Source organism: Cognataquiflexum nitidum (genome assembly GCF_022538055.1).
GTDB classification, from domain to species: Bacteria; Bacteroidota; Bacteroidia; order Cytophagales; family Cyclobacteriaceae; genus Cognataquiflexum; species Cognataquiflexum nitidum.
In genome coordinates, this window is sequence record NZ_JAKZAM010000017.1 from 57,672 (window position 1) to 111,464 (window position 53,793).

The window sequence follows — 53,793 nt, forward strand, 5'->3', positions numbered from 1 at the left end:
GTATCCTCATTTTTGCAGCATTTGTGGTGATTGCCTTTGTCGGTAATTACAACCTGTTTTTGAAGTTCATCGGGTTGATTTTTCTTTGGGTGTTGGGACATAATTTCGTCGCTTTGTTTTCGGGTTATTCCCTTGCAAAAATCGGAAAACTGAGCTTGGCTGATACCAAAACACTTACAATTGAAACAGGAATCCAAAATTCCGGTTTGGCCTTGGTATTGATTTTCACCTATTTTGAAGGATTGGGAGGAATGGCTATCATTGCAGCTTGGTGGGGCATATGGCACATCATTTCGGGAATGAGTCTTTCACTTTATTGGAAAAGAATAAAAGAAACAAATCCGCGATGGGTCACCCAAAAAGGATAGCCACGAAAAATCAGATTCATGAAAAACCTTTTCAACGCAATTTTAAGGCTTATTGTCAAATTGGCTCTGCATGTCTACTTTTCCAAAATTAAAGTTCATGGCGCAGATAATATCCCAAAAGGCAAGGCTGTGTTGATCGTATCCAACCACCAAAATGCTTTGATTGACCCGATACTCATCGCGACACATACCAATTTAAAGCCTCACTTCTTGACAAGGGCCTCTGTATTCAAAAAATCATTTGTGGCCAAGTTGCTTGATTTTATTAGAATGATCCCCATCTACAGGGTGAGGGACGGAATCAACAACATGGAAAAAAACAATGAAACCTTTGAAAAAAGTGTCAATATACTTTTGGAAAAGGGAAGCATTGTGATTTTTGCGGAAGGCAACCACAGCAACCAAAGAAACCTGAGGCCTCTCAAAAAAGGATTTGCACGGATCGCATACCAAGCTTTGGAAAGGGAACCTGACCTTGATTTGGTCATCCTTCCTGTGGGTATCAATTACAGCAATCACCGCTTCTCCGGCAGCAAGGTCAGTTTGACATTTGGAGCACCAATCAGTCCAAGAGAATACATTCCGCTTTTTGAACCTTTGATGGTGGAAACTTTCAAGTCTTTGGAACCTTTGGTCAGCACCATCCCGGAAGCTGACTATCAAAAAAACCTTGATGACCTGATAAAAAGCAGAATTGACCTCACCAAACCCGATGATGTCAAAGAGTTCCTGTCAAACAAACCCCAAAAAACACCTGAAAAGCCCTATTCCAAACCTTATTTTTCCAATAAAGTCATGAAAGTACTTCATTTTCCAATTTATTGGATTTGGCTTTGGATCCGGCCAAAAATCCAAGATTTGGTCTTTTATGCCACCTTCAAGTTTGTGATCGGTCTGGTGATGATTCCATTATGGTATGGGTTTTTGGTCTTTGGACTCCCCAAATTAGGCCTTGTGGAATGGTCGTTTTCTTGGGCATTTTTAGGAGTTGTATACCTATTGGCAAACAGGAATGGGCAGGAGTAGGGAGGTTGGAAGATTGGAAGATAGGAAAACAAATCCGTAAACGGTCGACGGTCAATCATGGATATGCTAATTTATTTAGACTCTTCAACCACAACTGAACCTTGTTAACTGTATACCGATACACACACTGCCATCTGAAAACTGAAAACTGACCATTGAATACTACCCTAATTCCTCTCCATTTCCCTATATTTGAACCAAGAAATATTAAACCCAAAAACCTTAGAAAATGAAACAGGATTTTCTTCCCCTCAACGGGACAGATTATGTGGAACTGTACGTCGGCAATGCAAAGCAATCTTCCTTTTTTTACCAGTATGCTTTTGGCTATGAACTTATTGCCTATGCAGGGCCGGAGACAGGGATCAGAGACCGTGCGTCATATGTCTTGAAGCAGGACAAAATCAGGCTAGTTCTTACCACGCCTTTGAAGGAAAACCACCCCATTGCAGATCATATCAAAAAACATGGAGACGGTGTCAAAGTATTGGCACTATGGGTAGATGATGCAGCACAATCCTTTATCGAAACCGTAATGCGGGGAGCTATTCCTCATGAAGAACCAAAAGTTAGCAAAGACGAGTTTGGAGAAGTGGTCACCGCCTCCATTAAAACCTATGGCGAGACAATCCACACGTTTGTTGAAAGGAAAAATTATAGAGGTGTCTTTTTACCGGGTTATAAGCCGAGGAAAAGTGAATATCAAGCAAAACCGATTGGATTGAAATACATTGACCATTGTGTAGGTAATGTCGGTTGGGGCGAAATGAACAAGTGGGTGGATTTCTACGAAAATGTGATGGGTTTCAAGCTTCTGATCACCTTTGATGACAAGGACATTTCCACTGAATATTCAGCATTGATGTCAAAAGTAGTCTCCAACGGCAACGGATTCATCAAATTCCCCATCAATGAACCTGCCGAAGGCAAAAAGAAATCCCAGATTGAAGAATACCTCGACTTTTACAAAGGACCGGGGGTGCAGCACATGGCAATTGCCACGGATGACATTATCCATACCGTCTCCGAATTGCGAAGAAGAGGCGTTGAGTTTTTGGAAGTTCCGGCTTCATATTATGAGGATTTATTGGATAGAGTCGGGAAAATTGAAGAAGACCTTCAGCCTTTGAAAGACCTCAATATCCTGGTTGATCGTGATGAAGAAGGCTATCTTTTGCAGATTTTCACCAAGCCTGTACAGGACCGTCCTACTCTCTTCTACGAAATCATCCAAAGAAAAGGAGCCAAATCTTTTGGCAAAGGAAATTTCAAGGCTTTGTTTGAGGCGATTGAAAGAGAGCAGGAATTGAGGGGAAATTTGTAGGATGAGAGGGAAGTAGGAAGGTTAGGAAGTTGGGAAGTAGGAAGGTGATCAAAGTTAGGTAAGAGGAGGAAAGTAAGGGGTAGAAGGTGGTGAAGAAAATGAAATTACAAAACCCATTCCTACATTATTTCTACATTTTCCATGAGGAATGCAGGTTATTTTATTGAAATATTTAAATTAGAAATCCAATCAAAATTTTTCACAGATGACAACATTAGATCCAATGATTTTGGCCAAAGCAAACAGCTGGCTAAACAGTAACATTGACGAAAAGAGCAAAAAAGAAATACAGTCCCTGCTCGATGCAGCTGACAAAACAGAACTGATTGATTCTTTTTATAGAGACCTTGAGTTTGGCACAGGTGGTTTGAGAGGTTTAATGGGCGTAGGTTCCAACAGGATGAATGTCTATACTGTTGCCATGGCTACCCAGGGATTGGCAAATTACCTTTTAAAATGCTTTCCCGGTGAAGATATCAAAGTGGCCATTACGCATGACTGCCGTATCAACAACACGCTTTTTGCAGAAACGACTGCGAATGTATTTACAGCCAATGGTATCAAAGTCAAATATTTCAGAGAAATGCGGCCCACACCAATGCTTTCCTTTGCTATCAGGCATTTTGGATGCAAAAGCGGTGTCATGGTCACTGCATCACACAATCCCAAAGAATATAACGGCTATAAAGCATATTGGGATGATGGCGGACAGGTAGTGGCTCCACATGATAAAAACATCATCCATGAAGTCATGAAGATCACCTCTATGGATGCTGTCAACTGGAATAAAAATGACAGCCTCATTGAATACATTGAGGAGGACTTCGATAAAATCTATTTGGACCTTGTCAAAAAACTAAGCCTCTCCAAAACTGAAATCCAAGCTCAGAAAAACATGCCAATAGTCTTCTCCCCCATCCATGGTGCCTCCGGCAAAATGGTGCCTGCAGCGCTGAAGGCTTTTGGATTTGAAAATGTCCATGTCGTCAAAGAACAGGAACAGCCAGACGGAACTTTCCCTACGGTTATTTACCCAAATCCCGAGGAAGCCGAAGCACTGACAATGGCGATAGAACTAGGTAAAAAAACGGGAGCAGAACTTGTTTTGGCTTGCGATCCTGATGGGGACCGGTATGCAGCCTGTGTTCCTGATGGCAGAGGAGGTTATGATCTGTTAAATGGAAACCAAACAGGTGCATTATTAACCTACTACCTTTTGAGCAAATGGAAAGAACTCGGAAAGCTTGACGGAAACCAATTTATGGTAAATACCATCGTGACCACAGAACTCATCGATGAGATTTGTAAAGGTTTTGGCGTCACCTGCTTTTCAGTACTGACAGGATTCAAAAACATCGCAGAAATCATCCGAAATCTGGAGGGTAAAAAACAGTTTATCGGTGGTGGCGAAGAAAGCTATGGCTATCTCGTCGGCGATTTTGTGAGGGACAAAGACGGAGTTTCTGCCTGTGCGATGGTTTCTGAGATAGTCGCTTACTACAAATCCCAAGGTAAAACTGTCCAAAACGTCTTGGCTGAGGTTTACACCCAATTTGGCTTCTACAAGGAATCCCTGATCTCTGTGACCAAAAAAGGCAAGGATGGAGCGGAACAGATCCAACAGCTGATGGCAGGTTTCAGAACCAACAGACCTACAGAAATGAATGGTATCAAAGTAGTGAAAGTAGTGGATGTCAAGGAGAGCAAAGTGTATGACATTGTCAAGGGCACTGAATCTGCTCTAAAAATGGACAAATCAAATGTCATCCAATTCTATTTGGCTGATGGAAGCAAGATTTCTGCAAGACCTTCCGGAACCGAACCAAAGATCAAATATTACTTCTCTGTGAATGAACCTCTTCCCAACAAGGAAGCATACAAAGCGGTAGAAGCTTCCCTTGAAAGAAAAATCGAAGGCCTTAAAAAATACTTCAGCTAACAATAAATATTAGAAAAAATGAAAATAAGCCACTTCAGCAATCTGGAGTGGCTTATTTTTTCAAAATAGGTAAATGAATGTCTGCAAGGATGCAAGAAAAACAAAATTTGAAATAACTGACAGCAGGATATTCTAATGTCTAAAATTTTGGTGTTTCTACCCGGCAACAGTAATAAATGGCCCACTTGCAAAGAAGCATACATCGCTAAAAGGTTTTAATGAATGTTAAAAATCCAATCCAAAATCAAATAGGTAACATAAATTTAATTTTTACTCTATTTTTGTGGCTTGCAAAATATCCTCTCGTTAAGAATTTCCGTTATTCCAAAAAAACACAATCTTATTATGAAAAATATTGGCTTGTCCCTTCTATTATTAATTGCCTTGTTTTCATTTTCCTCCTGTGAAAAAGAAGAACCAAGGCCGGATTATTATTACAGCTTCAAAGTAAATGGTGTTCTGAAAGAATTCAAGGCTAACAACGATGCAGGTGTCACATTCCTTGAACGTGGTAACCTTAGAGTCGCTCTTTTTAACATGGTGTCTGGAGATGTGGCGAGTAAAAATGCTGTAATAATGTCTTTCCGCAATACCGAACAGATTCAATTGGGGTTAAGATACATTATGCAAAATCCCATCTCGGTAAACGGCACATTGTCTCCGTCTATAGCTTTAGTCTATTTTGATGAAAATGGAAAAGAGTTTGGAGCGACATTGTTACAGAGTTCCAACCCGGGAGCGTTTGATGATTGTTCATTCAAAATCACTCAATTTACGACAGAAGGATCAGTAGGTGAATTTGAGGGGGTTCTCTTTGACCAGGGAGATACCCGCCCACTTGATCAAAGAACACCCTTAATCATAACAGAGGGTAAGTTTTTCTTACCTAATTTCGTTTCAACCGTATAATCCAATACATAAAAAAGCCTACAATCGGGTTTAACCTGCATGTAGGCTTTTTCTTTTTTAAACACTTTTTTCAAACTCTACCCACGTGGACCAGAGCATCGCCTGAGTTGACGACAGGATTATTATTGAGTCCAACTACATGTCCATTGTGAATTGCTTTGACGGGAACTTTGACCTGTCCATAGGGATCTGTGATTTTGGCCAGGATCTGACCTTTTTTGACTTCATCGCCCAGACTTACCGTAGAAGTAAAAATTCCTGAGACTTTTGCCCTGACCCAAGAGCTTTCGGAAATCATAATGGTAGCCTTTGACGCTACATCCCCTTCGATCATACCCAAATGGATCAACATCCTTTGTGTTCCCAAAAGTGCCTCCTCCACGGCATAATCATCCAGTCGCATAGACTCTCCTCCCTCATAAACCAAAATGTGCTTACGGCGCTTATAGGCCTCTTTTCTAAATGATTTGTCTATATGGGGAGAATTCAAAATGTAATGTGTCCCAAAAGCTGTGGCAAGCTCCAACCCTTTTTTATCCTTATAATCCACTCTGATCTGCGGATAGTTAGAAAGCATCCTGCCTCCGGTATGAAAATCAATACCATAATCAATCAAAGGGATGATTTCATTGGACAGAATGAATGCAATTTGGGAAGCCAAAGAACCTTTTTTATTTCCAGGAAAGCTTCTATTGAGGTCTCTTCCATCGGGGAAAGTCCTGGAATTGCTCAAAAAACCATAGACATTCACCAAAGGCATGAAAATAACGGTCCCTTTCAAAAGCGAAATAAGATTTTCTTCCAACATTCTCCTTACGGCTACAATTCCATTGATCTCATCCCCGTGGACTCCACCCGAAATCAAGACGACAGGCCCGTCATCTTTTGCACGGTTGATAAAAATCGGAAGATCGATCAAAGTATGGGTGGGGAGCCTTGCTATGGCAATGTCAATATTCATCGATTGACCGGGGCGGACTTTGACCCCATTGATGACCATTTCTTTCATAGGTGTATAATTCTAAAAGCGTAGAATTCTTTCTATTTGACCAAATTCTTGTTTAATTCGCAGCATCGGATCAATGCCATGAATATACAAGAAAACATTTCTCTATTGCCTTTCAATACTTTTGGAATTGATAAAAATGCAAGATTTTTTGCTCAGGCAAAATCGACCGATGAAGTAAAATACCTCATCCGAAAATCCGAAGAAATGCACCTCCCTCTATTTGTTTTGGGTGGGGGAAGCAATATTCTCTTGACAAAAAATCTCGAGGCTTTGGTACTAAAAATGGAAATCAAAGGATTCGAATTGATTGGAGAAAATGAAAAAGAGATTTTTTTAAAAGTTGGCGCGGGAGAAAGCTGGCATGACTTCGTAATGTATTGCATCCAAAATAACTGGGCAGGAGTGGAAAATCTCTCTTTGATACCCGGAACAGTTGGCGCATCTCCTATGCAAAACATTGGAGCTTATGGTGTTGAGATCAAGGAAGTATTTGACCATTTGGAGGCCGTAGACAGAGATACTCTTGAAATCAAAAATTTCTCATCCGAAGAATGTAGGTTTGGATATAGAGAAAGTGTTTTCAAGAATGACTTGAAGGAAAGGTATGTCATTACCCATGTGGTTTTTCACTTATCAAAAGCCCCTGTTATTAACGCGGAATATGGAGCGATTAAGCAGACTTTAATTGAAAAAGGAATAGAATCCCCTACTATCAAAGACATCAGTGATGCAGTCATTGATATCCGAAGAAGCAAATTGCCCGACCCGGCTCGTATTGGAAATGCAGGAAGTTTTTTCAAAAACCCCACAGTCCCGGTTCCAATTTTTGAAAAAATAAAATCAGCATACCCCAATGTTCCAGGCTTTTCCAATGAAGAGGGAATCAAAATCCCTGCTGCATGGCTTATCGAACAGGCAGGTTGGAAAGGGAAACGATTTGAAAACATTGGCGTTCACCAATTACAGCCTTTAGTATTGGTCAATTATGGCGGTGGAGAAGGGAATGAAATCAAAGAACTGAGCTCCAAAATCCAAGAATCCGTGCAAAAGAAATTCAATGTTGTCCTCCAACCGGAAGTTAACTTTCTCTAAATAAGCGGATCTTCAAAAATGACTTCTTTGTCATATTTGAAGATCTCAACACCAAATTTTTTAAGAAATTCTAATCCCTCATCAAATGGAAGTCCTTTGTAATCGGCATAGGAATACATATAGACGACTTTTACTATGCCCATAGAAAAGATGATTCTAGCGCAGGCCAGACATGGGGCCAAAGTCACATAAAGTGTTGAACCTTCTACTGAGGTACTGTTTTTTACGGCATATAAAATGGCGTTTTGTTCTGCATGTAATGCAAGTGAACAGCTTCCTTTGCTGTCTCTTGCGCAACCTGTGTCAGGAAACTCCTCGTCGCAATTGTGGGTTCCGGCAGGAGGCCCATTATATCCGATGGAGATGATCCTCGTATCTTTGGTCAGGACGGCGCCTACATGCTTCTTAATGCAATGCGACCTTTTGGCCAAATTCACCGCCAATTCCATATATATATCATCAAAATGAGGCCTGTTTGGATTCTTCATCTAAATCTTGTTACTGTGGCAATGTATGCCCTTTATTGTCAATTTTCTTCTAATCCCAAAAGTAATAAAACCAGGAAATAATTTGGGAAGAATAAAAAAATACTGGGTCTGTGTATAAAATCACGGATCATTACCTTGAAAATAGTTTTTCTTTGCAGTTGGATTTACTTTAAAAGCAATGGAAAAAGAAAATTTATCAGAACAGGACCTTATCGTCAGGGATTATTTAGCGAGACAAAGAACATACCTTGCCAATGACAGAACATTGCTTTCCTTTATCAGGACATCTTTGTACTTTTTAGTCAGTGGTACCGCCCTGATGGAAGTAAATGCCCTGGAACATGTCAGGAACTTGGGTTGGGTAGCCTTTGCTTTGAGTTTGGGAACACTGTTTTTAGGAATTTATAGTTTTTTCAGAGTCAAAAAAAGACTCAAAAAACACTATTATCAGAAAATGTAACCAATCACCAATTCCTCTCTTTAAAAAGATTACCAGCACTCAGGGGTCAGATTCTATTCAGAAACAATAAATTCTGACAAAGGTACAAGTCCAAAAAAAATGAATCTTTGATCGATTACTGAGTGTTTTTTGGGTAATTTAGTATTGTCATTGAGACAGGAATATGAATTAAACCTACTAGGATTGAAATTAGCTGCAGTAGATATCGGCTCCAATGCCATCAGATTACAGATCACCAACGTCACCCATTACGAAGGAATTACAAATTTCAAGAAATTAGAATACCTCAGATTTCCTCTTAGGCTGGGTCTTGATGTTTTCCATACCCAAAAAATTTCCGACAAAAATCGAAGTAAGTTTGTCAAACTGATGAAGGCATTCAAACTTCTCATTGACCTATATGAAGTCGACGATTACATGGTTTGTGCGACCTCTGCTATGAGAGAGTCAGTAAACGGCCGCGAAATCTGTGAAGAAGTCCGTGAAGATATCGGTATGAAAATCAACATTATTGATGGAAATCATGAAGCTGAATTAATAAATATGGCATTAGGTGGATTCATTGATGAAAAATCTTACCTACACGTAGATGTCGGGGGCGGAAGCACAGAATTAAACATCTATATCAATAAAGAAAAAATCGCTACCAAATCTTTCAAAATAGGCTCTGTTAGAGCATTGGACGATAATATTCCTATCTCGGTATGGAAAAGCATGAATAAATTCATTACTGACCATGTAAACAAACAGGATAACATCGCCTGCATCGGAACAGGCGGAAACATCAACAAAATATTGGAACTCACCAATCCAAGTAAAAACAATAGGACCCTGGGAATAGAAAAAATCAAAGAAGTACAGTCTTATCTTGAATCATATTCTTACGAAGAAAGAATCAACAAACTCAATCTCAATCCCGATCGGGCAGATGTTATCATTCCCGCTTCCAAAATCTACCTTGCTGCAATGTCTGCTGCTTCGTCTAAGAAAATGGTGGTACCCGATGTCGGATTAAAGGATGGTATGATGCAGGTACTTTACAAAAAAAACAAAAGTAAAAGGCTGTGAAAATTCACAGCCTTTTACTTTTTGATATTGCAAAATGATTTTAGCCTATGAGTTTTACTTGCTTGATATCCTGAGCATTTAGATTGAAAAATTCTTTGTGTACATTGAATTCCTCCTCACCCTCGCTGGGAACTTTTGGCAAATAATTCCCATCCTCTTGCATGATATAAGCATTTACATTATCCCTTAAGTTGAATGAAATTATATTCATCAACTGTTTTTCAAGGAAAGGGTCCTGAATTCTAAATAGAGACTCCAGTCTCTTATCAAAACTCCTGACCATCATATCAGCACTTCCTGCATAAGTTCTTGTTTGTCCGTTGTTATGAAAATGATATATCCGAGAATGTTCAAGGAAATCCCCCACCAAGGACAAAACCTCGATATTTTCGCTTAATCCCATCCTTCCGGGACGCAGGCAGCATATGCCACGGATGATCAACTTGACAGGAACGCCGGATTGGGAAGCCCTATACAAAGCGTAAATAATCTCCGAATCCTCCAATGAATTGACTTTAATAAACACCCCTGAAGGTAATCCTGCCCTCGCATTATAGGCCTCCTGCTCAATGAATTCGACGAGTTGGTTCCTCATATCTCTAGGAGCCGTAATCAGGTTCTGGTAGGTGGAAGGCATAGAATGGCCTGTGATGACATTGAAAAACTCCGAGACATCATTTGCCAAAGTTTCATTTGTGGTCAACAAACCAATATCAGTATAAAGCCTCGCAGTATCTTCGTTGTAATTGCCTGAACCAAGGTGAACAAAACGCATCACACGGTCCTCGTCTTTTTTGACAATTAGGAGAAGCTTAGTATGGGTCTTCAGGTTACTGATTCCATAGATCACAAAACAACCGGCTTTTTGAAGCTTTTTAGCTTCCCTAATATTATTTTCTTCATCGAATCTTGCCTTTACCTCGAAAAGAACGGATACATGCTTTCCATTTTCTGCCGCCCTAAGGAGGGCTTTGGTAATTCGGCTTTCCTTAGCTAACCTGTAAATGGTCATTTTGATTGCCATGACTGTCGGGTCATCGACTGCTTTTTCGATGAGTTCAAGGATGGGGTCAATGTTATTGTAGGGATGATGCAGGAGAATATCCCTTTCCTTCAGTACCTGGAAAATATCTTCAGATCCCTCTTCAGGATATGACAAAGGAGGAACCGGCGCCGGAATCTGCGGCAACTTGTCTTTGAACCGTCTATTGCCAATAACCTGCCAGAGTCCTGTGAAATCCAGCATGCTGGCTCGCTCCACTTTAAAAATACTGTCATCACCAATATTCCATCGTTCTTTGAGCAAGCTTACCATCCAGCGGCTATACCCTTCTTCGATTTCGATCCTTACAACCCTCCCCGTTTTCCGCTCATTCAGTTTCCTTTTAACTTCTTCCAAAAAGTTGGCATCCATATCTTCACTTTCCTCCAATGTAAAGTCCCCATTTCTGGTAATCCTGAAAAGATTGATGGACTCAATATTTACATTCCGAAATAAAGAAACGATGTTTTCTCTTATGACCTCCTCAATGGGAATATAGACAACCATATCCTCCCTTTCGATCTCAAAAAACCTTGGGATATTAGCCGGTATCTGTACGAAAGAGAGTTTTCTATTTTCTTTTTTATCTCCAGGAGCCAAAGTCACCACCCCAAAAATAAGGAGTTTATTCATCAGTATCGGAAAAGTCCGGTAGCCATCAAAAACCATCGGAGTCAGCATCGGATATACTGCTTTATTGAAATAGGACTTGATATATTCCTGTTCCTCAGGCTCAAGGTTTCTGACATTGCTGAGGATAAAACCGTCCTCAGACATTTTAGGAAGCAGTTCTTTTTGAAAATGTTCTTGTTGGCGTTTGTGAAATTCCTGACATTCAAGCATCAGTTTCATTTTGAAAGGTTCTTCCCGCAAACCGGAATAATCCACCCTTTCTTTGTCATAGTCAAGGTAATTGTAAAGTGAACCCACCCTGATCATGAAAAACTCATCCAAATTGGATGCTGTAATGGCCAAAAATTTTAATTTCTCAAAAATACACCTGCTTTTTTTCTTGGATTGGTCTAGAACACGGTCATTGAATTTCATCCAACTTAAGTCCCTGCTGACCAGATCACTGCTCTCAATGATGCTTTCAAATTTATCTCTAGAAGGTATTCTCATAACGATATGCTGTATGCTACAAATCTAATAATCTGCGGAAATCATTTCCCCCGAAGAGGTTAATAATTCGTTAATAAACAAAAAAAAAGGGCTTTTGGCCCCTTTTTAAATTGAATTTTTTGAGATCAAGAATCAATTTTGGCGTATTTGGCATTTTTTTCAATAAAATCCCTCCTTGGCGCCACTTCATCCCCCATCAACATGGAGAATAAATGGTCAGCTTCCGCAGCCGATTCTATGGTAACCTGCTTCAATGTCCTAGTATTCGGATCCATGGTGGTACTCCAAAGCTGCTCCGGATTCATTTCTCCAAGACCCTTATATCGTTGGATATTAACACTGTCTTCTTTGCCTTCACCGGCCATTTCACGGGTCAGCCTTTTTCTTTCTTCCTCATTCCAACAGTATCTTTCGTCTTTGCCTTTTTTCAACAAATAAAGAGGAGGCTGGGCGATGTACACATATCCATTTTCAATCAATGGGCGCATATACCTAAAAAAGAGTGTCAATATCAATGTCCGAATGTGTGAACCGTCAATATCAGCATCCGTCATGATGACTATTTTATGGTACCTCAAAGAAGACATGTCCAATTCCTTGTCATTAGTCACCGTACCAAATCTGACGCCTAAAGCAGTTAAAATATTTTTGATTTCCTCATTGTCGTATATCTTATGCTCGTGGGCTTTTTCCACGTTGAGGATTTTTCCTTTTAATGGAAGAATCGCCTGAAAATCTCTATCACGGCCCTGCTTGGCAGATCCACCGGCCGAGTCTCCTTCGACAAGATAAAGTTCACATACAGTAGGATCAGAATTGGCACAATCCGCGAGTTTCCCCGGAAGGCCTCCACCGCCAAGAACATTTTTACGCTGCACCATTTCACGTGCCTTTCGAGCTGCATGTCTTGCTTGGGCTGCCAAGACCACCTTACCTACAATTATCTTTGCTTCTTTTGGATGCTCTTCCAGCCAAACCTGCAAAACCTCAGATACAGCACTATTGACGGCACCTTGCACATCAGAGTTTCCGAGTTTTGTTTTGGTCTGTCCTTCAAACTGGGGTTCTGCAACCTTGACTGAAATAACAGCTGTCAGACCCTCGCGGAAATCATCACCAGAAACTTCAAGCTTTAACTTGTCAAGCATACCTGATTTGTCAGCGTAGCTTTTTAAGGTTCTGGTCAATGCCATCCTAAAACCAGAAACATGCGTACCACCTTCATAAGTATTGATGGTATTGACGTAGGAAACCACATTTTCGGAATAAGATGAGTTATAACTCATCGCCACCTGAACAGGAACATTTCCTTTTTCGGATTCTATATAGATAGGATACTCGATGATTTTTTCCTTGGTCTCATCTAGGTATTGAACAAACTCCACCAAACCACCCTCGGAAAAGAACTCATCTGTCCTTGGTGAACCATCATCTTCCAACTCTCTAAAATCCTTGAGAAAAATCCTTATCCCTGCATTCAAAAAGGACATTTCCCTCAGTCTGGTAGCAATGGTTTCATATTTGAACTCCGTATGGGTAAAGATGGAAGTATCAGGTTTGAAGTGGATAATGGTACCTCTTTTTTCAGTCACACCGATTTCCCTTACGGGATATTGAGGAACACCAATTTTGTATTCCTGCTCAAAAATCTTCCCGTTTCTATGAACAGTAGCTTTTAAATCTGTAGACAAAGCATTGACGCAAGAAACACCCACGCCATGTAGACCACCGGAAACTTTGTAAGTATCCTTATCAAACTTACCTCCTGCGTGAAGTACGGTCATGACAACTTCTAGAGCCGACTTTTTTTCCTTAAGGTGCATGTCTGTCGGAATGCCCCTTCCATTATCTTCTACAGTGACTGAGTTATCTTCATTGATAGCAACATGGATCGTGTCGCAATGACCTGCAAGTGCTTCGTCAATGGAGTTGTCTACCACTTCCCAAATAAGGTGATGAAGTCCTTTTACTCCAATGTCACCAATATACATAGCAGGTCTTTTTCTAACCGCTTCTAAACCTTCTAAAACCTGGATATTATCTGCTGAATAATCCTGATGATTTCCTTCTTTTTGTTCGCTCATACCTTGTTTAAAATGCCTTTTTTCTGAAAAAAAAGAGATTTTTCCATTCTTTAATTAACCCGTAATTATACACAAAAAAAACGAGAGCACCTACCCTAAACTTACCTTAAAACAGACCTTTAATTATCATTTTTATAAGATTTTTGAAATTATAAAAACTTCAAAATTTTTTTCTGAGTTAATTTGGAAATACAGAATAATGCAAAATTTTCATGCAGGACAATTTGTTTCCATTCACCCCTGTTTTTCAACACTTTATTTACATTTGTTTAGTTTAGGATGATTTTTACTAAACAAATATTATTCTTTACATATTATTACTAAAGTTTATTATCCAAACAATATTTTAAAAATCCATTCAAACCAAAATCGTTTATTTATGAACACTCTATTAACAGCAGATTTGATCGGTCTAGACAAGATCATCAACAGTGACCCAGTAGCCATCACATTCTTTATGGGATATATGGCTATGTTTGCTTCAGCAGTTTTCTTTTTCGTAGAAAGAAGCTCAGTAAGCGACAAATGGAAAACATCATTATTAGTATCCGGTCTAATCACCGGGATCGCGGCAGTACACTATTATTACATGAGAGACTTCTACCTTCAGACAGGTCAAAGTCCTACGGCTTTCAGATATGTTGATTGGACATTGACTGTTCCTTTGATGTGTGTAGAGTTCTATTTGTTAACCAAACCTTTTGGTGCCAAAACAAGTACATTGACCAAACTTATCCTTGCCTCCTTATTGATGCTTGTAACTGGCTATATCGGAGAGACTTCAGGAATAGAGAGCAATGTAATGTGGGGTATCTTTTCTACAGTAGGTTACCTTTACATAGTGTATGAAGTATTTGCAGGAGATGTTGCCAAATTGGCAAAAAGTTCTGATAGCCCAGCTTTGGGTAGAGCTATGTTCCTATTGAAAATATTCATCACTCTAGGCTGGTCAATCTATCCTTTGGGTTACATGGTATTGCCAGGAAATCTTTTGTCAGGTGCATTTGAAGTAAGTAGCATCGACTTATTCTATAACTTGGCTGATGCTATCAACAAAATCGGTTTTGGTTTAGTAATTTATTCAGTGGCTATCTCTGAATCAAACAAAAACAAAAAAGCACAACACGCTTAATTAAAACTAAAGGCTTCTCTTTTGCTAGAGAAGCCTTTTTTTTACAAACCCAAATAACCCATGGTAACCTACGATTATATAATTTCAGGGCTTGGATGTGCTGGTTTAAGTTTGATTTATTATCTTCTTGACAGTCCCCTCAGAGATAAGAAAATCCTGCTTATCGACAATTCTTCCAAAATCGAAAATGATAGAACATGGTGCTATTGGGCAGAAAAACCACTCAAAATACATCCAAAAAATACTCCTTTGATTTTTTGGGATTCCATTAGCATATCAAAATCCAAAGAAGCGGTAATAGCCGATCTTGAAAATCTGAAATACTACCATATCAAATCGTCTGATTTCTACAGTGAAGTCATTGAGAAAATTAAAAAGTTTCCGAACGTTTCGTTTATTAAGGATAGTGTTGAAAAAATTGAAAGTATTACCGGAAAACCGGTAGAAGTAATGACTTCCAAATTTGGTGTTTTTAAGTCTGATTTTTTATTTAACAGTATTTCCTTCTCTCCATCTCTGAATAATTCATCGGTATTAAAACAATCCTTTGTAGGTTGGAAGGTTTCTTGCAAAAATGATTGTTTTGACCCAAGTGCTGTATCTTTAATGCATTTTGTCACGGATCAAGAAAGCAAAACTGATTTCTTTTATGTCCTGCCGTACAGTAAGAAAGAGGCACTTATCGAATACACTTTATACACCAAAAGCGGTGTAGAAATTTCAGAAATGGAAAAAAAGCTTTCAGAGTACATAGAAAATGAACTCGGAGAATCCGAATATGAAATATCCTTCAAAGAATCAGGAAGCATTCCTATGACCACTTTTGAAGCGCCGCTTCATCGAGAGACAAATATCATTAACCTTGGAACACTGGCCGGATGCTCCAAACCATCAACGGGATATACTTTTTACGATATACAAAAACATTGTATGTCCATTGTATCCGAATTGCGGAAAACCGGAACTGTAAGCTCGAGAAAGTGGAACAGAAAACCAAGATTCAGATTTTATGACAACATCATTTTAAATATTGCGGTCAAGTGGCCAACTGCTTTGCCTGACATTTTCAGACAGATGTTTTCTAACAACCAAGCAAATCTCGTCTTAAAGTTCCTACATGAAGAAACAAGCTTTTGGGAAGAAATAGGGCTTTTATCCCGATTAAAGTTTTCAATTTTTCTTAAATCACTTTTGAACTATGAAAGGCATTGAGGTTTTGGGGAAAATTATTGGGGTAGTTTTGGGAATCAGCTATCTTTTATTCTTCGAAGGGAATGAAATGTTTCAGTGGATTTGTTTTGTAACAATATTGATCACAATAGGAATACCCCATGGAGCCATTGATCATCTTTTGCTAAATCCAATAATCAGCAGCAAAAATCTTATCAAATTTATCCTCAAATACCTTTCAATCATCGCGGTCTATCTCGCAATTTGGTTCATTTTCCCCACCTTGGCTTTGATAGCTTTCATTTTAATGTCTGCCTACCACTTCGGTCAAAGTCATTTTATAAAACTGCCTTTAAAAAAATTTGAAGGATCAACCTATATATTTTTAGGATTGTTCTTTCTGAGTTCTATACTTTGGGGTGACTTCACATACACTAGCTCCATATTGACTTCTATCACTAATGTGGGAGGATTGAGGCATTATGGCACTGCGTTTATCATGTTTACTTTCGGTTTTTCAGCAATTTTGATCTTTTCCAATTTAGGTAAAAAAGGGATTTGGTTAATGCTTGAGATCAGTGTTCTTGGTTTGTTTTTGTACAAACTCCCTCTGCTTTTGGGCTTTATCATTTACTTCGGTTTCTGGCATTCATTACCAAGCATGGCCGAAGAATTTGAAGCATTAAAAGATCATTTACAAACCCAAAAAATCAAAGGTTTTATCATAAAACTCTTGCCATTTACTCTCATGAGCTTATTAGGTATATCTTTTATCCTGATGTTTTCCCGTAGTATAATGGAACCGAATCAACTCACCTTGCTTTTTTTCATTTTGGTTTCTCTGATTTCTGCACCGCACATTTGGTATATGAACTTATTTTTAGGTGCAAGAAAAAATCAGTACTGACCGGTACTCAACAAGACTAGAGTACAAGCCTCCCAGGTATCTATTCCATTTTGCTTGGCCAGTTTTTCAAACTCATAATTTTCTGTCCCCGGATTGAAAATGATTCTTTTTGGCTTCAGTGAAATAATATAATCATACCACTCAGGCTGGTTTTGAGGACCAAGATAAAGGGTAACGGTGTCAATATCCTTAATTTCAGGTTTTTCTTTTATACTCAAAATTTCCTTGCCAAACACGATTCCTGTTTTGATCCCTACAGGTACAAAAGTCATTTGACGCTCGGCAAACATCTCCGCCGCCAGATAGGCATACCGAGAAGGGTTGGAAGAAGCTCCTATGATGACGGTCTTTTTCATGTTTTCTATCCTCTACTGCCAAAAACCCTATCCCGCTCAAAAGTTTCGATGTGCCGCTGCTTTTTACTTTCGAATATATCTTCCAATGTGATTAAAATCCCAGTTTCTTCCACCGCTCCAAACTCATCATTCATCGCTGTCCCAAATGATTTCATGCTTGGTGACAAGTTCATATAAGTATTGATCAAGGAAGGAATGTTTTCACCCAAAGCCCGTACCCTGCTATTAAGAACTTTATACCCTTCTTTGTAACCCAAACCATTGAGCTGTTCGGAAAATTCTGAAATGTCAGTTTCATAAGTTAAAAACAATTCGGGATGAGGAGCCACAAGTTTTTCTTTATCCGGAAAATAATACTGCATAAAATAGAGTAAAAAGTCCCTTGCTTCCCTATTGTAATGCGGATACATCGTCACTTTTCCAAAGAGGTATTTGATTTCAGGATTGAGTTTTACCACGGCTCCGAGTCCATCCCAGAGGTTGTCTAAGGAAAAAATACCTTTCCTATTATCAAGGCTGGGTTGGTATTGTGGCTGGACAAAAGACCTTCCAAGCTCAATCGTGTAAGGAATATATTCTTGAATAAATTTGTCAGAAAATGTAAATAAATGGGCCGTAGAGAGATTGATATTTCCCTCTTTGTCAAAGCCGGCTTCCTTGCATTTGATCAACCTGTAGCCGGCTACGATTTCTTCATCTTCAGGATTCCAAGTGATAAGTTGTTGGTAACAATTAGGGAGAATGTCATTGTCATCAATGTCAGCAGCAAGGCCCGTCCCACCGCCAGCATGCCTAAATGTCAATTCCCTTAACCTTCCAATTTCCCTCATGGTATTGGGGGCATTATGGTGGTTGACCAAATAAATCAGGTTGTTTCCGTTGTTAGAATAACGCAAAAACCTTTCAGGAGTAAGCTCTCTTTTTATTGACTCTCTGTCTACTGCAGGGATTACCGCTTGCATAAATCTATCATTTAGGCCATTTTATACACAATCTGTTTTACTTCCTCGGCCCATTCGCTTTCACTTTTTGACTTATCAAAATAACTGTAAGGAATTGGTTTTCCTATATGGATGATAACTTTTTTACCTCTTTGAGAAAACATTTCATCGGGCAAATAAAACATTTCAATATTTGTTTTGATACCGATTCGTTTCCTTAGGTTGGCGAAGTTATAGAAGAAATTTGAATTTCTTCCTTCAATAAAAACCGGTACAATGTCCTTTTGGTACTTTTTGGATTTGCTGATGAAACTTTTCTTCCATTCAAGGTCTTTGATTCCTATAGGCTGCTTCCTTGAGACCAAACCTGCGGGAAAAACCAAAACAGCATAGTTTCCTGCATACGTATCCTCAATCAACCTGGAAACATCCCTGCTGTTGGTTCCCAACTTATTAACAGGGACAAACAAAGGCTCAAAGTTTTTGATATTGGTTAGAATATCATTGACCAAAAACCTCAGGTCAGTTCTGTATTTGCCCAATGCATACATAAAAGCTATTCCGTCCATTCCGCCCAAGGGGTGGTTGGAAGCAAAAATCACAGGTCTGTCAAGGGGAATGTTTTCGGCGCCGGTCAGAGTTACTTCCACTCCAAATTCTCCTATTAGGGCATTGACAAACTCCATCCCATGGAGATGGCCAATATTTGCCATGACTTTGTTTATTTCATCTTCATGGACTACTTTTTTGACGTAATTGATTACAAAACTCGGCAGCCACTTATGTAGTCTTGCATTCTTGCCTTTGAATACTTGGTCTATATCAATAAAGGGCTTTCGCTTTTCCACTTTGAATGGGTGAGGTCAATCTATGATTAAGCATTTTTATTATAACTAGCTAGTTACCAATGTAAACCGAAACGTATTGGTACTACAAGTTTCTTTTTATGCAATTTTGTGAAATCACATGGCTAAAAATACAAAAATTTTAATTTGTGCCACCTATAATTTGATATCATCAAAAATTAGTTTTCTTGAACCATATGAGAATTAAAATGTTTCAATCCTAAACACATACAAATGAAACTTGCCATAACAGGACCCACATCAGGAATCGGAGCAGTTGCTTTCTCCAAGCTTACCCCATATTTTAATGAGATTTTTTTGGTCGCCAGGAATGAATCAAAGGCCAACAAGCTGATCCAAACCCTCTCACTCAATGATCAAAAAAAGGTGACTTTCATCTATTGTGACCTGACAGATATGGACACGGTAGTTGCGGCAGCCAAAAGCATAAAAGAAAAAACGACCTCTTTAGATGTATTGATCAATAATGCCGGTGGTATTTTTCAAAACAAAGAAATTACCAAAGATGGGTTTGAAATGAGCCTTGCGGCCAACCATTTGGGTCATTTTCTTTTAACTCATCACCTCCTGCCTTTGCTTTTGGATTCCCCAAGCCCAAAGGTCATCAATGTAAGTTCAGAAGCCCATCGCGCGGCAAAAGTTGACTTCAATGACTTGAATTATCACCACAAAAAATTCAGTTCTTTCCTTTCTTATGCCAATGTGAAGCTTTTCAATATTTTGTTTACCAAATCCCTTTCAGAAAAATTGGGAGAAAAAGGAATGAGTGCATTTGCCCTACATCCGGGTGTAGTCAAAACCAATTTCGGAAAAGAAACTTCCGGGATATTTGGTTTCTTTTGGAAATTAGCTGCTCCATTTATGATCACAGCCGAGGAAGGTGCGAAGACCACCATCTACTTGGCAATGACTAAAATTGATCAGAAATTTTCCGGAGGTTACTTCAAGAAAAGCAAGCCAATAAAACCCTCTCCTCAAGCAAATTCAAAAAAAATGAGAGACAGACTGTGGAAAGAAAGTGAAATTTTACTGAAAAAATGGCTTTAACACAGGTGTTTAAAAAAACAAAAGGAGGATAAATACCCTCCTTTTTGTTTATAGTTCATCCCAGTTCCACTCTTCATTGATCTGGCTGATGGCATGGTGGGCAGTCAGGTCATATTGACATGGTACAATGGAAACAAAATTGTTGGCTATGGCCCACTCGTCATTGTCCTCACCTTTGTCATAATTCACAAAGTTGCCTGCCATCCAAAAATATTTTCTCCCATTTGGATCAAATCTTTCCGAAAATTCTTCCTGCCACTTGGCATGTGCTTGCCGGCAGACTTTGACACCACGTATCGCTTCATTTCTTTTGGGTGGAAAGTTTACATTCAGGGCAACTCCTTTGGCAATTCCATTCTCCAAAACCTGCTTTGCGATTTTGTAAACATATTCTTCCACATGGCTAAAGTCTGCTTTGGAGGAATAGTCGCAAAGACTAAAGCCAATGGAGGGAAGGCCTTCTAAAGCCCCTTCTATCGCAGCGGACATTGTCCCGGAATACAATACCGAAATGGAAGTATTGCTGCCATGGTTGATTCCACTGACCACAAGATCCGGCTGCCTGTCTTTCATCACATGGTGTTTTGCCAGCTTAACGCAATCCGCAGGAGTACCGGAGGATTTGTAAGCAACTACATCCTCAAAAATATCTTCTTCGTACAGTCTTAATGTTTCCCCGATGGTGATGGCGTGACCCATTCCAGACTGGGGACTGTCGGGTGCCACCACAACCACATCCCCTAGTTTTTTCATCACATTAACCAATACCCTGATGCCTTTGGAGGTGATTCCATCATCGTTGGAAACCAAAATCAATGGTTTTTTTGACATAAAAATTATTTTATTTGATTGTAGTAAGCTGTGATTCGAAGCAAATCGCCTCGCTGATCGTGGGTTAGCCTATTTTTCCTCATATACAACTCCACTTCGTCAGACCTGTCATTCAAAATATCCAGAAGCTCCTTTTTCTTTTGGGAGTACTTCTGGATATTTCCGTCCTTAAGAAAATAAAAATTAAAGGCCAACCTGTAAGCACCTGACAAAGGAGGCCCCCAAATAGGATTCATGACCATGGGAGAGTACATTCCCATCCCTCTGTTATCGGTAGTGATATATTCCCTGCACAATAAAACGATGTTATTGCCTTCGGTCAAAATTTCAAAGAAAATGGGCGTTTCATATTCTCCCGTAAGGGAGTAAGGCAAGGAATAGAATGTTCTTATCCCGCCATATTGCTCATCGAAGATTTCAAAATTGACTACATTGGAAGCTCCAAAAGTTTCAATTCCACTGTTTTGAAGTTGCACAAGGTTATTGTCCAAGTCATATTTTAAAGTTCCCTGAAAGACTTGACCGCTGGTGGTTGTGATTTGCCCTTTATGCCATAACTGTGATGGAAATTGCCCATTTTGGGCAAATGCAGAAAGACAAATTATCAGTAAGAAGAACAATGTTAGCTGTATGTACCTCATCTCATTCAGTTATTGGGTTTAAGTGAATAACGAATCCTAAATTGAATTGGTTGATACAATTTAAATTTTGTTCGGCATAAAATCGAATTTTATACTGACGATCAAATTCATTATTTGACATTTTTAAGAATGTTATGCCCCATCTTGTCACGTTTGGTGGTAAGGTACTTTTCGTTATGTGGATTAGGAGCTATTTCAATTGGGATTTGCTCCACTATCTGAAGACCATATCCTAGTAGGCCTACTCTTTTTGTTGGATTATTGGAAATCAGCCTTATTTTGCTCACTCCCAAATCCCTTAGTATCTGTGCCCCTACTCCATAATCTCTTTTATCCATCGGCAAACCAAGTGCAAGATTGGCTTGAACAGTGTCCATTCCCTGTTCTTGGAGTTTATAGGCTTTGAGCTTATTCAACAATCCAATGCCTCTCCCTTCCTGGTTCATGTATAAAACGACTCCTTTACCTTCTTTTTCGACCATTTCCATGGCTTTGTGAAGCTGAGGTCCGCAGTCGCACCTGCAGCTCCCGAAAATATCTCCTGTAATACAGGAAGAATGTACCCTGACCATGATGGGTTCATCGGTTGTCCATGAACCTTTGATCAAAGCAAGATGTATATCATCTGTGTTGGTCTGTCTAAATGCTATTAGGTCAAAATCCCCCAATTTGGTGGGTAGGTCCACACCTATTTCTCTTTTAATAAGGCTTTCATTTTTTAACCTGTACGCAATCAAATCCTTAATCGAAACCAACTTGAGACCGAACCGCTTTGCTACGTCCACAAGGTCGGGCAATCTCGCCATTGTACCATCGTCATTCATGATTTCCACGAGCACACCGGCCGGAGACAATCCCGCAAGTCTTGCAAAATCTATTGCAGCTTCTGTATGACCTGACCTTCTCAGCACCCCTCCCCTTTTGGCCTTAAGTGGGAAAATATGTCCGGGCTTGCCCAATTCATCGGGATGTATGCTGTCATCAATCAAGGCACGGATGGTTTTGGCACGGTCACTTGCCGAAATCCCCGTGGTACAGCCATGTCCAATGAGATCGACAGATATGGTAAAGGGAGTTTCAAACGCAGCTGTATTATTGCCTACCATAAGTTGTAATCCCAATTGGTCGCACCTGTCTTCAATCAACGGTGCACAAATCAGACCCCTTCCGTGGGTGGCCATAAAATTGATGATTTCGGGAGTTACTTTCTCTGCTGCACAGATAAAATCCCCTTCATTTTCCCTGTCTTCATCATCTACAACAATGATAACCTCCCCATTTTTTATTGCATTTACCGCCTCCTCTATTGGATCGAGTTGAATTGAATTTGACATGGTTGATTTTTGAATTCTGAATAATATGGTGGCAAAATTAGTACCCTTTGCTTTACAAAACAGGATTTCACCAATTAAAGTTTGGTCAATAGCTGACAACAATGCCAAGTTGCCTATCTATCTCGACCTGAAATTTTTTGAGTTCCATATAGACTTCAATTCTTTGGCTGATCTCTTCCACTGCCAATTTCTCTTCTTCAGCCTCTTTGATTTTCTGTTTTGCCTCTTCAAGCAATTTTTTTATCACTTTTTTCTTCAAATGCAAAACGTTGTCATAAACAGTCTTGGCTAAATCATCCGCTTCATGGTGTGTGAAAATCTGAAATCTTTTTTCCCAAAGTGTAGAGAGTTCATACTTTCTTGTGATCAGATGAATTACTTCATTTTTGACTTCATGGTCACCAAAATTCAAAAAATATTCGGGTTGAGGAAGTATCCCTTCCGAAAGCGCGTTTTTGTAGATAGTCAGAATCTTATTAAAAACAGCTGTTTCAAAGGTGAGTTCTGCAGTTTCCTGAAGCAGGTATTCACAAACCCTCGTTTCCTCAGATACCATCTCAAATCCATAACTTACCAAAAGCCGCATCATCTCTCTTTCCTGAATATGTATAAGAGAAGAGGATGAGGAAGGAGTTTCCTTAGAGGGAAGGAGCTCCTCAAAGTTGGTTTCAGTCTCTATGTCTCTTTGCTCCCTAAAGAATTTATCCTTTTCTGATTTGATAAAAATCTTATTCAGCTCTGTCTGTATGATATCCTCATCAATATCGAGAAGATTTGCGGACTGTTTGATATACACTGAACGGAGGATGGGATCGGGAATTTTACCCAAACTGCCAACCACCTGACGGATGAGGTCCGCTTGCTTGATCGGGTCTTTGGAAGCTTCTTCAGCAAAAAGACCGATTTTAAAGGCTATAAAATCTTGCGCTTTTTCTTCCAGGTATTCCTTAAAAGCAAGTGAACCCACTTTTCTTGAATAACTGTCAGGATCCTCACCTTGGGGAAATACAACAGCCTTGACATTAAGACCTCCTTCGAGGATCATATCAATTCCCCGAAGGGATGCTTTGATACCTGCCGAATCGCCATCATACAATACGGTAATGTTGTCGGTAAAGCGTTTGATAAGTTTTATCTGATTTTCGGTAAGGGATGTCCCAGATGAGGCTACAACATTCTCTATACCCCCGAGATGCATCGAAACCACATCTGTATACCCTTCTACGAGGTAGCAGTTTTCCTTTTCCCTGATGGATTTTTTCGCTTGAAAGATCCCATACAAAACATCACTTTTGTGGTAAACCTCTGTTTCAGGGGAATTGATGTATTTGGGTTGCTTTTTGTCCTGCGTCAGAATCCTAGCTCCAAATCCGATGGGTTTTCCACCCAAATTATGGATAGTGAATGTGACTCGTCCTCTGAACCGGTCATAAAGTCTTTCGGATTCACCTTCTTTTTGAAGGATCAAACCTGCTTTTAGTAAAATTTCTTCAGAATGTCCTGCCTGCTTTGCGGCTTTGAGCAGATGGTCCCAACCATCCAAGGCATAGCCAAGGTCAAACTTCTCGATGATAGAAGGGTTAAATCCCCTTTCTTTGAAATAACTGAGACCAATGGCTTTCCCTTCTTCAGACTGGAGGTTTTTTACAAAAAAATCCTTTGCAAAATTCAGTGCTATGTAAAGACTTTCTCTTTCATTAAATGCCTGAACAGCCTCGGGGGTAACCTGCTTGTCTTCCTCGATTTCGATTCCATATTTTTGTGCCAAATGCCGGATCGCCTCATTGAAACCTATACCTTCGATATCCATCACAAATTGGATAGGATCCCCAGCTTTGCCACATCCAAAACATTTATAAATCTGCTTGGCAGGAGAAACGGAAAATGACGGAGTACTTTCACTGTGAAAAGGACAGCAAGCCCAAAGATTCTGCCCTTTCTTTTTTAAAGGCACATAATCATTGACCACCTCCTCGATGTCCACCCTTTCCCTGACCTTGTCCGTGGTATTTCTGCTTATCACTTTTTTTCTAGATTTTGGGATTCAAAGATAAAAAGTATTCCATCATAAAATAGGTGGGATTTAATACGAAACTTATTGGCATAGAAGAAAGTTAATCAATTTGGAATATTTAATGGATCCAATACAAGATAGGTTTTTCAATTACTATAATTAAAACCTATTTTGCAGACGGGTTTACATTGTTTAAAAATGAATATAGAAAAAAGCGACATTCTTAAAGCACTTTCGAAGGTACAGGATCCTGATTTGAAAAAGGATTTGGTGACTTTAGGCATGATACAAAATCTGGAAGTCTCCGGAAATAGAATCGGATTTAAAGTTGTACTTACCACGCCTGCCTGTCCGCTCAAGGAAGTCATCAAAAATAATTGCATAGAAGTCTTAGAGGAGACATTTGGAAAGGAAATTGATTTGGATATTCACATGACTTCCAATGTTACAAGTAGCAGGGCAAATGCACCACTTCTTCCAAAGGTGAAAAATATTATTGCCATAGCTTCAGGAAAAGGCGGAGTAGGGAAATCTACTACAGCCTCCAATCTTGCGGTCGCTCTTGCCAAAATGGGAGCCAAAGTCGGCTTGATAGATGCTGACATATCAGGTCCTTCTATTCCTATAATGTTTAATGTCGAAGCCGAACAGCCTTCAGTTAAACAGGTAGAAGGGAAAAACATCATTTTGCCTATCGAACAATATGGTGTCAAATTGATGTCAATTGGTTTCTTAACACCGGCAGACTCTGCTGTAGTATGGAGGGGTCCAATGGCAAGCTCTGCTTTGAAACAATTTATCGGTGATGTGGAATGGGGGGAATTGGATTACCTGCTTATTGACTTACCGCCGGGGACTTCTGATATCCACTTGACCATGGTACAAACGGTGCCTGTGACCGGTGTCGTCATTGTAACTACCCCACAAAAAGTGGCCTTAGGAGATGCAACGAAAGGTTTGACCATGTTTAGACAACCTCAAATTAACGTACCCATCTTAGGTGTTGTGGAAAATATGGCTTATTTTTCGCCGGAGGAATTGCCTGATAACAAGTACTACTTGTTTGGAAAAGAAGGGGGAAAGAGACTTGCCGAAAGGTTTGACGTGCCTCTGCTTGGAGAAATACCCATCGTCCAAAGCATAAGGGAAAGTGGTGATTCAGGCTTCCCCGCAGTATTGAAAACGGGCGTTACTGAAAAAGCATTTTCTGCCTTAGCTGAAGCAGTCGCAAGACAGATTGCTATTCGAAACGCTGAAAAAAACAAAACTGAAGTTGTACAAGTAAATTGATAAAATAAATGAGTTCCCCATTAATTGAAAAAATAGAAGCAGCATTGGACAGCATCAGACCCTATTTAGAGGCTGATGGAGGAAATGTGAAGGTTGTGGAAATCACAGATGATTTTACACTTCGTTTAGAATTGACAGGTGCCTGTAGTTCATGTCCCATGTCCACGATGACACTAAAAGCAGGAGTAGAAGAGGCAATAAAAAGGGCCGTTCCTGAAATCATCAAAGTGGAAGCTGTCAATATTTTAGTTGCTTAAAAATACGCGGATGAGAATAAAATCCTTTGGCCATAGAATAGGTTTCTGCCTGATCTTGTTGATTTCCCTTGCCAGTTTCAAAGTTGATGCCCAGAATTTTTTTGGCCAACCCCTTCAGCACGTCCATGATGAGAAATGTGCACATGTGCTGATGGAAAAAATGCAGGAAGAAAAGCTCGGACTATATGGCAGCAAGGAATTTTTTGAGTCTTGGATTACAAAGGAAATAAGCCAAAAGAAAAAAAGTTTTGATTCACAGCAACGAAAACAAGCTGACAAAAGGGTTATTCCTGTAGTTGTCCATATCCTCCATAATGGCACGCCTGAAGGCTCAGCTTCCAATATTCCACTCTCTCAGATTGAATCCCAGATCCGGATTTTGAATGAGGATTTTAGAAGACTCAATGCAGATACGATATCGACTCCCACAGAGTTTTTGGGGGTTGTGGCAGATGCCAACGTCGAGTTCGTCTTGGCAAAGCAAGACCCAAACGGCTTACCTACAAATGGTATTGTGAGGGTATTGAGTCCAAAAACTTCCTTCAATCCCAACAGCTCAGGTGATGTTGAATTGATCAGTCAAACATCTTTTTGGCCATCTGAAGATTATCTAAATATGTGGGTAGTGACTTTGGCGTCACCCTTTATAGGCTATGCATCTTTTCCAGTTTCCAACCTACCGGGACTTAATTTCCCTGCCAATTCCCGGGAAACAGACGGTGTTACAGTTGACTACCGGTATTTTGGGGAAGGGGGTAATGCCGTGGCAGGTTCTAAAGGCCGGACTACAACGCATGAGGTTGGTCATTTTTTGGGATTGCGGCATATTTGGGGAGATGGGGATTGTTCAGTGGATGACTTTGTAGCAGATACTCCACTTCAAAGTGGTTCAAATAATGCCTGTAGAACGAATAATCCAAGATTTACCTGTAACACCAGAGACCTTGTTGAAAATTACATGGATTATACTCCTGACAATTGCATGAATAATTTCACAATCGGTCAGGTGGCTAGAATGGATGTGGTATTGGCAGAAAGCCCAAGAAGGGCTTCCTTGGTAAATGGACGTGGTACAGTAGTTCCACAGCTCTTTGAAAATGACCTTGCAGTCCAAAGAATAATTGACCCTCAAGACCTTGTATGTGATCTGAATATCACGCCAACATTAGAGGTCTTGAACAGGGGCACCAACAGTGTTACCTCAGCAACAATTGAAATAAGGAATAACGGAGTTCTCTTGCAGACAAAAAACTTTACCTTAAACCTCAATACGGCTGAGGGAACAACAGTTTTTTTTGATCCTATTGTTTTAAATTCCTCTGTTAACAATTTTGTTGCAACAATTAGGCTTGTAAACGGTGTTACAGATTCCAATCCATCAAATAATACTATTCAATCCCGTCCAAGTATTCAGCCGGTGGTTCCTTTGCCTTATACTTTCGACTTCAATGATATAGGAAACAAGTGGGTAATCCAAAACCCTGACGACCTCTTTACATGGCAGGCAACCCAAGTAGTCTTGGATGGTCAGCCTCAACAGGCGCTATTTATCAGAAATTATGAATATGAGGCATTTGGAGAATTGGATTACTTCATCTCACCACAGATAGACCTCAGCACCTTTCAGAATGCCCAGCTGACTTTCAACATGGCATACGGGCCCTTCAATAACAATTCTTTTGGGGACTATTTGCTTGTTGCCGTTTCAACTGATTGTGGAAATTCCTTTGATATCATAAATGCGCCTTATGATAAGGATTATAATTTCCTTCGTACCACTACTCCTACAATTGATGAGTTTATCCCTACAAGCGCTTCTCAATTTAGACGGGAGATCGTCAATTTAAGCCAATTTGCAGGGATAGGTAATGTGAGGGTTGCATTTATCGCCCGAAACGGATTCGGAAACAACCTTTATATCAAAGACATTGAGATCCTATCCGAAGAAACTTATAAATATGACCTTAAACTGACGGAATTGGTCAGCCCTACTCCTATCGGTTCCAATAACCATGAAAATGAAGTGATTTCGGTAACCAACACCGGTAATCTTCCGATTTCAGGATTTATCTTCAGGCGGATTTCTGGAAGTTTAAACCAAGGATTCATCGCCCGAGCTGATCCTTTGGCAGCAGGTGAAACAGCTAGTATCAATCTTCCAAAATCAACAAGCTTAGGAATCAACACCTTATCCTATACCGTACTTTTTCCGAATTTTGATCAAAATGAAAGGGATCCCATTACTTTGAGAAGATTTGTGAATATGGATACAGAAAAAACTCGGGCACCTTTCAGGCAAAATTTCAACGGAACATCTAGCATTGGCCCTTGGATCAGCATCAATCCCGAAAATCAGTTTCCGTCTTGGGTAATTTCCCCTTTACAGACAGGAACCATCGGAAGCAATGTAAGTAAAGTGGAAATCACACCTTCCCAAAACAGTTTTTGGCTAGGCTCTCCAATATTAGATTTGTCGATCAGTCCTCAAGCGAGTATTTTCTTTGATAGAGCAGCAGGGGTAGTCAATCCAAATACCGTACTAAAAGTCATGGCAAGTGATGATGGTGGGGATAGTTACACTGAAGTTTATAGAAAAACCGGGTCTGAAATTACAACGGTCCAAGCAGCAAATGCAAACCCAAATAATCGGTCTGAGTTTGTAAGGGACTTTGTAAACCTGACCCCTTTTGCCGGCGAAAATAAGAAAAATTCACGGATAGCCTTTGTTCTTGAAAACAGTGACGAAGAAAACAGTTCGATATACTTGGATAATATTGAACTCTTTATATCTGCAAATCCTGAACCTGTAGTGCCTGAATTGGGAAAGGTTACCCTTTATCCAAATCCTGCAACAGACTATTTCAATGTAGCTTTCAATTTTACAAATTTCGAGTCCGTTAATATTCAGATATTCTCTTCCACGGGTGCTCTTTTGCACGACGTCGACTACCCTAATACTTTAAATCAGACATATACTTTCACTTCAAAGCAATTTTCAAAAGGGTTTTTTATCTTAAAAATCACAAGTAAGTCAGTCTCTGAAACCAGAAAACTGTTTATCCAATAGTATTAGAATACTTTAAATAAGTTTAAAAGTCGAAGATCCATATTCTGGACTTCGACTTTTTTCATTGACAAATACCTTCATAGCTAGTCGCTATTTGACGATATTTGTTGTTTAGAAAGCAAATATAATTTTACCTTTATACGTTAGCATAAAGATTACTACTGATTCATGAGGAATACGAAAGATTCATTAAAGAAAATTGCCATACACCTCGGTTTGGTTTTTCTGACCATCACGCTACTTTCTTTTATTTTTCTAAAGATTTATCTTCCTTCTTATACCAATCACGGTCAGACTGTGACTGTGCCAAATCTTGAAGGGTTTGAAGTAGATGAACTTCAGAAATTTCTTTCTGACAGAGACCTGACTTTCGAAGTCAATATTGACAGCGGGTACAATGCAGAAGCAAAACCGTTTTCGGTTCTTAAGCAAAACCCAACTCCAGACAGCAAAGTAAAAAGAGGAAGAAAAATATACGTCACACTGAATGCACGTAATGCACCATTGATTAAAATGCCCAACTTAGTAAATAGTCTTTTGAAAAATGCTCAGGAAATTCTCGGAAATGTGGGCTTGGTCCGGGGTGAAATAATCTACGTTCCTGATATCGGAATCAATGTGGTTTTGGAACAAAAATATAGAGGCAGAAGCATTCCTGAAGGTTTTGAAATCCCAAAAGGATCGCAGGTAGATCTTGTAGTGGGTGATGGATTGGGAAATCAAATCCTCGAAGTACCCTCTCTGACCGGCCTAGATGAAATAGATGCGGAATTTTTGATCATTGGATCAGGATTGAGAATGGGAAATATCAATTATGTTGAAACTGATAGTGTTGCCTCAGGAATAATCATAAAACAGATGCCACCTGCGGGAGCGTCTGTAAAAACCGGAGAACCCATCGATATCTGGATTTCTGAAGCAAAAAAACGCGCAAATAATTTTTAAATGGGATTATTGAGATCAATACCTCTTCAAGTGATTGCTTTGGCACTTATTTTAAGTCCGTATTCTTCTATTGCCCAATTCCAACAGCTTCCGACTCCCACTCAGTCTGTTAACAAAACTCAAAATCAAAGGAATTATCGAACTCAGGAAAGGCCTTTGACTCTTCCTTTTTGGGATGATTTTTCGGGAATACAAATAGACACCAACAAATGGGTGAGTGAGGGAGCAACCCTGTCAACTACAGTTGCCAACGCCGCCCCTTCAATCGGCACATTGCTACTTGATGGCATTGATGAAAAAGGCAGGCCTTATTCAACTGTACAGTTTGAACAGGGATTTACTGACAGAATCACTTCACTACCAATAAATCTATCAGAATTAAGTCTAGCTGAAGCAAATTCAGTGTATTTGAGTTTCTATTGGCAACCTGGGGGAAAAGCTGAAATGCCTGATTCCAATGATAACATCCTGCTTCAGTTTTTAGATAAGGATAGCTTATGGGTCAATGTTTGGGAGCAATCAGGAGGCTTGGCTGCCGAGGAATTTTTCTTTACCCCTCAGATCATTCAATTGCTTCCCGAGTTTTTGCATGATGGCTTTCAGTTCAGATTTCAGATTCAGGGAAGAAGTTCCGGACCATTTGACAGTTGGATATTGGATTATGTCTACCTGAACAAAAACAGGTCTTTGACTGACCTTTCATTCCCTGATAGGGCTTTGACCGTTTCAAACAGCAGACCTTTTGAAAAATATGCCGCAATTCCTCTTTTCTTATTGAAAAAGGATGCTGATTTGGCTTGGGAATCCACCTCCAATGAATTTAAGAACCTTGACAGGGGGTTTAGAGCAATGGAATATTCTTTTGAAATCAGGGAAAAAGAAAATCAAACCCTAGTCAAATCGATCAATAGCAATACGCCTTTTAACCCAGTGCCTATTGCCCAGGAAAGGAGGACCTTTACTTCCAACCTAATTTTTGAAGTTCCCCTGCCCGAAGAAGAAATGGATTATGAAATTGTAAGCTACTTGGTTACTGGAGATGGATTATTGAGTGGGGTTGAAAACGGAGTTAACGTAACCTACCCCGAGGTGGATTTTAGGATAAATGATACAGTAAGGACAGTTATTCCCATGAGGGATTTTTTGGCCTATGATGACGGAAGTGTTGATTATTCAGCAGGAATAAACCAACGATCAGGGATGCTTGCTGTCAGATATGAGGTTAGCAGTAGCGTATACTTAAAAGGAATAAGCATAAACTTTACAAATTTCACACAATTGGGAGGTGTAATTGACCTAATGGTTTGGAAAGAGTTAGAGGAAGCACCTATCTACAAGAAAGAGGTATTTATCCCGACCAAGGAATCTCTGAATGAATTTGGCTATTTTGAAATTGACCAAAACATTGAGATCAATGGGACATTTTATATAGGTTTCACTCAGTTTACCAACGATTTCCTCTATGTGGGATTAGACAAAACTTACGATAATGGAAGTGAAATTTTCTTTAATGCTACAGGTTCATGGGTCCAAAATGAAACCGTGGAAGGTTCATTGATGATGCGGGCCCATCTTTTGGAAACGCCTCCATTTGAGAATGAGTCAGAAGCTACAATTCCTCTAAAAATTTATCCCAATCCAGTTTTGGGATTATTGGTAATTGAAGGCAAAATAGATGCCATCAATATCTATGATCCGATGGGTAGAAATATTATACTTCCCATTACAGACAATGAGAAAGGGAAAAGTGTTAATTTTGAAGGAATGCAAAGGGGAATATATGTTATAAAAACCACCATAAACAAAGATCAAAAGTCATTCAGAATAGTAGTAAAATAGACAAATCATGGAAGATATTACCGTAGAAGAACTTAAAAAGAAACTAGACAACAAGGAAGACTTTGTTTTTATAGATGTCCGGGAAGAATGGGAATATGAAGAAGACAATCTTGGCGCACTCAATATCCCTATGGGTCAATTGGCGCATCAACTAGATGAAATAAAAGATTTTAAAAATAAAGAAATTGTAATGCAATGCAGGTCCGGCGCAAGAAGCGGGAATGCTAAAAGATTTCTGGAAACCCAAGGATTTACCAAAGTAAGGAATCTATTAGGAGGCATCATTGCTTACCGAGAAATGGAGGAAAATGAATAAATTCTTAAATCAACTTTCATATTATAGTAACAGTCCTAGTGACTGTTTTTTTTTACCATACTCTAATTAAAAACGTAACCTGGCCTAACTTTCTTTTCCTTTGTATTGAAATAAAATTCTAATATATCCCAAAAACCCGAACCAAGACCGCTTACTTTAGACATTATTAATAATCTATTGACCCCAAGACTTAATTAGCATTATGGCAAAGAGAAAAACATTACTATTGGCATTTTCCATCCTGACATTTCAGGTTCATGCCCAAAAAAGCAGTATTGAAAAAGATTTTAACGAAAAGGAAGCAATATCTCACTTCAGGTATTTGGCTTCGGATGAATTGATGGGACGGGATCCAATTAGGCCAGAAATAGATGCAGCAGCAAGATACATTTCAGAGCAGTTTTGGAAATATGGTGCCCAACAAATCAACGGTGCTAATGGATACTACCAAAATATTCCTTTCAGGCTTTCCTCTCCTCCATCCAAAGGAAAGGTTTCTCTTGGCAACAGTTCTTTTGAACAAGGTGATGGACTTTTGGTATTGGATGGTCCTTCCTTATCAGGCAAATTTGAAATGGTTGTAGTAGGCTATGGTCAGGAATCAGACTATAATGGATTAGAAGTTGAAGGAAAAATCGTAGTGACCAATGTGGGTGCCCCAAACAGATTGAGTCCGGCAGATCTTTTCAGCGCAGGAAGGGCCAAAATTACATTGGCAAAATCCAAAGGAGCCATTGCTTTGATAGAAATGTATAATGTACCTTCAGTTCCTTGGAACCTTGTTACGAATTTCCTCAACCGGCCCCAACTGACAGTAGACAATTCAAAAGGAGAAGAGACGATACCATATATATGGCTTAAGGATTTAAATAATGAAATAATCAATGCCATTGGTAAGGGAGAATTTTCTACAACTGAAATACAGATCCAAGGAAAAATCAACAGGAAAATCACAGGGAAAAATGTGGTTGCAATAATCGAAGGAACAGATCCAAAACTTAAAGATGAGTATATCATGTTGTCAGCACATTATGACCATGTTGGTGTGGGCAGGCCAAATGCAGAAGGCGATTCAATATATAACGGTGCAAGGGACAATGCTGTTGGAACTGTAGCTGTCATCAATGCTGCTAAGTATTTTGCAAAAAATCCGCCAAAACGTTCCGTTTTATTATGTGCGTGGACAGCTGAAGAAAAAGGACTCTTGGGTTCAGCTTATTTCTCTGAAAATCCTTTAATCCCGCTTAATCAGATCATATTCAATCTTAATATTGACAATGGAGGATACAATGACACTTCAATTATAACTGTCATAGGATTGGGAAGGACAACAGCAGACCCATTGATTGAAGCTGCAGCTTCTGATTTTGGACTAAAAGCTACCTCAGACCCCTCTCCCGAACAAGGATTATACGATCGCTCGGACAATGTAAATTTTGCCCGAAAAGGAATCCCCGCTCCCACTTTCAGTTTGGGATTTACAGCTTTTGATGATGAAATCAATAAATATTACCATCAACCCAGTGACCATGTCGATAATTTTGATTTGGATTATGCCCTATTATATTGGAAGTCATACATTTTAGCGGCCCAGAACATAGCCAATTGGAGTAAAAAGCCAACTTGGATACCCGGCGACAAATATGAAGCCATCAGCAAAGAACTGTACGGTAAAGATTAAAGGAGGTTTCTAAAACAAATAATCCGAATTCATAAAATGGCCGCCTGAAAATCAGGCGGCCATTTTTTTTACTTTTTTTTAATTTTTTTTTCGCTCTGATTTTATTGATGAAAAAACCATTTTTTTCCTTTTTTTGAATTTCAAGAGACTTACTGTATTCGATATGGAAATTACAAAATACCTTTAAATTCAATGTATAAACACTTTTTGGAAAAAATTTTCGAGTGAAATAGCCAAATTTCATTCATTTAAACACTTTTCTGACAAATCCATAAATATCTATAAAAACACTTTTCAAATATTAATAAATGTATTTCATAAAATTTTTTTTAAATATTATTTGGATATGAAAAACATTTTATACTATATTTACATCATAATAATGTATTTAAATCCTTTCATAACGATTTGAATCATTTTTAAAAACTCTAAACAAATATCTTCTCGCAAACAGGTCACCCGACCCAAAATTTTAAAAGTTATGAAAACAACATTTAGATTACTCGCAATCATTCTATTGGTTTCTTCTTTGAATTTTTCAGAATCCAATGCACAACAATTACCACAGTTTAGCCAGTATATTTTCAATGGCTTACATATCAACCCTGCTTATGCCGGTTATAAAAATGAAGGCTACGTCCAAAGTACTTATAGAAGTCAGTGGGTAGGATTTGAAGGCGCACCGGAAACTTTTACTTTAACAGCAGATTTTAGTGCCAATGAAGGCTTAATGGGATTTGGGGCAACCGTGCTAGCGGATAAAATCGGCCCTACCAGTACAACCTCTGCCATGTTATCTTACGCCTATAGGATCCAAACAGGAAGGGAATCGTTCCTTGGGTTAGGGGCAAGTGCAGGTGTAGGACAATATAGCATCAATGGAGATATGCTTAAAGCCATTCATGAAAATGATTCCGAAATACCAACAGGGACTGTAAACATGATGACTCCAAATATGAACCTTGGCCTATTTTTTCATAACTCCAAATTTTATGCAGGTCTAAGTGCCTACAATCTCATTGGAAAAGGGGCTTTGGAAAGAGAAGATGTAGCGTTGGCTTACCACGACATTCACTTCTACTTAACAGCAGGCGCTTTACTAAATGTTTCTGATAATCTGAAATTCAAACCATCTTTCCTTGTTAAGCAAGTGAATGGTTCTCCTACTACCTACGATCTAAATGGTATGATGCTTTTTATGGACAGGCTTTGGCTAGGTGCTTCTTACAGGTCTAATCTTAATATCATGAACGAAAACCCTGAAGCAGGTTCGCTAAGCAAAAGAAATGCAGTAGCTTTTATTGGAGAAATATTCGCTACCCCAAACCTAAGAATCGGCTACGCTTACGATCAAAACCTGAACGTGTTGCAGAATATGAGGACCAATTCACACGAAATTTCTGTAGGATACTACCTTTCAGCAAGAAAAGTCACAATGAAAAACCCTAGATGGTTTTAATTGGCACCAATTAAACGGATCCAATCCTAAATGAAATTAAATTTTGTTGCACTTTTTAATGTTTAGAGTCTATTTATCAAAAAGGCTGCCTGGGATTAACCATCTTACAGGCAGCTTTTTTTCGTAATTAAAATTAAGTTTTCTAGAAGAAAACCAAGGAAAAAAAGGTTCGATAAATATTTGGGATTCTATACATGTTCAGAAGTTTTTTAAGGAATAATAAAGAAAAAAAATCAACCCATCATTGAACAAACGCCTAGATTACGTAAAACCCTGTCTGAATACTACATTTTTGGTTTTACGAAAATCAGGTTAAAAAAGTAAATAACGCTCACATTTTTGCTTTGTAAAACATAAGTTTTCTTTTTCATTTTAAAATTTAAACTTTTGAACCGTAGATAAGATCGATAAATCACCCTGTTATTTAGATTTTAACTTCCTACAATTTTATTGAAAAGGCATTTCAAATTTAAAGCTTTACTAAAACACTCATTTGTAAATGCTTTTTCTTTTTCAAAGGCCTTTATTAAAAGTAAAATAAAAGCATTCTAGTGGCTTTTAAGTCTCAAAAAGTAAAGCCTGACATGGTTTTGGTTTTTTGAGAAAAAATTAAAAAGGTGAGTAATCACCAAACTCTTCGAATTAAAGTGTTTATTATGAAAAAGTTTAATCCTGCAATAGCCCAAGTGGCTATACTTTTCTTTTGGTTATTATTGGATATCCCTTCCAAGGTTTTTGCTCAAAGTACTGCACAAGGTAAACCTGATCTAATAATCAAACATGTTTTTATTGGTGATGATTCAAGTTTATCAGAAACGGTTTACAACTTAAATGATCCTGATTCCAAAGGGGAACTTGATTTGGTTCAATTAAAGTCTTTGGTATTCGATAATGTTCCAACCATATTTTTTAAAGAACAAACTGTTGTCTACTACGATAAACCTTATCCCCAAAGACTAATTTCAGATATCAATTCTATAGGATTGCTAAAAAGTTCTGGCAAGGAAATCAGAACCATAAAAATCCTACAAATAGAATTAGCCCAGAATCTAGAGAAATCTTCACTTAGGCTCAAAACAGATGATTTGAGCAATCTCAATAACCTTTCTTATCTCCTAATCAAATCCCCTTTCCCAATCTCAAAAGAGGAGGTTAGCCTGATGTTTAGTGGATTCGTTGAGGGTGACATCATTCTTTTATATCAAGTCAATTCAAGTTTTTAAATCTTACTTTTTATGAAAAATCACATTCTTTTATCAGAAATAAGTAAAGCTTCTAAACTCATTTTTTTTGCTTCTTTTATTTTTTTATTTGTTTTTTCTGCTTCAGGACAAAATGACAACCGAGTGCCGTTTAAACATCGGGTAGGTAATTTTGCACCGGATGATAATATTTTTAGGTTGAGAGGAGATTTTACAATTATTGGAAATACCAATCTTACACTTGTAAACTATTCCGAATCCACCAATAATTCGAACAGTCAAATGAAGTATGTGGATATAGACAATGATGCTTCTACAGTCAACTCTTCATCTTCAAATTTGACTTTTTCAGCTGAAAACAACGCAGACCCTAATTGTTCAGAGATTGTTTATGCAGGTCTTTATTGGTCAGGAAGGGCTAATCCAAGCGTGGGACTCACATTTGACGTTTTGAGAGGAACAGGGGTGGGTTCATCCCAATCGGTTACCAACGAACTGCAAACTGTCAATCATAACCAAAGTGTAGATTATTCATCCTACTCATTATCGATATCCCGTCGAGGCGAGCGGGGGGAGCGGTTCCCAAGATATAATTTAACTTCATCAGGTGGTGCAAATACTTATCAATTCGAATTCACAAATGCTTCCTCAAATCCTGGAAGATATAGAATTGGGTCAAATGGTGATTGGATTACCCTGACAAATCAAAATTTGTCAGTATCAGGAAACGTAGCCACACTGACATTTAATCCAATAAGCATTGTTGAAGGAAACATCACTCTTACCATTGGAAGTCTACAAAGAAATACCTCAATCAATGAATCAGATTATGAGGGTAGCCAAAACTTGGTTAGGGTTATTGCCAACGGAACATATGCTGAAGAAATTGAACTCTATCAAACGCTGGATAAGCGAAAAATAAAGCTAAAAGGACCCGGAACTTCAGCGTATACAGAGATAACTGCAAGTTCAAACAATATTCTATATCCGTCCGGCGAACTTGGTGATATGTATGTCGGATATTCTGATGTCACCCAATATGTAAAATCTCAGGGCTTAGGTACATATACGGTTGCTGACATTGCTTTGACTGAAGGAGATGGTGGAGATACAGGATATTATGGGCATTGGGGTATCATAGTGGTCTATGAAAACTCAAAAATGAACTGGAGAGATGTAACAGTTTTTGATGGGTATTCTTTTGTTCGTTCAACAGGAAACCAAGCACAAGTTACAGGAGAGCTTTTCATTGATGGATTCAATGCTATTCAAAATGGAGACGTAAACCTGAAACTAGGAGTCATGGCAGGAGAAGGGGATAGAGGTATTTCAGGTGATTTTCTAGAAATCAGAAATGCGGCAAATACAGAATGGGTAAGATTGTCACATCCCTTAAATTCGACAGGGAATTTTTTCAATTCTTCCATTTACACTCCCACATTGACTAATAGCGGAACCTTGGTAGCTAATCCAAGAAACCCTAATCTACTAAATAACACAGGTATAGACATTGCCATGTGGAATGTTCCCAATACCAATAATTCCATTATTACCAATAGTCAAACCTCGACCACCTTTAGATATGGGACCAACCAAGATTTGTATAATATCTATGCAATAGCATTTGCAGTAGATGCTTACATCCCTGATGTACAAGGGTTAAATCGTGTTGTAGCAATCAATGGTGTCGAACCAGGATCCAATCCAACCACATTGCCGGGGCAAGAAATCGAATATTCTCTTGAAATAAGAAATCTTGGATCAGAGGGAATTGAAAACACAAAAATTGTGATCCCTATTCCTTACACAACATCATTTGTAAGTGCGAGTTTTCAGTCATTTTTTACTCCAAATACTATTTCCCAACCCTATTTTGATCCTGCGTTGGGAGCGACGGGTTCAATTGTCTGGGAACTGGGCGAAATTCCTGTATCTGTGGATATTATGGATATTCTAGCTAAGTTGACCTACAAACTAAAAACAACCGAAGACTGTTTCTTGCTTGCAAATGCTGACTGCGAGGCATATGTTGCTGTTTTGGGCAACATTTCAGGAAAAGGCATGATTTCCCAAAGCGAATTCAATACTGTTCAATTAACCCATGGTTTTTTAGATGGGGATTGTGAAGGTGAACCTATTCAGTCAGCTTTGGTAATCCCAATTGTAGGTGCTGCTGAATTTGTCAATCAAAATTGTGCAGAAGCAGATATTTTTAAAGAATTTTTCTTTTGCAATGTTGATTTAAACCAGGGAGTTTCTGTCAATTCCATTAAAAACTCTTTTCCTATTGGCACACGGTTTTTTAGCGGATCAGATCCAAATACCTCTATTGAATTCACCTTAACCAATCCATTCCCTGCAAATGATGGCGTATATTATGCTATTCCACCAAATTCAAGTGATTGTGTATTCCAATTCAGAATCATTGTAACAATTGTGGTTTCTAATCCCTCCCTGCCGGATGCAAGTGAATTAGAATTTTGTATCGGGGAGCAAGTTCCTGATTTAAACACTTTGATTACTCCAAGTAATTTGGGAAGTCCCGAAGTTTTTAATGTTTACTTTTTTACAAGTGAAGTTGGTGGCGTTGCACAAAGTGGATTTCAAGTTAATTCAAACAGTGCCGGTCAAATTCAACTTTGGGTAGCTGAAGGGTATTCAGCAAACTGCTTAGGACCAAGAATTCCTGTAAGTGTAAATATTAATGCACCCCCGGCAACACCGATAGCAAACGACCAATTAGTTTGTTTTCAAGAGGGGATTTCATTACTTGCATCTGCAGTTGTTGATGAGGGTTTAGAAATAAGGTGGTTCGATAATTTAGTTGGTGGAAATCCTGTCTTATCCCCTACTCTTACCAATCTAGGTAATATCACTTTTTATGCTGAGTCGTTCAATCCTATAACAGGTTGTGTTAGTTTAGAAAGAACTCCAGTTACCTTATCCATTTTTAATTGTGAAATCCTGTTTGAAAAAACAGGAAACCTCTCTGATTTCGATGGAAATGGATCAATCAATGTTGGTGACAAAATCATCTATACTTTTTCCATAACAAATAATGGTAATGCCCCAATTTTAAATATTTCTGTTAATGACCCACAGGTAAATGTTATTGGAGGACCAATAGTTAGCTTAGGTGCTGGTGCTACAGACAACACTACTTTCATAGCTGAACATATTTTAACGCAAGAAGACTTTGATTTAGGTTCGCATTCAAATACTGCGATCGCTACCGGAACTGCATTAGGAACTTCGCTGAATTCATCAGATACCGACGTTCAGAATTTTACCCAAAGCCCTGCCCTTTCCATCACCAAGACAGCAACCGAGTCAAGCTTTGCCGCTGTCGGGGATGTATTGAACTACAGCATTGTCGTGACCAATACAGGAAACGTGACTTTGAGCAATGTTGCTGTAAGCGATCCTCTGACAGGACTGAATACAACAATCGCTTCTTTGGCTCCTTTGGCCTCTGAGTCAATTGCTACTTCTTATACAGTAAATCAGTCTGATATCGATGCAGGAAAAGTAGACAACATCGCTTCCGCTGCTGTGGGTGCTGTCAATGTTTCTGCTTCCGAGTCTGTAACTGCAACACAAACTCCTGCCCTTTCCATCACCAAGACAGCAACCGAGTCAAGCTTTGCCGCTGTTGGGGATGTATTGAACTATACAATTGTCGTGACCAATACAGGTAACGTGACTTTGGAAAACATTGCTGTGAGCGATCCTCTGACAGGACTGAATACAACAATCGCTTCTTTGGCACCTTTGGCCTCTGAGTCAATTGTTACTTCTTATACAGTAACTCAGTCTGATATCGATGCAGGAAAAGTGGACAATACCGCTTCCGCTGCTGTGGGTGCTGTCAATGTTTCTGCTTCCGAGTCTGTAACTGCAACACAAAGCCCTGCCCTTTCCATCACCAAAACAGCAACCGAGTCAAGCTTCGCCGCTGTTGGGGATGTATTGAACTATACCATAGTTGTGACCAATACAGGAAACGTGACTTTGAGCAATGTTGCTGTAAGCGATCCTTTGACAGGATTGAACACTTCTATTTCAAGTCTTGCACCTGGATCAAGTGAATCCATTCCGACTTCTTATACCGTCACACAGGCTGATATCGATGCAGGAAAAGTAGACAACATCGCTTCGGCGGCTGTGGGTGCTGTCAATGTTTCTGCTTCCGAGTCTGTAACTGCAACACAAACTCCTGCCCTTTCCATCACCAAAACAGCAACCGAATCAAGCTTCGCAGCTGTTGGGGATGTATTGAACTACACCATTGTGGTAACCAATACAGGAAACATTACCTTGAATAATATCTCGGTTTCTGATCCTCTGACAGGACTGAATACAACAATTGCTTCTTTGGCACCTTTGGCCTCTGAGTCAATTGCTACTTCTTATACAGTAACTCAGTCTGATATCGATGCAGGAAAAGTGGACAACATTGCTTCCGCTGCTGTGGGTGCTGTGAATGTTTCCGCTTCCGAGTCTGTAACTGCAACACAAAGCCCTGCCCTTTCCATCACCAAGACAGCAACCGAGTCAAGCTTCGCAGCTGTTGGGGATGTATTGAACTACACCATTGTGGTAACCAATACAGGAAACATTACCTTGAATAATATCTCGGTTTCTGATCCTCTGACAGGACTGAATACAACAATTGCTTCTTTGGCACCTTTGGCCTCTGAGTCAATTGCTACTTCTTATACAGTAACTCAGTCTGATATCGATGCCGGAAAAGTAGACAATACCGCTTCCGCTGCTGTGGGTGCTGTTAATGTTTCTGCTTCCGAGTCTGTAACTGCAACACAAAGCCCTGCCCTTTCCATCACCAAGACAGCAACCGAGTCAAGCTTTGCCGCTGTCGGGGATGTATTGAATTACACCATTGTCGTGACCAATACAGGAAACGTGACTTTGGAAAACATTACTGTGAGCGATCCTCTGACAGGACTGAATACTTCTATTTCAAGTCTTGCACCTGGATCAAGTGAATCCATTCCGACTTCTTATACCGTCACACAGGCTGATATCGATGCAGGAAAAGTAGACAACATCGCTTCCGCTGCTGTGGGTGCTGTGAATGTTTCTGCTTCCGAGTCGGTAACTGCAACGCAAAGCCCTGCCCTTTCCATTACCAAGACAGCAACCGAGTCAAGCTTCGCCGCTGTTGGGGATGTATTGAATTACAGCATTGTCGTGACCAATACAGGTAACGTGACTTTGGAAAACATTGCTGTGAGCGATCCTCTGACAGGACTGAATACAACAATCGCTTCTTTGGCACCTTTGGCCTCTGAGTCAATTGTTACTTCTTATACAGTAACTCAGTCTGATATCGATGCAGGAAAAGTAGACAACATTGCTTCCGCTGCTGTGGGTGCTGTCAATGTTTCCGCTTCCGAGTCGGTAACTGCAACACAAACTCCTGCCCTTTCCATCACCAAGACAGCAACCGAGTCAACCTTCTCCGCTGTTGGGGATGTATTGAATTACAGCATTGTGGTGACCAATACAGGTAACGTGACTTTGGAAAACATTGCTGTGAGCGATCCTCTGACAGGATTGAATACTTCTATTTCAAGTCTTACACCTGGATCAAGTGAATCCATTCCGACTTCTTATACCGTCACACAGGCTGACATTGATGCCGGAAAAGTAGACAACATTGCTTCGGCTGCTGTGGGTGCTGTGAATGTTTCTGCTTCCGAGTCGGTGACTGCAACACAAAGCCCTGCCCTTTCCATCACCAAAACAGCAACCGAGTCAAGCTTTGCCGCTGTTGGGGATGTATTGAACTACACCATTGTGGTAACCAATACAGGAAACGTGACTTTGAGCAATGTTGCTGTAAGCGATCCTCTGACAGGATTGAATACTTCTATTTCAAGTCTTGCACCCGGATCAAGTGAATCCATTCCGACTTCTTATACCGTCACACAGGCTGACATTGATGCAGGAAAAGTGGACAATACCGCTTCGGCTACTTTCGGTACAGTGAATGTTTCCGCTTCCGAGTCGGTAACTGCAACACAAACTCCTGCCCTTTCCATCACCAAGACAGCAACCGAGTCAACCTTCTCCGCTGTTGGGGATGTATTGAATTACAGCATTGTGGTGACCAATACAGGTAACGTGACTTTGGAAAACATTGCTGTGAGCGATCCTCTGACAGGATTGAATACTTCTATTTCAAGTCTTACACCTGGATCAAGTGAATCCATTCCGACTTCTTATACCGTCACACAGGCTGACATTGATGCCGGAAAAGTAGACAACATTGCTTCGGCTGCTGTGGGTGCTGTGAATGTTTCTGCTTCCGAGTCGGTGACTGCAACACAAAGCCCTGCCCTTTCCATCACCAAAACAGCAACCGAGTCAAGCTTTGCCGCTGTTGGGGATGTATTGAACTACAGCATTGTCGTGACCAATACAGGTAATGTGACTTTGAGCAATATCTCGGTTTCTGATCCTTTGACAGGACTGAATACAACAATCGCTTCTTTGGCACCTTTGGCCTCTGAGTCAATTGCTACTTCTTATACAGTAACTCAGTCTGATATCGATGCAGGAAAAGTAGACAACATCGCTTCCGCTGCTGTGGGTGCTGTCAATGTTTCTGCTTCCGAGTCGGTAACTGCAACACAAACTCCTGCCCTTTCCATCGCCAAGACAGCAACCGAATCAAGCTTTGCCGCTGTCGGGGATGTATTGAATTACAGCATTGTCGTGACCAATACAGGTAACGTGACTTTGAGCAATATCTCGGTTTCTGATCCTTTGACAGGATTGAATACAACAATCGCTTCTTTGGCGCCTTTGGCCTTTGAGTCAATCCCGACTTCTTATACCGTCACACAGGCGGATATCGATGCAGGAAAAGTAGACAATACTGCTTCCGCTGCTGTGGGTGCTGTCAATGTTTCTGCTTCTGAGTCGGTAACTGCAACACAAACTCCTGCCCTTTCCATCACCAAAACAGCAACCGAGTCAAGCTTTGCCGCTGTCGGGGATGTATTGAATTACAGCATTGTCGTGACCAATACAGGTAACGTGACTTTGGAAAACATTGCTGTAAGCGATCCTCTTACAGGTTTGAATACAACAATTGCTTCTTTGGCACCTTTGGCCTCTGAGTCAATTGTTACTTCTTATACAGTAACTCAGTCTGATATCGATGCCGGAAAAGTAGACAACATCGCTTCCGCTGCTGTGGGTGCTGTGAATGTTTCTGCTTCCGAGTCGGTAACTGCAACGCAAAGCCCTGCCCTTTCCATCACCAAAACAGCAACCGAGTCAAGCTTTGCCGCTGTCGGGGATGTATTGAACTACACCATTGTGGTAACCAATACAGGAAACATTACCTTGAATAATATCTCGGTTTCTGATCCTTTGACAGGATTGAATACAACAATCGCTTCTTTGGCACCTTTGGCCTCTGAGTCAATTGTTACTTCTTATCCAGTAACTCAGTCTGATATCGATGCAGGAAAAGTAGACAATACTGCTTCCGCTGCTGTGGGTGCTGTGAATGTTTCTGCTTCCGAGTCGGTAACTGCAACACAAACTCCTGCCCTTTCCATCACCAAGACAGCAACTGAGTCAAGCTTCGCCGCTGTCGGGGATGTATTGAATTACACCATTGTCGTGACCAATACAGGTAACGTGACTTTGAGCAATATCTCGGTTTCTGATCCTTTGACAGGACTGAATACAACAATCGCTTCTTTGGCGCCTTTGGCCTCTGAGTCAATTGCTACTTCTTATACCGTCACACAGTCTGATATCGATGCAGGAAAAGTGGACAACATCGCTTCCGCTACTGTCGGTACAGTGAATGTTTCTGCTTCCGAGTCGGTAACTGCAACACAAAGCCCTGCCCTTTCCATCACCAAGACAGCAACCGAGTCAAGCTTCGCCGCTGTCGGGGATGTATTGAACTACAGCATTGTGGTAACCAATACAGGAAACATTACCTTGAATAATATCTCGGTTTCTGATCCTTTGACAGGATTGAATACAACAATCGCTTCTTTGGCGCCTTTGGCCTCTGAGTCAATCCCTACTTCTTATACCGTCACACAGGCTGACATCGATGCAGGAAAAGTCGACAACACGGCTTCGGCGGCTGTCGGTACAGTGAATGTTTCCGCTTCCGAGTCTGTAACTGCAACACAAAGCCCTGCCCTTTCCATCACCAAAACAGCAACCGAGTCAAGCTTCGCCGCTGTCGGGGATGTATTGAACTACAGCATTGTCGTGACCAATACAGGTAACGTGACTTTGAGCAATATTGCTGTGAGCGATCCTCTGACAGGATTGAATACAACGATCGCTTCTTTGGCGCCTTTGGCCTCTGAGTCAATCCCTACTTCTTATACCGTCACACAGGCTGACATCGATGCAGGAAAAGTCGACAACACGGCTTCGGCGGCTGTCGGTACAGTGAATGTTTCCGCTTCCGAGTCTGTAACTGCAACACAAAGCCCTGCCCTTTCCATCACCAAAACAGCAACCGAGTCAAGCTTCGCCGCTGTCGGGGATGTATTGAACTACAGCATTGTCGTGACCAATACAGGTAACGTGACTTTGAGCAATATTGCTGTGAGCGATCCTCTGACAGGATTGAATACAACGATCGCTTCTTTGGCGCCTTTGGCCTCTGAGTCAATCCCTACTTCTTATACCGTCACACAGGCTGACATCGATGCAGGAAAAGTCGACAACACGGCTTCGGCGGCTGTCGGTACAGTGAATGTTTCTGCTTCTGAGTCGGTAACTGCAACACAAAGCCCTGCCCTTTCCATTACCAAGACAGCAACCGAGTCAAGCTTTGCCGCTGTTGGGGATGTATTGAACTACAGCATTGTGGTAACCAATACAGGTAATGTGACTTTGAGCAATATCTCGGTTTCTGATCCTTTGACAGGACTGAATACAACAATCGCTTCTTTGGCGCCTTTGGCCTCTGAGTCAATTGTTACTTCTTATACAGTAACTCAGTCTGATATCGATGCAGGAAAAGTAGACAACATCGCTTCGGCGGCTGTGGGTGCTGTCAATGTTTCTGCTTCCGAGTCTGTAACTGCAACACAAACTCCTGCCCTTTCCATCACCAAAACAGCAACCGAGTCAAGCTTTGCCGCTGTTGGGGATGTATTGAACTACACCATTGTGGTAACCAATACAGGAAACATTACCTTGAATAATATCTCGGTTTCTGATCCTCTGACAGGACTGAATACAACAATTGCTTCTTTGGCACCTTTGGCCTCTGAGTCAATTGCTACTTCTTATACAGTAACTCAGTCTGATATCGATGCAGGAAAAGTAGACAACATCGCTTCCGCTGCTGTGGGTGCTGTCAATGTTTCTGCTTCCGAGTCGGTAACTGCAACACAAACTCCTGCCCTTTCCATCACCAAGACAGCAACCGAGTCAACCTTCTCCGCTGTTGGGGATGTATTGAATTACAGCATTGTCGTGACCAATACAGGTAACGTGACTTTGGAAAACATTGCTGTAAGCGATCCTCTTACAGGTTTGAATACAACAATCGCTTCTTTGGCACCTTTGGCCTCTGAGTCAATCCCTACTTCTTATACCGTCACACAGGCGGATATCGATGCAGGAAAAGTCGACAACACGGCTTCGGCTGCTGTCGGTACTGTCAATGTTTCTGCTTCTGAGTCTGTAACTGCAACACAAAGCCCTGCCCTTTCCATCACCAAGACAGCAACCGAGTCAAGCTTTGCCGCTGTCGGGGATGTATTGAATTACAGCATTGTGGTAACCAATACAGGTAATGTGACTTTGAGCAATATCTCGGTTTCTGATCCTCTGACAGGACTGAATACAACAATCGCTTCTTTGGCACCTTTGGCTTCTGAGTCAATCCCGACTTCTTATACCGTCACACAGGCGGATATCGATGCAGGAAAAGTCGACAACACGGCTTCGGCTGCTGTCGGTACTGTCAATGTTTCTGCTTCTGAGTCTGTAACTGCAACACAAAGCCCTGCCCTTTCCATCACCAAGACAGCAACCGAGTCAAGCTTTGCCGCTGTCGGGGATGTATTGAATTACACCATTGTCGTGACCAATACAGGAAACGTGACTTTGGAAAACATTACTGTGAGCGATCCTCTGACAGGACTGAATACTTCTATTTCAAGTCTTGCACCTGGATCAAGTGAATCCATTCCGACTTCTTATACCGTCACACAGGCTGATATCGATGCAGGAAAAGTGGACAACATTGCTTCCGCTACTGTCGGTACAGTGAATGTTTCTGCTTCTGAGTCGGTAACTGCAACACAAAGCCCTGCCCTTTCCATCACCAAGACAGCAACCGAGTCAAGCTTTGCCGCTGTTGGGGATGTATTGAATTACAGCATTGTCGTGACCAATACAGGAAACGTGACTTTGGAAAACATTACTGTGAGCGATCCTCTGACAGGACTGAATACAACAATCGCTTCCTTGGCGCCTTTGGCCTCTGAGTCAATTCCGACTTCTTATACCGTCACACAAGCGGATATCGATGCAGGAAAAGTGGACAACATTGCTTCCGCTGCTGTGGGTGCTGTCAATGTTTCTGCTTCCGAGTCTGTAACTGCAACACAAACTCCTGCCCTTTCCATCACCAAGACAGCAACCGAGTCAACCTTCTCCGCTGTTGGGGATGTATTGAACTACAGCATTGTGGTAACCAATACAGGAAACATTACCTTGAATAATATCTCGGTTTCTGATCCTTTGACAGGACTGAATACAACAATTGCTTCTTTGGCACCTTTGGCCTCTGAGTCAATCCCGACTTCTTATACCATAACACAGGCGGATATCGATGCAGGAAAAGTCGACAATATTGCTTCTGCTGCTGTAGGTGCTTTGAATGTTTCCGCTTCCGAGTCTGTAACTGCAACACAAACTCCTGCCCTTTCCATCACCAAGACAGCAACCGAGTCAAGCTTTGCCGCTGTTGGGGATGTATTGAACTACACCATTGTGGTGACCAATACAGGTAACGTGACTTTGGAAAACATTGCTGTGAGCGATCCTCTTACAGGTTTGAATACAACAATCGCTTCTTTGGCGCCTTTGGCCTCTGAGTCAATTCCGACTTCTTATACCGTCACACAGTCTGATATCGATGCAGGAAAAGTAAACAACATTGCTTCCGCTGCTGTGGGTGCTGTCAATGTTTCTGCTTCTGAGTCGGTAACTGCAACACAAACTCCTGCCCTTTCCATCACCAAGACAGCAACCGAGTCAAGCTTTGCCGCTGTTGGGGATGTATTGAATTACACCATTGTCGTGACCAATTCAGGTAACGTGACTTTGGAAAACATTGCTGTGAGCGATCCTCTGACAGGACTGAATACAACAATTGCTTCTTTGGCACCTTTGGCCTCTGAGTCAATTGCTACTTCTTATACAGTAACACAGGCTGATTTGGACAATGGTTTTGTGACCAACATAGCAATCACTGCGGGTGTTTCCGCTAATGATGAACCTGTAGAGGACAGTGATGAGATTACAGTAGGAGCTTCCTCAAACCCTAGTATTGAAGTGACCAAAACTGCAGACACCAGTACTTTCTCAGAAATCGGTGAAGTAATCACCTACACTATAACAGTAAAAAATACAGGCAATGTCACCCTTACAAATCTTTTGGTAAATGATCCATTAACCGGCCTAACTCAATTGATTCCAAGCTTGGCACCAGGGCAGGTCATTGACATTACAACAGAATATACTGTTCAATTAGAAGATTTGAACAGAGGTTCGATCACAAACAATGTGTCGGTCAAAACCAAATCTAAAGATGGAAAAGACATAGAAGAAAATGGTTCTGTTACTATTGGATCTTCCTCTAAGCCTATTGATGCGGTTGATGATGATATGGGTGAATACCCTGTGGATTTTGGAGGAGTTATAGGTAACCTATTGACAAACGACCTATTGGACAACATGGCTGTAAACTTCACAGATGTCAACTTCGAATTCACTGAGTTGGACGGTTTAGTGGGTTTACTGATAGAAGAAACCGGCGAACTAAGCCTGATCCCTGGTCTAAATGAGGCTCGTGAATATAGGTTGAAATACGTCCTAAGAGAGGCATTGAACCCCAATAACAGTGATGAAGCCTTTGTAGTATTTGAACTCTTGGAAAATGGTGTTGACCTTTCTGTAACCAAAACTTCCAATGGCATCGAAATCTACGAGGGAGATGAATTCGAATACGACATCGAGGTCCGCAACAATGGCGAAACGGATGCTAAAAATGTAATCATCGTTGATGACTTGCCAAATGGTCTATCTTACATTGGGTCTAGGATCGCGGAAAGTAGTCCTTCTATTCAAGTTGGAACTGCAGTCAATGGCTCAAAAATCACCTTCACAATTCCACTTTTCCCTGCAGGAACTAGGGTATTGATTAAAGTCAGCGTGAAGGCAAATCCAATCAACAGCGAAAAAGCACTTCAGATCACCAATATTGTGAATGTTTCTTCTGATGAGGAGGATACCAACATGGACGACAACAATGATTCCGATGTCAACCAGATCAATCCATTCTTTATACCGACTGTTATCACTCCAAATGGCGACGGTCTTAATGACAGGTTTGAAATCAAAGGCCTTGGTAAATTCGAAACCAATGACATCGTCATCTTCAACAGAAATGGAGACCATGTATTTGAAAGAAAGAACTATGAGAATGATTGGTCTGCAGAAGGACTTGTTGCAGGCACCTATTTCTTCGTAATGAAATCCATTGACCGACAAGGGAAACTTCATGAGTTCCAAGGTTGGATACAAGTAATAAAAAGATAAGCCCTAGTATTTATTTAAATTAAAAAAAATTAAACAATCGAAATGAATCTGATTATGAGAAAGTTTTTGATAACAGCAGTTTTTGCGTTGCTGATGGGCTTATCCGCATTGCCTTTGCATGCACAAAACTCATTGCTAAGGTATGCGGATAAACAATTTGAATTGGAAAACTTTAGCCATGCGGCTGCACTGTATGAACAGGCACACGACCGCAAGCCAACTCATGCAAATGCCCAAAAGGCGGCTTTGTCTTACCAAAATATTCAAGAATATGAAAAAAGTTTTGAATGGTGGAAGACAACAATAGCATATGAGGAAGCCTCAAGAGAGGACTTTTTAAATTACCTGTTGGCAGCAATGAAAGCTGAAAACGGCATGACTTCGCAGGAACTACTTGTAGGAAGTCCTTTCAAAGAATCGGCTTTCCCAGAAATCAACTTTGACAAAATCAGAGAACTTAACGACAAAAAGGCAAATGTCAAACTGGTGCAGCCTAAAGGAATTAACAGTGATGGCTCTGACTTTAGAATCACAGAAGACAAAGAAGGCAATAAATACTTTACAAGTGACAGAGGTTCAGTTTTCCTCTCAGAAAAACCAGCTGTGAGACTGGATGCCAAAAGCAAAGTATTCAGTGAAGAAAAAAGTGATTTGAACGACCGTGAGTATTTCGGAATCTACAGGTACTCCAACAGCGATGATCTAAATAAAATGACGTTTGATGTACCGGGAGGTCTGGTTTATTCTGATCCCTCATTGATGGAAAGTAAAAATCTCCTTTTTTACACGACATTTAGAAACATTAGGAAGGTAAATAAAACAAGAGAGTTTGAAGTCCATCCTGAGATTTTCTTCAGTACCATTTCGGCAAATGGAACGCTCTCTGACAACAAGGCATTTCCGATCAATGATGCAACAAAGTATGGGGTAATGCATCCTTTCATCGATGAGAAAGAAAAGAAAATCTATTTTTCTTCTGATATGCCGGGAGGTTTGGGAGGCTTTGACCTTTATTATGTCACTTACGACAATGACTTGAATTTTGGCAATCCTGTCAACCTAGGTTCCTCTGTGAATACGGTGGATGATGAAAGCCATCCATTTATTATGGGAGAAAAATTCTTCTTTTCATCTAAAGGCCATGATGGTCTTGGAGGTATGGATATTTTTCAGGCATCCTATGCCAACGGTTCATTTGGCAATATTGAAAATATGGGAGTCCCCTTCAACTCGCCTAGAGATGATTTTGGCTACTTCATTACATCGAAGGGTAAGCGATATCTTTCCTCAGACCGAAAAGGCGGGATGGGTTTAGATGACATTTACTTGATTGAAGACCTGAACAAATACCTTTTGGCAAGGGTGACTGACTGTAACGGCAATGTTATTTCGGAAGAGTTTGAAACAACTTTGACAATCAAAAATCAAAATGAAAACCTACCGACTAGAAGAGGAACAAAATCTGAGCTATTAGGAGACCTTTTACCCGAAACAGATTATACTTTAACGATCAGCAAAAAGGGCTATTTCAGAATCAATGACCATGACATCAGCACCAAAGGCTTGCAAGGAGATACTTTGAGAAAAGAGTATAGACTTGCTCCAATCCCTTACAATATGCCAGTATTTGTCGATATCGTTTATTACGACCTCGACAAATCACAAATCAGAGCAAATGCACAGCCGACGCTAGATAAAATTGCTGATCTGATGAACAAGTATTCGTTTATTGACCTCAAAGTAGGTTCTCATACAGATGCACGCGCTAGCAAAGAATACAATGAGGCTTTGTCGGAAAGACGCGCAAATGCGGTCAGAGAATACCTCGCCAAATACAATATTCCCGAAAGCAGGGTGAAACTTGATTGGTTTGGTGAAGAGAAACGCACCAATGACTGTGGTGACGGGGTGTCATGCCCAGAAACAGAACACCAACTAAACAGGAGAAGTGAATTGGTATTGGAAGCTTTTCCTGATAAAAACATCGATTATGACTTGCCTGCAGAATTGATGGGCAAAGACATCTGCGATCCAGCAGCGCTATTTTCCGCACTGAACCATGATGTTCCCACCATTTATTTTGACTTTGACAAAGCTACGCTCAGACCGGTACATAAAACCGAATTGGAACGCCTTGCCCTACTTCTTCAAAGAATGCAAGGCATGAACCTTCAAATCGAAGGACATACAGATCAACGTGGCAATGAGGAATATAACTTGAAACTCTCCGAACGCAGGGCAAAAGCTGTTATGGATTACCTCGTAAAAAGAGGTGTTGAATTGGATAGAATGAGCAGCGAATGGCTTGGAAAAACAAAACCTGTTCATGATTGCGGCACAGTGCCTTGTACCGAATCCATGCATCAGATGAACAGAAGAACGGAACTACAGCTCAAATAATATTTACCGAAATTATTTTTTTAACTTTAATTGAAGAGTTATTCGATAGAAAAAGAGTCTCCTTCTGGGGGACTTTTTTTGTTTTTCCCTATCCAATACCAAAAGAAAAAAAGGTGAACCAAAAATCCTTCGATTACTGGATTCACCTTTATTTCCCGATCCAAAAGTGGATTTTTGCACCATTGTCTGACGCATGAGTAAAAAAGTATAAAAGGAATTTTGTATGTAGGCAATTATGCCAGCAAATTGGGTATCCATTAAAATTCTTGTCAGCGGACTGAAATACCCGGTACTTCCCTACCTTACGACAGGCTGGGGTCTTCCGACTTCTTTCCGAGCTATCGGAATTCCGTCCGCACTGAAGCAGAAAATAGGGTTACCGGCAAAGAAGCGTATACCCACAAAAGGAATTACAAACTATTCAGCTTCAAAGTACCTTCATTGCCATCTGCGAGGTTTTTCCCTGTCGCAGCTGAGGCCACCATTTTTAAGAAATTGATCATTTTATTTCCATCAGTATCCCAATAATAAGCGGTCGTAGGAATGACTTTTATGATTGAAATATTAGCGTCTTCTTTCCCTCCCGGAAACCAGGCATTGAGAACAGGTGACCAAAGCTCTTCGATCTTTTCCCCGTCATAGATCAACTCGGCCACACCGTTTACGATGAGAAAGCTGTCTTTTCCGGGATGGGAATAGAAAAGTTGAACATTTTCATCCTGATCTATTTCTTTGTTTTTATCGCTATCCGCGTTGCTGAAAAACCAGATATTACCTTCATCACAAACTTTTTGAGTGCTCATAGGTCTGCAAGATGCGCCATTATCTGTTTTCAGATTGGTACAAAACATACAAATATCTATGGCTTCGACGAGTTCTTTCAATTTGAGAATTGCCTCCTCGTTTCCCATATTTTTAATTCGACTCATTTTATTTCCGGTTTAAAAATTTAAGATTACAATTTATCACATTCCGCTTTACATGCTTTGGCGTGTTCAAGATGGGTTCTCATGGTTGGAAGCTTCTCGGCTGCCCAAGCTTTAATTTCTGCATCTTCAGAATTAGCAGCTGCATCTTCAAACAATTCAATAGCATCTTCATGGTGCTCCACCATCATGTCGCTGTAAGCTTTGCCAAAATCATTGCCTTCTTTTTCCATGAGGTCTTTTTGAGTTTCCATCGAATCTTCAGTAGCAGTAGCAGGGATGGCTACTGATTTTGATTGGGCTAAATTATTCGTAACTACTCAGGTTCTATTTAATTAACCGGAATTCAAGTTTTTTAATTGGTAACTGCTTTTGGGTTTAGCCTGTGT

Annotated in this window: 35 protein-coding genes and 1 pseudogene (1 of these 36 cut by a window edge); 23 read left to right on the forward strand and 13 right to left on the reverse strand. The window is 40.2% G+C overall.

Annotated elements, in window-relative coordinates; translation table 11 throughout:
- The 5 genes from MMU07_RS12745 to MMU07_RS12765 form a co-directional block, all read left to right on the forward strand.
- Positions 1-368, forward strand: the final stretch of a protein-coding gene (locus MMU07_RS12745) for a bile acid:sodium symporter family protein (RefSeq protein ID WP_241126259.1). Its footprint begins 562 nt before the window's first position; 368 of the gene's 930 nt are visible here — the last part of the coding sequence; its start codon lies beyond the left edge, outside the window; its stop codon occupies positions 366-368.
- Positions 369-386: 18 nt separating this feature from the next.
- Positions 387-1,394, forward strand: a complete 1,008-nt coding sequence (locus MMU07_RS12750; RefSeq protein ID WP_241126260.1) for a lysophospholipid acyltransferase family protein — start codon at positions 387-389, stop codon at positions 1,392-1,394.
- Between the two features lie 229 nt (positions 1,395-1,623).
- Positions 1,624-2,718: a 4-hydroxyphenylpyruvate dioxygenase gene (gene hppD, locus MMU07_RS12755; protein WP_241126261.1), complete on the forward strand. Its 1,095-nt coding sequence runs from the start codon at positions 1,624-1,626 to the stop codon at positions 2,716-2,718.
- Between the two features lie 205 nt (positions 2,719-2,923).
- Positions 2,924-4,657: a phospho-sugar mutase gene (locus MMU07_RS12760; protein WP_241126262.1), complete on the forward strand. Its 1,734-nt coding sequence runs from the start codon at positions 2,924-2,926 to the stop codon at positions 4,655-4,657.
- Positions 4,658-5,002: 345 nt separating this feature from the next.
- Positions 5,003-5,566, forward strand: coding sequence for a hypothetical protein (locus tag MMU07_RS12765; RefSeq protein ID WP_241126263.1), 564 nt, complete (start codon positions 5,003-5,005; stop codon positions 5,564-5,566).
- Between the two features lie 70 nt (positions 5,567-5,636).
- On the opposite strand, the gene MMU07_RS12770 is transcribed toward MMU07_RS12765, so the two are convergent.
- A complete protein-coding gene (locus tag MMU07_RS12770; RefSeq protein ID WP_241126264.1) occupies positions 5,637-6,575 on the reverse strand; it encodes a succinylglutamate desuccinylase/aspartoacylase family protein in 939 nt (312 codons plus the stop codon).
- 78 nt (positions 6,576-6,653) lie between these two features.
- Here MMU07_RS12770 and murB point away from each other — a divergent pair, with 78 nt between their 5' ends.
- Entirely contained in the window at positions 6,654-7,667 is a 1,014-nt protein-coding gene (gene murB / locus MMU07_RS12775; RefSeq protein ID WP_241126265.1) for a UDP-N-acetylmuramate dehydrogenase, read from the forward strand.
- On the opposite strand, the gene MMU07_RS12780 is transcribed toward murB, so the two are convergent.
- Positions 7,664-8,155, reverse strand: a complete 492-nt coding sequence (locus MMU07_RS12780; protein ID WP_241126266.1) for a deoxycytidylate deaminase — start codon at positions 8,153-8,155, stop codon at positions 7,664-7,666. The two genes, murB and MMU07_RS12780, sit on opposite strands and share 4 nt — an antisense overlap.
- A gap of 178 nt (positions 8,156-8,333) precedes the next feature.
- Between MMU07_RS12780 and MMU07_RS12785 the strand changes: the two genes are divergently transcribed.
- Both MMU07_RS12785 and MMU07_RS12790 read left to right on the forward strand, forming a co-directional pair.
- Positions 8,334-8,615 (forward strand): DUF202 domain-containing protein, encoded by a 282-nt coding sequence (locus MMU07_RS12785; protein WP_241126267.1) that lies wholly within the window; start codon positions 8,334-8,336, stop codon positions 8,613-8,615.
- A gap of 183 nt (positions 8,616-8,798) precedes the next feature.
- Entirely contained in the window at positions 8,799-9,683 is an 885-nt protein-coding gene (locus MMU07_RS12790; protein WP_241126268.1) for a Ppx/GppA phosphatase family protein, read from the forward strand.
- A 40-nt stretch (positions 9,684-9,723) separates the two neighbouring features.
- On the opposite strand, the gene ppk1 is transcribed toward MMU07_RS12790, so the two are convergent.
- Positions 9,724-11,847, reverse strand: coding sequence for a polyphosphate kinase 1 (gene ppk1 / locus MMU07_RS12795; RefSeq protein WP_241126269.1), 2,124 nt, complete (start codon positions 11,845-11,847; stop codon positions 9,724-9,726).
- A gap of 125 nt (positions 11,848-11,972) precedes the next feature.
- Positions 11,973-13,931, reverse strand: a complete 1,959-nt coding sequence (gene gyrB / locus MMU07_RS12800) for a DNA topoisomerase (ATP-hydrolyzing) subunit B (protein WP_241126270.1) — start codon at positions 13,929-13,931, stop codon at positions 11,973-11,975.
- Between the two features lie 379 nt (positions 13,932-14,310).
- Here gyrB and MMU07_RS12805 point away from each other — a divergent pair, with 379 nt between their 5' ends.
- From MMU07_RS12805 to MMU07_RS12815, 3 genes are all read left to right on the forward strand, one after another.
- Positions 14,311-15,063, forward strand: coding sequence for a bacteriorhodopsin-like (locus tag MMU07_RS12805; protein ID WP_241126271.1), 753 nt, complete (start codon positions 14,311-14,313; stop codon positions 15,061-15,063).
- Between the two features lie 60 nt (positions 15,064-15,123).
- Positions 15,124-16,275 (forward strand): lycopene cyclase family protein, encoded by a 1,152-nt coding sequence (locus MMU07_RS12810; RefSeq protein ID WP_241126272.1) that lies wholly within the window; start codon positions 15,124-15,126, stop codon positions 16,273-16,275.
- 67 nt (positions 16,276-16,342) lie between these two features.
- Positions 16,343-17,140: a Brp/Blh family beta-carotene 15,15'-dioxygenase gene (locus MMU07_RS12815; protein WP_241126295.1), complete on the forward strand. Its 798-nt coding sequence runs from the start codon at positions 16,343-16,345 to the stop codon at positions 17,138-17,140.
- Here the strand turns inward: MMU07_RS12815 and MMU07_RS12820 are convergent.
- The 3 genes from MMU07_RS12820 to MMU07_RS12830 are packed head-to-tail and all read right to left on the reverse strand — an operon-like array spanning position 17,131 to position 19,285.
- Complete coding sequence (locus tag MMU07_RS12820; protein ID WP_241126273.1) at positions 17,131-17,496, reverse strand: CoA-binding protein; 366 nt, start codon at positions 17,494-17,496, stop codon at positions 17,131-17,133. The genes MMU07_RS12815 and MMU07_RS12820 overlap by 10 nt on opposite strands.
- Before the next feature lie 5 nt (positions 17,497-17,501).
- A complete protein-coding gene (locus MMU07_RS12825; protein WP_241126274.1) occupies positions 17,502-18,458 on the reverse strand; it encodes a GNAT family N-acyltransferase in 957 nt (318 codons plus the stop codon).
- Between the two features lie 11 nt (positions 18,459-18,469).
- A complete protein-coding gene (locus MMU07_RS12830; RefSeq protein WP_241126275.1) occupies positions 18,470-19,285 on the reverse strand; it encodes a 1-acyl-sn-glycerol-3-phosphate acyltransferase in 816 nt (271 codons plus the stop codon).
- 231 nt (positions 19,286-19,516) lie between these two features.
- Between MMU07_RS12830 and MMU07_RS12835 the strand changes: the two genes are divergently transcribed.
- Entirely contained in the window at positions 19,517-20,350 is an 834-nt protein-coding gene (locus MMU07_RS12835) for an SDR family NAD(P)-dependent oxidoreductase (protein WP_241126276.1), read from the forward strand.
- Between the two features lie 48 nt (positions 20,351-20,398).
- Here MMU07_RS12835 and surE read toward each other — a convergent pair whose 3' ends face one another.
- The 4 genes from surE to dnaG form a co-directional block, all read right to left on the reverse strand.
- Entirely contained in the window at positions 20,399-21,181 is a 783-nt protein-coding gene (gene surE, locus MMU07_RS12840) for a 5'/3'-nucleotidase SurE (RefSeq protein ID WP_241126277.1), read from the reverse strand.
- Positions 21,182-21,186: 5 nt separating this feature from the next.
- Positions 21,187-21,822, reverse strand: a complete 636-nt coding sequence (locus MMU07_RS12845) for a hypothetical protein (protein ID WP_241126278.1) — start codon at positions 21,820-21,822, stop codon at positions 21,187-21,189.
- Between the two features lie 110 nt (positions 21,823-21,932).
- Positions 21,933-23,156 (reverse strand): bifunctional 3,4-dihydroxy-2-butanone-4-phosphate synthase/GTP cyclohydrolase II, encoded by a 1,224-nt coding sequence (locus tag MMU07_RS12850; RefSeq protein WP_241126279.1) that lies wholly within the window; start codon positions 23,154-23,156, stop codon positions 21,933-21,935.
- Between the two features lie 85 nt (positions 23,157-23,241).
- Entirely contained in the window at positions 23,242-25,179 is a 1,938-nt protein-coding gene (dnaG, locus tag MMU07_RS12855; RefSeq protein WP_241126280.1) for a DNA primase, read from the reverse strand.
- Between the two features lie 189 nt (positions 25,180-25,368).
- Between dnaG and MMU07_RS12860 the strand changes: the two genes are divergently transcribed.
- The 11 genes from MMU07_RS12860 (at position 25,369) to MMU07_RS12910 (ending at position 52,478) form a co-directional block, all read left to right on the forward strand.
- Positions 25,369-26,460 (forward strand): Mrp/NBP35 family ATP-binding protein, encoded by a 1,092-nt coding sequence (locus tag MMU07_RS12860; protein ID WP_241126281.1) that lies wholly within the window; start codon positions 25,369-25,371, stop codon positions 26,458-26,460.
- A gap of 8 nt (positions 26,461-26,468) precedes the next feature.
- Positions 26,469-26,717, forward strand: coding sequence for a NifU family protein (locus MMU07_RS12865; protein ID WP_241126282.1), 249 nt, complete (start codon positions 26,469-26,471; stop codon positions 26,715-26,717).
- Positions 26,718-26,727: 10 nt separating this feature from the next.
- A complete protein-coding gene (locus MMU07_RS12870; protein WP_241126283.1) occupies positions 26,728-29,784 on the forward strand; it encodes a M43 family zinc metalloprotease in 3,057 nt (1,018 codons plus the stop codon).
- A gap of 168 nt (positions 29,785-29,952) precedes the next feature.
- Positions 29,953-30,729: a PASTA domain-containing protein gene (locus MMU07_RS12875; RefSeq protein ID WP_241126284.1), complete on the forward strand. Its 777-nt coding sequence runs from the start codon at positions 29,953-29,955 to the stop codon at positions 30,727-30,729.
- Positions 30,730-32,568 carry a T9SS type A sorting domain-containing protein gene (locus MMU07_RS12880; protein WP_241126285.1) on the forward strand — a complete coding sequence of 613 codons (1,839 nt, stop codon included), beginning with the start codon at positions 30,730-30,732 and terminating at the stop codon, positions 32,566-32,568.
- Between the two features lie 7 nt (positions 32,569-32,575).
- On the forward strand, positions 32,576-32,884 hold the full coding sequence (locus MMU07_RS12885; protein WP_241126286.1) for a rhodanese-like domain-containing protein: 309 nt from the start codon (positions 32,576-32,578) through the stop codon (positions 32,882-32,884).
- 202 nt (positions 32,885-33,086) lie between these two features.
- Complete coding sequence (locus MMU07_RS12890; RefSeq protein ID WP_241126287.1) at positions 33,087-34,565, forward strand: M28 family peptidase; 1,479 nt, start codon at positions 33,087-33,089, stop codon at positions 34,563-34,565.
- A gap of 481 nt (positions 34,566-35,046) precedes the next feature.
- The gene (locus tag MMU07_RS12895) at positions 35,047-36,024 is read left to right on the forward strand and encodes a PorP/SprF family type IX secretion system membrane protein (protein ID WP_241126288.1); all 978 of its coding nucleotides are present in this window, start codon (positions 35,047-35,049) and stop codon (positions 36,022-36,024) included.
- 656 nt (positions 36,025-36,680) lie between these two features.
- A complete protein-coding gene (locus tag MMU07_RS12900) occupies positions 36,681-37,247 on the forward strand; it encodes a hypothetical protein (protein WP_241126289.1) in 567 nt (188 codons plus the stop codon).
- A 12-nt stretch (positions 37,248-37,259) separates the two neighbouring features.
- Positions 37,260-50,078: a DUF7507 domain-containing protein gene (locus MMU07_RS12905; RefSeq protein ID WP_241126290.1), complete on the forward strand. Its 12,819-nt coding sequence runs from the start codon at positions 37,260-37,262 to the stop codon at positions 50,076-50,078.
- Positions 50,079-50,132: 54 nt separating this feature from the next.
- Positions 50,133-52,478 carry an OmpA family protein gene (locus MMU07_RS12910; protein ID WP_241126291.1) on the forward strand — a complete coding sequence of 782 codons (2,346 nt, stop codon included), beginning with the start codon at positions 50,133-50,135 and terminating at the stop codon, positions 52,476-52,478.
- 410 nt (positions 52,479-52,888) lie between these two features.
- Here MMU07_RS12910 and MMU07_RS12915 read toward each other — a convergent pair whose 3' ends face one another.
- Positions 52,889-53,407, reverse strand: a complete 519-nt coding sequence (locus MMU07_RS12915) for a pyridoxamine 5'-phosphate oxidase family protein (protein ID WP_241126292.1) — start codon at positions 53,405-53,407, stop codon at positions 52,889-52,891.
- A gap of 26 nt (positions 53,408-53,433) precedes the next feature.
- Positions 53,434-53,700: pseudogene (locus MMU07_RS12920) on the reverse strand (DUF4142 domain-containing protein); the annotation flags it as partial.
- Positions 53,701-53,793: the final 93 nt, after the last annotated feature.

Coding starts and splice junctions, on each gene's coding strand:
- MMU07_RS12865 (WP_241126282.1), top strand. CDS start 26,469: ATGAGTTCCCCATTAATTGAAAAAATAGAAGCAGCATTGGACAGCATC.
- MMU07_RS12815 (WP_241126295.1), top strand. CDS start 16,343: ATGTTTCAGTGGATTTGTTTTGTAACAATATTGATCACAATAGGAATA.
- MMU07_RS12860 (WP_241126281.1), top strand. CDS start 25,369: ATGAATATAGAAAAAAGCGACATTCTTAAAGCACTTTCGAAGGTACAG.
- MMU07_RS12880 (WP_241126285.1), top strand. CDS start 30,730: ATGGGATTATTGAGATCAATACCTCTTCAAGTGATTGCTTTGGCACTT.
- gyrB (WP_241126270.1), bottom strand. CDS start 13,931: ATGAGCGAACAAAAAGAAGGAAATCATCAGGATTATTCAGCAGATAAT.
- MMU07_RS12915 (WP_241126292.1), bottom strand. CDS start 53,407: ATGAGTCGAATTAAAAATATGGGAAACGAGGAGGCAATTCTCAAATTG.
- MMU07_RS12910 (WP_241126291.1), top strand. CDS start 50,133: ATGAGAAAGTTTTTGATAACAGCAGTTTTTGCGTTGCTGATGGGCTTA.
- ppk1 (WP_241126269.1), bottom strand. CDS start 11,847: ATGAGAATACCTTCTAGAGATAAATTTGAAAGCATCATTGAGAGCAGT.
- MMU07_RS12845 (WP_241126278.1), bottom strand. CDS start 21,822: ATGAGGTACATACAGCTAACATTGTTCTTCTTACTGATAATTTGTCTT.
- hppD (WP_241126261.1), top strand. CDS start 1,624: ATGAAACAGGATTTTCTTCCCCTCAACGGGACAGATTATGTGGAACTG.
- surE (WP_241126277.1), bottom strand. CDS start 21,181: ATGTCAAAAAAACCATTGATTTTGGTTTCCAACGATGATGGAATCACC.
- MMU07_RS12895 (WP_241126288.1), top strand. CDS start 35,047: ATGAAAACAACATTTAGATTACTCGCAATCATTCTATTGGTTTCTTCT.
- murB (WP_241126265.1), top strand. CDS start 6,654: ATGAATATACAAGAAAACATTTCTCTATTGCCTTTCAATACTTTTGGA.
- MMU07_RS12760 (WP_241126262.1), top strand. CDS start 2,924: ATGACAACATTAGATCCAATGATTTTGGCCAAAGCAAACAGCTGGCTA.
- MMU07_RS12805 (WP_241126271.1), top strand. CDS start 14,311: ATGAACACTCTATTAACAGCAGATTTGATCGGTCTAGACAAGATCATC.
- MMU07_RS12780 (WP_241126266.1), bottom strand. CDS start 8,155: ATGAAGAATCCAAACAGGCCTCATTTTGATGATATATATATGGAATTG.
- MMU07_RS12785 (WP_241126267.1), top strand. CDS start 8,334: ATGGAAAAAGAAAATTTATCAGAACAGGACCTTATCGTCAGGGATTAT.
- MMU07_RS12770 (WP_241126264.1), bottom strand. CDS start 6,575: ATGAAAGAAATGGTCATCAATGGGGTCAAAGTCCGCCCCGGTCAATCG.
- MMU07_RS12750 (WP_241126260.1), top strand. CDS start 387: ATGAAAAACCTTTTCAACGCAATTTTAAGGCTTATTGTCAAATTGGCT.
- MMU07_RS12825 (WP_241126274.1), bottom strand. CDS start 18,458: ATGCAAGCGGTAATCCCTGCAGTAGACAGAGAGTCAATAAAAAGAGAG.
- MMU07_RS12875 (WP_241126284.1), top strand. CDS start 29,953: ATGAGGAATACGAAAGATTCATTAAAGAAAATTGCCATACACCTCGGT.
- MMU07_RS12885 (WP_241126286.1), top strand. CDS start 32,576: ATGGAAGATATTACCGTAGAAGAACTTAAAAAGAAACTAGACAACAAG.
- MMU07_RS12890 (WP_241126287.1), top strand. CDS start 33,087: ATGGCAAAGAGAAAAACATTACTATTGGCATTTTCCATCCTGACATTT.
- MMU07_RS12900 (WP_241126289.1), top strand. CDS start 36,681: ATGAAAAAGTTTAATCCTGCAATAGCCCAAGTGGCTATACTTTTCTTT.
- MMU07_RS12810 (WP_241126272.1), top strand. CDS start 15,124: ATGGTAACCTACGATTATATAATTTCAGGGCTTGGATGTGCTGGTTTA.
- MMU07_RS12870 (WP_241126283.1), top strand. CDS start 26,728: ATGAGAATAAAATCCTTTGGCCATAGAATAGGTTTCTGCCTGATCTTG.
- MMU07_RS12835 (WP_241126276.1), top strand. CDS start 19,517: ATGAAACTTGCCATAACAGGACCCACATCAGGAATCGGAGCAGTTGCT.
- MMU07_RS12820 (WP_241126273.1), bottom strand. CDS start 17,496: ATGAAAAAGACCGTCATCATAGGAGCTTCTTCCAACCCTTCTCGGTAT.
- MMU07_RS12850 (WP_241126279.1), bottom strand. CDS start 23,156: ATGTCAAATTCAATTCAACTCGATCCAATAGAGGAGGCGGTAAATGCA.
- MMU07_RS12905 (WP_241126290.1), top strand. CDS start 37,260: ATGAAAAATCACATTCTTTTATCAGAAATAAGTAAAGCTTCTAAACTC.
- MMU07_RS12765 (WP_241126263.1), top strand. CDS start 5,003: ATGAAAAATATTGGCTTGTCCCTTCTATTATTAATTGCCTTGTTTTCA.